Origin of the sequence: Guyparkeria sp. SB14A (genome assembly GCF_005096345.1) — a bacterium.
Classification (GTDB): Bacteria; Pseudomonadota; Gammaproteobacteria; order Halothiobacillales; family Halothiobacillaceae; genus Guyparkeria; species Guyparkeria hydrothermalis.
Window position 1 is genome coordinate 1 of record NZ_SWAW01000006.1, and the last position, 57671, is coordinate 57671.

43 protein-coding genes and 1 other RNA gene (1 of these 44 running past the window's edge) are annotated in these 57671 nt (G+C 66.1%); 27 read left to right on the plus strand and 17 right to left on the minus strand.

Annotation, left to right across the window (positions count from 1 at the left end; genetic code table 11):
* The 5 genes from FAZ79_RS03895 to FAZ79_RS03915 all read left to right on the plus strand — a co-directional run.
* The coding region (locus tag FAZ79_RS03895; RefSeq protein WP_247709486.1) for an energy transducer TonB at positions 1–485 on the plus strand (485 nt) is incomplete at its 5' end.
* 96 nt (positions 486–581) lie between these two features.
* Positions 582–1319, plus strand: a complete 738-nt coding sequence (locus FAZ79_RS03900) for a MotA/TolQ/ExbB proton channel family protein (RefSeq protein ID WP_136866677.1) — start codon at positions 582–584, stop codon at positions 1317–1319.
* Positions 1320–1322: 3 nt separating this feature from the next.
* Positions 1323–1736, plus strand: coding sequence for a biopolymer transporter ExbD (locus FAZ79_RS03905; RefSeq protein WP_136866678.1), 414 nt, complete (start codon positions 1323–1325; stop codon positions 1734–1736).
* Positions 1733–1915 carry a hemin uptake protein HemP gene (locus FAZ79_RS03910; RefSeq protein ID WP_125199421.1) on the plus strand — a complete coding sequence of 61 codons (183 nt, stop codon included), beginning with the start codon at positions 1733–1735 and terminating at the stop codon, positions 1913–1915. Before FAZ79_RS03905 ends, FAZ79_RS03910 begins: the two co-directional genes overlap by 4 nt.
* A 128-nt stretch (positions 1916–2043) precedes the next feature.
* Positions 2044–4293 (plus strand): TonB-dependent receptor, encoded by a 2250-nt coding sequence (locus FAZ79_RS03915; protein ID WP_136866679.1) that lies wholly within the window; start codon positions 2044–2046, stop codon positions 4291–4293.
* Positions 4294–5154: 861 nt separating this feature from the next.
* Here FAZ79_RS03915 and FAZ79_RS03920 read toward each other — a convergent pair.
* From FAZ79_RS03920 to FAZ79_RS03935, 4 genes are all read right to left on the minus strand, one after another.
* Complete coding sequence (locus FAZ79_RS03920; RefSeq protein ID WP_136866680.1) at positions 5155–6249, minus strand: ADP-ribosylglycohydrolase family protein; 1095 nt, start codon at positions 6247–6249, stop codon at positions 5155–5157.
* A gap of 1159 nt (positions 6250–7408) precedes the next feature.
* A complete protein-coding gene (locus FAZ79_RS03925) occupies positions 7409–8188 on the minus strand; it encodes a PhzF family phenazine biosynthesis protein (protein WP_136866681.1) in 780 nt (259 codons plus the stop codon).
* A gap of 191 nt (positions 8189–8379) precedes the next feature.
* Positions 8380–8970 (minus strand): YceI family protein, encoded by a 591-nt coding sequence (locus FAZ79_RS03930; protein WP_136866682.1) that lies wholly within the window; start codon positions 8968–8970, stop codon positions 8380–8382.
* A 35-nt stretch (positions 8971–9005) separates the two neighbouring features.
* On the minus strand, positions 9006–9560 hold the full coding sequence (locus tag FAZ79_RS03935) for a cytochrome b (RefSeq protein WP_136866683.1): 555 nt from the start codon (positions 9558–9560) through the stop codon (positions 9006–9008).
* A gap of 426 nt (positions 9561–9986) precedes the next feature.
* Between FAZ79_RS03935 and FAZ79_RS03940 the strand changes: the two genes are divergently transcribed.
* The 7 genes from FAZ79_RS03940 (at position 9987) to FAZ79_RS03970 (ending at position 21627) form a co-directional block, all read left to right on the plus strand.
* Entirely contained in the window at positions 9987–10913 is a 927-nt protein-coding gene (locus FAZ79_RS03940; protein ID WP_136866684.1) for a LysR family transcriptional regulator, read from the plus strand.
* Between the two features lie 163 nt (positions 10914–11076).
* Positions 11077–12138, plus strand: a complete 1062-nt coding sequence (locus tag FAZ79_RS03945; protein WP_136866685.1) for a Fe(3+) ABC transporter substrate-binding protein — start codon at positions 11077–11079, stop codon at positions 12136–12138.
* 83 nt (positions 12139–12221) lie between these two features.
* Positions 12222–13853 (plus strand): iron ABC transporter permease, encoded by a 1632-nt coding sequence (locus tag FAZ79_RS03950; RefSeq protein WP_247709487.1) that lies wholly within the window; start codon positions 12222–12224, stop codon positions 13851–13853.
* A 27-nt stretch (positions 13854–13880) separates the two neighbouring features.
* A complete protein-coding gene (locus tag FAZ79_RS03955) occupies positions 13881–14960 on the plus strand; it encodes an ABC transporter ATP-binding protein (RefSeq protein ID WP_136866687.1) in 1080 nt (359 codons plus the stop codon).
* Positions 14938–15804, plus strand: coding sequence for a TatD family hydrolase (locus FAZ79_RS03960; protein WP_136866688.1), 867 nt, complete (start codon positions 14938–14940; stop codon positions 15802–15804). Before FAZ79_RS03955 ends, FAZ79_RS03960 begins: the two co-directional genes overlap by 23 nt.
* Positions 15805–15946: 142 nt before the next feature.
* Entirely contained in the window at positions 15947–20137 is a 4191-nt protein-coding gene (locus FAZ79_RS03965) for an EAL domain-containing protein (RefSeq protein ID WP_136866689.1), read from the plus strand.
* Positions 20138–20181: 44 nt separating this feature from the next.
* Entirely contained in the window at positions 20182–21627 is a 1446-nt protein-coding gene (locus tag FAZ79_RS03970; RefSeq protein WP_136866690.1) for a sensor domain-containing diguanylate cyclase, read from the plus strand.
* A gap of 102 nt (positions 21628–21729) precedes the next feature.
* Here the strand turns inward: FAZ79_RS03970 and FAZ79_RS03975 are convergent, their stop codons facing one another.
* Both FAZ79_RS03975 and FAZ79_RS03980 read right to left on the minus strand, forming a co-directional pair.
* The gene (locus FAZ79_RS03975) at positions 21730–23619 is read right to left on the minus strand and encodes a diguanylate cyclase (protein WP_136866691.1); all 1890 of its coding nucleotides are present in this window, start codon (positions 23617–23619) and stop codon (positions 21730–21732) included.
* Positions 23616–23963 carry a hypothetical protein gene (locus FAZ79_RS03980; protein WP_136866692.1) on the minus strand — a complete coding sequence of 116 codons (348 nt, stop codon included), beginning with the start codon at positions 23961–23963 and terminating at the stop codon, positions 23616–23618. The genes FAZ79_RS03975 and FAZ79_RS03980 overlap by 4 nt, the downstream gene beginning before the upstream one ends.
* A gap of 281 nt (positions 23964–24244) precedes the next feature.
* Here FAZ79_RS03980 and FAZ79_RS03985 point away from each other — a divergent pair, with 281 nt between their 5' ends.
* Entirely contained in the window at positions 24245–25879 is a 1635-nt protein-coding gene (locus FAZ79_RS03985; RefSeq protein ID WP_136866693.1) for a methyl-accepting chemotaxis protein, read from the plus strand.
* A 78-nt stretch (positions 25880–25957) separates the two neighbouring features.
* Here FAZ79_RS03985 and FAZ79_RS03990 read toward each other — a convergent pair whose 3' ends face one another.
* Positions 25958–26470, minus strand: coding sequence for a DsrE family protein (locus FAZ79_RS03990; protein ID WP_211238788.1), 513 nt, complete (start codon positions 26468–26470; stop codon positions 25958–25960).
* Between the two features lie 104 nt (positions 26471–26574).
* The gene (gene ubiA, locus FAZ79_RS03995; protein WP_197039276.1) at positions 26575–27441 is read right to left on the minus strand and encodes a 4-hydroxybenzoate octaprenyltransferase; all 867 of its coding nucleotides are present in this window, start codon (positions 27439–27441) and stop codon (positions 26575–26577) included.
* Between the two features lie 135 nt (positions 27442–27576).
* Here ubiA and FAZ79_RS04000 point away from each other — a divergent pair, with 135 nt between their 5' ends.
* On the plus strand, positions 27577–28107 hold the full coding sequence (locus tag FAZ79_RS04000; RefSeq protein ID WP_136866694.1) for a gamma carbonic anhydrase family protein: 531 nt from the start codon (positions 27577–27579) through the stop codon (positions 28105–28107).
* Between the two features lie 22 nt (positions 28108–28129).
* On the opposite strand, the gene FAZ79_RS04005 is transcribed toward FAZ79_RS04000, so the two are convergent.
* The gene (locus tag FAZ79_RS04005) at positions 28130–29095 is read right to left on the minus strand and encodes a zinc ABC transporter substrate-binding protein (RefSeq protein ID WP_136866695.1); all 966 of its coding nucleotides are present in this window, start codon (positions 29093–29095) and stop codon (positions 28130–28132) included.
* A gap of 131 nt (positions 29096–29226) precedes the next feature.
* Between FAZ79_RS04005 and FAZ79_RS04010 the strand changes: the two genes are divergently transcribed.
* Positions 29227–29898 (plus strand): metal-dependent transcriptional regulator, encoded by a 672-nt coding sequence (locus tag FAZ79_RS04010; RefSeq protein WP_136866696.1) that lies wholly within the window; start codon positions 29227–29229, stop codon positions 29896–29898.
* 13 nt (positions 29899–29911) lie between these two features.
* Here the strand turns inward: FAZ79_RS04010 and dctP are convergent, their stop codons facing one another.
* From dctP to ssrA, 5 genes are all read right to left on the minus strand, one after another.
* Positions 29912–31036, minus strand: a complete 1125-nt coding sequence (gene dctP / locus FAZ79_RS04015) for a TRAP transporter substrate-binding protein DctP (protein WP_136866697.1) — start codon at positions 31034–31036, stop codon at positions 29912–29914.
* Positions 31037–31171: 135 nt separating this feature from the next.
* The gene (uvrD, locus tag FAZ79_RS04020; RefSeq protein ID WP_136866698.1) at positions 31172–33376 is read right to left on the minus strand and encodes a DNA helicase II; all 2205 of its coding nucleotides are present in this window, start codon (positions 33374–33376) and stop codon (positions 31172–31174) included.
* 75 nt (positions 33377–33451) lie between these two features.
* The gene (locus tag FAZ79_RS04025; protein ID WP_247709488.1) at positions 33452–34762 is read right to left on the minus strand and encodes a Glu/Leu/Phe/Val dehydrogenase; all 1311 of its coding nucleotides are present in this window, start codon (positions 34760–34762) and stop codon (positions 33452–33454) included.
* Positions 34763–34850: 88 nt separating this feature from the next.
* The gene (locus FAZ79_RS04030; RefSeq protein ID WP_169303564.1) at positions 34851–37745 is read right to left on the minus strand and encodes an EAL domain-containing protein; all 2895 of its coding nucleotides are present in this window, start codon (positions 37743–37745) and stop codon (positions 34851–34853) included.
* Positions 37746–37935: 190 nt separating this feature from the next.
* Positions 37936–38297, minus strand: a transfer-messenger RNA (tmRNA) gene (gene ssrA, locus FAZ79_RS04035).
* A gap of 275 nt (positions 38298–38572) precedes the next feature.
* Between ssrA and FAZ79_RS04040 the strand changes: the two genes are divergently transcribed.
* The 3 genes from FAZ79_RS04040 (at position 38573) to FAZ79_RS04050 (ending at position 44234) form a co-directional block, all read left to right on the plus strand.
* Entirely contained in the window at positions 38573–39790 is a 1218-nt protein-coding gene (locus tag FAZ79_RS04040; RefSeq protein ID WP_169303565.1) for an HDOD domain-containing protein, read from the plus strand.
* A 56-nt stretch (positions 39791–39846) separates the two neighbouring features.
* Positions 39847–40083 (plus strand): hypothetical protein, encoded by a 237-nt coding sequence (locus tag FAZ79_RS04045; RefSeq protein WP_136866701.1) that lies wholly within the window; start codon positions 39847–39849, stop codon positions 40081–40083.
* A gap of 896 nt (positions 40084–40979) precedes the next feature.
* Positions 40980–44234, plus strand: coding sequence for an EAL domain-containing protein (locus FAZ79_RS04050; protein ID WP_169303566.1), 3255 nt, complete (start codon positions 40980–40982; stop codon positions 44232–44234).
* Between the two features lie 643 nt (positions 44235–44877).
* Here the strand turns inward: FAZ79_RS04050 and FAZ79_RS04055 are convergent.
* Complete coding sequence (locus FAZ79_RS04055; RefSeq protein WP_136866703.1) at positions 44878–46302, minus strand: heavy metal sensor histidine kinase; 1425 nt, start codon at positions 46300–46302, stop codon at positions 44878–44880.
* Positions 46299–46982, minus strand: coding sequence for a heavy metal response regulator transcription factor (locus FAZ79_RS04060; protein ID WP_136866773.1), 684 nt, complete (start codon positions 46980–46982; stop codon positions 46299–46301). The genes FAZ79_RS04055 and FAZ79_RS04060 overlap by 4 nt, the downstream gene beginning before the upstream one ends.
* Positions 46983–47165: 183 nt before the next feature.
* On the opposite strand from FAZ79_RS04060, the gene FAZ79_RS04065 reads away from it, so the two are divergent.
* From FAZ79_RS04065 to FAZ79_RS04095, 7 genes are all read left to right on the plus strand, one after another.
* Positions 47166–47978 carry a DUF4175 domain-containing protein gene (locus FAZ79_RS04065; RefSeq protein WP_136866704.1) on the plus strand — a complete coding sequence of 271 codons (813 nt, stop codon included), beginning with the start codon at positions 47166–47168 and terminating at the stop codon, positions 47976–47978.
* A 154-nt stretch (positions 47979–48132) separates the two neighbouring features.
* Positions 48133–49125, plus strand: coding sequence for a YncE family protein (locus tag FAZ79_RS04070; protein ID WP_136866705.1), 993 nt, complete (start codon positions 48133–48135; stop codon positions 49123–49125).
* Between the two features lie 134 nt (positions 49126–49259).
* Positions 49260–49952 (plus strand): DsbA family protein, encoded by a 693-nt coding sequence (locus FAZ79_RS04075; RefSeq protein ID WP_169303567.1) that lies wholly within the window; start codon positions 49260–49262, stop codon positions 49950–49952.
* Between the two features lie 173 nt (positions 49953–50125).
* Positions 50126–51076 (plus strand): cation diffusion facilitator family transporter, encoded by a 951-nt coding sequence (locus FAZ79_RS04080; protein ID WP_136866707.1) that lies wholly within the window; start codon positions 50126–50128, stop codon positions 51074–51076.
* A 234-nt stretch (positions 51077–51310) separates the two neighbouring features.
* Positions 51311–52495 (plus strand): cation:proton antiporter, encoded by a 1185-nt coding sequence (locus FAZ79_RS04085; RefSeq protein WP_136866708.1) that lies wholly within the window; start codon positions 51311–51313, stop codon positions 52493–52495.
* Between the two features lie 390 nt (positions 52496–52885).
* Positions 52886–54388: a multicopper oxidase domain-containing protein gene (locus FAZ79_RS04090; protein WP_136866709.1), complete on the plus strand. Its 1503-nt coding sequence runs from the start codon at positions 52886–52888 to the stop codon at positions 54386–54388.
* A gap of 56 nt (positions 54389–54444) precedes the next feature.
* Positions 54445–54657 carry an SHOCT domain-containing protein gene (locus FAZ79_RS04095; protein WP_136866710.1) on the plus strand — a complete coding sequence of 71 codons (213 nt, stop codon included), beginning with the start codon at positions 54445–54447 and terminating at the stop codon, positions 54655–54657.
* A gap of 200 nt (positions 54658–54857) precedes the next feature.
* Here the strand turns inward: FAZ79_RS04095 and FAZ79_RS04100 are convergent, their stop codons facing one another.
* Positions 54858–55550 (minus strand): periplasmic heavy metal sensor, encoded by a 693-nt coding sequence (locus tag FAZ79_RS04100; RefSeq protein ID WP_169303568.1) that lies wholly within the window; start codon positions 55548–55550, stop codon positions 54858–54860.
* 319 nt (positions 55551–55869) lie between these two features.
* On the opposite strand from FAZ79_RS04100, the gene FAZ79_RS04105 reads away from it, so the two are divergent.
* Together FAZ79_RS04105 and FAZ79_RS04110 are read left to right on the plus strand one after the other, a co-directional pair.
* Complete coding sequence (locus FAZ79_RS04105) at positions 55870–56334, plus strand: cupredoxin family protein (protein ID WP_136866712.1); 465 nt, start codon at positions 55870–55872, stop codon at positions 56332–56334.
* Between the two features lie 67 nt (positions 56335–56401).
* A protein-coding gene (locus tag FAZ79_RS04110) for a copper resistance system multicopper oxidase (RefSeq protein ID WP_136866713.1) crosses the window boundary here: on the plus strand, positions 56402–57671 show its 5' portion. The gene runs 653 nt beyond the window's last position; the window shows 1270 of its 1923 coding nt (coding positions 1–1270); it begins with the start codon at positions 56402–56404; the stop codon falls past the right edge of the window.

Here is a 57671-nt window from a genome sequence, read left to right on the forward strand (position 1 = left end):
CAGAGCCGGCGCCGGAGCCAGAGCCGGAGCCGGAGCCAGAGCCAGAGCCAGAGCCAGAGCCAGAGCCAGAGCCAGAGCCAGAGCCGGAGCCGGAGCCGGCGATCGAGGCCGACGAATCGCCCGAGCGCGTCTCGGAGGCCGCGACGGATACCGCCGCCGACGAGGCGACGGCGGCCCAGGCCAGTGCCGAAAGCGACGCGCCGACCACCGAGCCGGGCTTTTCGGCCGGCTACCTCGACAACCCGCCGCCGGCCTACCCACGCGCTTCGCAGCGCTTGCGCGAAGAGGGGGAGGTACGCCTGCGCGTCGTGGTCGATCGCGAGGGCAAACCGGTCACCTGGTCGGTCGTGCAGTCCAGCGGCCACGAGCGGCTCGACCGCGCGGCCAAGGAGGCCGTCGCCAAGTGGCGTTTCGACCCGGCGACGCGCGGCGGCGAACCGGTGCGAGGCGAGGTGATCGTGCCGCTGCAATTCACGCTGCGGTAACAACCTTTTCGCGAGTGCGAACAGTTTGCATTTCGCTTTATCTTGATTATCATGCCGCTGGTTAGCCAGCTACCGAATCAACCTGGGGCTTGTCCGATGGATCTCTTTCTTGTCTTCGATCACGGCGACGGCGTCCTTGTCGGGGTGTTCCTCACCCTGCTGATCATGTCGCTCGCCACCTGGGCGGTTGCCGCCGCCAAGCTGTTCGCCCTGATCCAGCGTCGACGCACGACGCGCGACAGCATGGACGCCATCGCGCGCAGCCACCGGGCAGCCGAGCTCGAGCCCCGCCTCGCCGGCCGCGACGACCCCACCGCCGCCCTCGCCCGGGCCGGGCTGCAAGCGGTGCGCGATTATCGCGGCCCGCTCGACGGCGATGCCCAGGCCCGCCAACGCCTCGACGAGGCCCTGATCCGCGGCATCCGCCAGGCACTCGACCGACAGGAAACCCGGCTTCAGGCCGGCCAGCTGCTGTTCGCCACGGTCGGCTCCCTGGCCCCGTTCGTCGGCCTGTTCGGCACGGTCTGGGGTATCTACGGCGCCCTGATCGACCTGTCCTCGGCCAAGAGCGTGTCGATGGGCCTGGTTGCCGGCCCGCTGGGCGAGGCGCTGGTGGCCACCGCCGCCGGCCTCGCCGCGGCGATCCCGGCGGTGCTGTTCTTCAACCTGTTCAACCGCAGCCATCGGCTCTACCGGCAGACCCTGGATGCCGCGGCCCATGACGTGCACTCGCTGCTGATGAACGACCCGGACCTGGCCGAGTGGGCAGCGCCGCGTCGCCAGTCGTCCGCGCAACCGTCGACGAGATCCGCCAGCCGGCCGGCGGAGGTCTGAGCCATGGCATTCGGTCGACTCGACGATCACGACGAGCCGATGGCGGAGATGAACGTCATCCCGCTGGTCGACGTGATGCTGGTCCTGCTGGTGGTCTTCATCGTCGCCGCACCGGTGATCACCCACTCGGTCACCCTCGACCTGCCCAAGGCGAGCAGCGAACGCCAGGACGAGGACCCCGAGGCGGTCACCCTCTCGCTCGACAGCCAGGGCCAGCTCTACCTCGACGACAAGCCCGTCTCGCAAGACCGCCTGAAGAGCGTGCTGATCCAGGCCCGCCGCGATAACGACGAGCTGGTCGTCTACCTGCGCGCCGACGAGTCCGTGCCCTACCGGCTGGTCGCCCGCGCGATGGCCTCGGTAAAGACCGCGGGCATCGAACGCCTGGGTTTCGTCTCGGAGCCGGAAACGCCATGAGCAAGCCCAGCAACCAGGACAAACCCAAGGCGACGGGCGCCGAACGGATCGGAGCGCAAGGCCACTGCATCGAAAGCCGCGAGCTGATCTCGCGCGACGGCCAATGCTGGATCTGCCACGACGGCCAGCGCTATCAACTGCGAGTCACCGCCGCCAACAAGCTGATTCTCACCAAGTAATCGAGGGAAGACCCTAACCCGCAAGCCAGCCAGACCCCCTGCCCCAGCCGGTCGGGAGGTCAAGCCAGCCAGCACTGCCAATCGGCCGGTTCCTACCGGCATAACAACGACACGACAGGAGAGCTGACATGACCTTCCGACCCACTCAGCGTGGGGCGCTGGCCGCCGCCATCGCCACGGCACTGAGCGCGCCCGCCTTCGCTCAAGAGAGCACCCAGGACTCGAACCAGGACTCCACCCAGGCCGTGCCGGTCACGGCCAGCCCGGTGCTCGACCGCATCTCGATCGTTGGCGGTTCGGCGGCGATCCGCGACGTCGCCGGCTCGGCGCACGTGCTCGATCACGAGACCCTGGAAACCATCCCCGGCAACGACCCGATGAAGGTCCTGCGCGAGGTGCCCGGCGTCTACGTCACCGAGGAGGAAGGCCACGGCCTGTTCCCCAACATCTCCATCCGCGGCGCGAACCAGGACCGCAACAGCCGCATCACGGTGATGGAGGACGGCGTGATGATCGCCCCGGCGCCCTACGCCGCGCCGGCCGCCTACTACTTCCCCAATATCGCGCGCATGGACTCGGTCGAGGTGCGCAAGGGCTCCTCGTCGATCGAGTACGGCCCCTATACCATCGGCGGCGCACTCAACATGACCTCCACCCCGATCCCGGGCGAGGCGCAGGGGCGCGTGCGGGTCTCCGCCGGCGAGCGCGACGGCCGCCGCCTACACGCCTGGTACGGCGACAGCGAAGAGACCTTCGGCTACCTACTCGAGACCTACCAGGACACCACCGACGGCTTCCGTGATCTCGACACCCCGCAACGTGGCACCGACCAGCCGGGCTACGAGATCCAGAACTACCTGGGCAAGTTCCGTCTCAACAGCCCGGCCAGCGCCGAGCGCTACCAGGAACTGGAGCTCAAGCTCGCCCGCGACGACAAGACCATCGATGAGACCTATCTCGGCCTGACCCGTGAGGACTACGAGGCCACGCCGTACCGTCGCTACGCCGGGTCGGCGATCGACGAGATGAACACCAAGCACACGCAATACCAGCTGCGCCACTTCATCGAGGTCAATCCGGATCTCGACGTCACCACCACGCTGTATCGCAACGAGTTCCACCGCAACTGGTACAAGCTCGCCAGCGTCGATGGCAACGGCATCTCCGGCATCCTCGCCGACCCGGATGCCTACGCGGGCGAGATGAGCTGGATCACCGGTGCGAACAGCGACGACCTGCGCGGCACCATCAAGGCCAACAACCGCGAGTACGTCTCACAGGGCATCGAGTCGCGCGCCAACTGGCACGTCACCACCGGCGACATCGACCATCACCTGAAATTCGGCCTGCGCTACCACGAGGACGAGATCGACCGCTTCCAGTGGCAGGACGAGTACGACATGGTCGACGGCTCGCTGGTGCTGACCGACCGCGGCGCGCTGGGCGATGCCGGTAACCGCGTCACCGAGGCGAAGACGATCGCCGCCTTCGTCCAGGACCGCATGGACTTCGGCCGCCTGGCCGTCACGCCGGGGCTGCGCTACGAGTCGATCTCCATCGACCGCACCCGCTATGCCGACGCCGATCGCAGCACGATCTCGCGCAACGACGAGTCCGCCGACTACAACGTCCTGATCCCGGGCCTAGGCGCGACCTTCGACGTCAACGAGAACTGGCAGCTGCTCGGCGGCATCTACAAGGGCTTTGCGCCCACCGGCGTGGGCGAGGCCGACGAGGAAGAAGCCATCAACTGGGAAGCCGGGGTGCGCTACCAGAACGGCGCGTTCCAGTCCGAACTGATCGGCTTTCTCAACGACTACGAGAACCTGGTCGGCCAGTGCACCGCCTCGACCGGAGGCGGCTGTGACATCGGCGACACCTTCGACGGTGGCGAGGCGCAGGTCCGTGGGCTAGAGGCGCTTGCCCTCTACGACCTGGCCGCCGGGCGCGACTGGGCCGTCAACCTGCCGCTGCGCGTGGCCTACACCTGGACCGACACCGAGTTCCAGAACAGCTTCGACTCGGACTACGGCGCCTGGGGCGACGTGAACCAGGGCGACGAACTGCCCAACACCCCCGAGCACCAGCTCTCGGTGTCCGCGGGCGTGGTGGGTGAGCGCTTCGGCGTCCACGCCACGGCCAACTACGTCGGCGAGACCCGCGCCGTGGCCGGCAGCGGCTCGATCCCGGCGGACGAGAAGGTCGATGCCCGCACCATCTTCGATCTCTCCGCGAACTACCGGCTGACCAAGCACGCCAAGCTGTTCGCCGAGGTGGAAAACCTCACCGACGAGACCTACGTCGCCGCGATCCGGCCGGCCGGCTTCCGCGTGGGCAAGCCGCGCACCGTGATGGTCGGGGCGCAGTTCGACTTCTGATTGAAGGACGTCGTTAGACGCGAGACCAAAAACCCCCGGCAAGGGTGATCTTGCCGGGGGTTTTGTTTTTTGGAGGCGGCGTTTCGTTATAGACCGGGCTCGAGCCAACGATCCCGATCTCTCGAGCCGACGCGGAGGGTTTCGCCCGCCTGTTGCGCGGAGTGGCCTTGGTCCACCGCCGTGCCCGGCGCGCGAGCCCCTTTTCTTGCTTGTCCAAGAAAAGAGGCGAAAAGAAGGACACCCCACGGCTTGGCCCTTCGGGCCTTCGAGGCCGGACGGCGTCCGACCTCGAAGCCTCACGACCGGCGAATGTCTCGGGGCCGGCTCGACGCGACATCGTGTCGCGCTGAGCCTCGGAGCGACGTCCATGTCGCTCCGACCCCGGCCACCCGCCGGCCGTGAGGCAAGCCCTAGGGGCAAATACCTTCGTTAACCGCCATGCCGGCTGCAGAGCGTTCATTCCACCGGAAACCGAAGGCATGTGCGCCGTTGAAGTCCATGCATTACATGGATCGAAGGGGGAGCCCCCCTTACGCCTTGCCTCGCGGGCGGGGAATCGCAGGGTCGGGCCGCCAGGGACGGCGGCCCGAGGTTCGCCGCGACACGACGTCGCGTCGAACCGACCCGTCCGCGATTGCCCGTTCGCGAGGCTGATCGCGGCAGCGATCAGGCCCTCAGGGCCAAGGCGTCGGGGTGTCCTTCTTTTCGTCGGTTTTCTTGAACAAGCAAGAAAACCGACTCGCGCGCCTGCCAATGCTGTTTGGTAGTCAGCACTTGCGTTGAAGGCGTGCGAAATCACAGAAGCGTCTGAATGCTTCTGCCCCCTTGTTCAGGTTCATCGCGCGTTGGCGTGAAAAGCCATCATGGGAGAGCTTCGGCTGCCACGGCCGAGGCCACTTGCTCGGCCCGCTGCTGTAACTCGCCGGCGTTTTCCAATCCGTCGATAAACCGCTGCGGGATTCCGCTCAAGCCCACCTGTGCCCCGGTAAGCGCCCCGGTCAGCATCGCCCGGGCCATGTTCTGGCCACCGCCATTGACCGCATGCAATACCGCCGCCTCGAAATCGTCGGCAAACTTTGCCGAGAGGTAGTAGGCCGCCGGAAGCTGGTGATAAATGGCGCACGGCATGCCGTACACCAGGGAGACTTTCCAGGGCGGCTCGATGCGTACCCCGGGATCGGCAGCCGCTGCTGCGATGAAGGACGGTGTCAGCAGGGCATCGGGCGAGGCGAAACGACCGGCCCGGGGCGGGTCCGGCTGCCCCGGCTGGGGCGGCTGCAGGTCATCGCTGGTGACGGCATGAAACGGCAAATCGCCACGTTTCACCAAGGCCATCAGCTTGTCGGAGATCCCCGTATCCAGGCGGTGCCCCTGCACCAGCAGGCCCAGCAGCGCACCGTACGCCACGGTCATGGAGACCACCGTTTCGTCCACCTGAGTGAGTACGGTGTTGTCCGTAATGGCGCCAGCCAGTTTTTGGGGCTCGAATGCATAACGCACGGCGATGGCGAGCGTGCGCTCGATGGCCTCGGTGGTGTCGGCGTGACCACCGACTTCACCCCAGGGCAGGCCGTGCTCGACACGATTTCGCCAGGCATCGCGGATGGACTGGCTAGTGTAACCGCCGGGACCAGAGGCCGGGGTGCCATCGAGCATTGGGAAGAGGTCGTCATCCAGACGCCGACAGAAATCGGCTTCGTCGTAACCATCCGCCTCCACCAGCGAACACAGCATCAAGTCGAGGATGATCCCCGCCTGGGAGAACTGGCCTGCCTTGAGGCCCTCGTGGTATCGACCGGGCTTGGGGTCGGTGTAATCGTCGATCCAGTCGCCGTAGTCCCGACGCAACTCGTCGAGGTTGTAGTACCAGTGCGGCCCCAGCCCCAGGGCATCGCCGATGAAGGCCCCCATGATCGCGCCGGCGGCCCGGTTCTGGATATCGTCGCGATTGGTCATGGGGCCTCCGACGGTGATTCGGTAAAGACGTCTCCGGTTATCGCTTACAAGCGTAGTCGGCACTCGGGAGGACATCTATCAGCCGATAGGGGCGGCATACCGGGGGAGAATTGTTTCGCACGCCGGTTGCATGGAGTGACCATGAGCTATCGCCGTGCCCAACGCGCGAGGGTCTTTTCTAAACGCGCCAACGGCGCGTGCCCCGCCATAAGCCGCACCAAGCAAGTTATTCATGGCACCGAGTTATCAGGTTCGACTGTCCCCTTCGCCCTTGCCGAGCGGCCGGGGTGCCGCAGGGTCGGCGCCACATGGACGTGGCGCCGAGGTTCGCCGCGACAGGACGTCGTGTCGAACCGACCCGTCCGCGGTGCCCCGGACGGGAGGGAAGCCCGCAGGGCCAAGGCGAGGGGTGCCCTTCTCTTTGGGCACTTTCTCTTGGGCAAGCAAGAGAAAGTGTCTCGCGCGCCTGCCAAAGCGGTTTGGTAAGCGGCACATGCGTTGAAAGCGTGCGAAATCACAGAAGCGTCTTTTAAAGGGTTCTGCCCCCTTTATTGGAGTCACATTCTTGGATCTATTTCTGCTCTTTGTTATGAAGCTCTAAAAGCTCCAGCGCTACTTTGTCGGCGGCATGTACTAAGCGATGATCAGGATGCTTCTCACAGTAATCCGTAACGCTTATCAGAATCCCAATCTCGGCGGTTGAGTGTAAGTCGATTATTCGCGCAACCCCAGAAATGAAGCCGAAAGCCCACTGTTTATGGCCCTCGTGTTCGTCAGCACTTTTGTCGGCAATATATTCGTTGCAAGTGACCTCTCCCGCTCCATAAAGGACGTTGTGGCGACTCTCAGCGGACACCGGGAGTGTTGTTGCCGTTAGCAAAGCCACCAGTACGGCACAGGATCTCATTGTGGTCATTGTTACTACACATCCCTATAAATTCGATTCGGGACCAACCCGCCCAACGTGGCTGTCTGCCTAGTGCATCACCGGCTTGGCCAAGCGGGGCAGGTTGAACGATAGCAGAACGTAGTAGGACCCTTCGCATGGTCCGTATTGCGAGTGCACGGAGACTCAAGTTGGCGCTTTCGTCAGGCCTTCGCCAGCCAGCCACGGACAACAAGGGGTCCGGGTAAAGTGGTCAGATCCCTTTTCTGTGACTCAGAAAGTGACCTCCGCCACCATGACCGTCACCGCCCCACCAGCCAACCGCACCCGATCACCCACCACCTCACAACTGAGATTGCCACCCCGCCTGGAAACCTGCCTGGCGGACAACCTCTCCTTGCCCAGCCTGTCGGCCCAGTACGGCGCAAGTTGGCAATGGGCCGAGCCAGTGACCGGATCTTCCGGGATACCGAGCTTCGGCGCGAAGAACCGACTGACGAAGTCCGCCTCGTCACCCGGCGCGGTCACGATCACGCCGCGCCGGTCGAGCTGGCCGAGCAGGGCCTGGTCGGGTGACAGGGTTCGGATGGTCGCTTCCGAATCGAACACGACCACGTAATCGTCACCGGCGAGCACCTCGAGCGGCTGCGCACCGAGCCCGCGAACCAGCAGGTCCGGGATATCTCGAGGTGTCGGCGGGCAGGCGGGAAAGTCCAGTTTCAGGGCCTTGCCTTCCCGTCTCACGAACAACGGGCCGCTGCGGCTGGCGAAGGTGATCACCGACTCGTCGTGACCGATCGACTCGAAGATGACGTGGGCAGCGGCGAGCGTGGCGTGGCCGCAAAGGTCGACTTCCCGGGTGGGGGTGAACCAGCGCAGGTCGAACCCGGTCTCGTTGGGGACGAAGAAGGCCGTTTCGGAGAGGTTGTTCTCTTCGGCGATGGCCTGGAGCAGGTCATCGTCAAGCCAGCGCTCGAGCGGGCACACGGCGGCCGGGTTGCCTTCGAAGGCGCGCGTGGCAAAGGCATCGACCTGGTATTGCGTCAGTTTCATTGGTGATCTTCCTCTACAACGTCAACCTCGATGGTAACCGGCCGAAACGGCCCAATCAGCAGCGCCCCTGTTCGACAGGGTTGATCGATGCCAGGCCGGATCGGCATGACCGGCCCCGCAAAAAAACACCCCGACAAGTCTGCCGGGGTGTGGAGCAATGGGCGGGCCGGACGGACCCGCAAGGTATCGGCTTACTGGCGAACACCCTCCACCGACAACGTCACTTCAGCCGTGGTCGCCGCCGGGCCCAAGTCGTAGTCGATACCGAAGTCCTTGAGCGTCAGCGTAGTGGTGCCGTGGAAACCGGCGCGGTAGCCGCCCCAGGGGTCTTCGCCCTCGCCGATCTTCTCGGCCTCGATCTCGATCTCCTTGGTCACGCCGCGCATGGTCAGATCACCGGTGATGACAAAGCCGTCGTCGGTCGACTCGATGCCGGTGCTCTTGAACGTCGCCTCGGGGTACTCCTTCACGTGGAAGAAATCGGCCTCGCGCAAGTGCTTGTCGCGCTCGGCGTGGTTCGAATCAAGGCTGGCCATGTCGATGGTCACCTCGACGCTGGCATCCTCGATGGCACCGTCCTCGTACTCGAAGCTGCCCTCGAAGTCGTTGAAGCGGCCGTACAGCCAGGAAAAGCCAAGGTGGTTGATGCGCCACTCGATAAAGGCGTGCTGCCCCTCGGTGTCGATGACGTACTCGGCCGCCTGGGCGGTGATGGGAAGCGCCGAGACGGGCGCGGCGATGGCGCCGGCCAGCAGGGCGGCGGAAAGGCGTCGGGTGAGCATGGGTCGTCTCCTTCTATCTAGTAGGTCAGTTGGTTTCAGCGCCGGGACGTGGCGGGCCGGAGCATCCGGCGCAGGGTGTCGTCCCGGTCGAACAGGTGGTGTTTGAAGGCCGCCAGCGCGTGCAGCGCGGCCAGGCCGATCACGGTCCAGGCCAGCCAGCGGTGCACGTCGCCGGCGATGTCTTCCTGGTCGGGCAGGTCGCTGATGGTGGCGGGCACCGAGAACAGCCCGAACACGTCGATCGCGCTGCCGTCGGCGGTGGAAATCAGGTAGCCGGCGATCATCAGGGCGAACAGCAACAGGTAAAACGCCCCATGCACCACGCTCGCGGCCCGCCGCTCCCACGGCTTGCCGAGCGGACGCGGGGACGGGTTGAGCCACCGCCAGAGCAATCGGGCGGTCAGCACCAGGAACAGCAGCACGCCGGTCGCCTTGTGGATGGCCGGGGCCTGACGGTACCAGGGGTCGTAGTAGGTCAGCTCCACCATCCACCAGCCCAGCGCGAATAGGCCGATCACGGCAACGGCCACCAGCCAGTGAAGGCCGATGGCGACGAGGCCGTATCCCGTTTCCCTGTTGCGCCACTGCATGCCTGCTTCCTTCACCCGCCTTGATCATTCACAGCCGGTCCAACCCGGCGATTCGTCTGGTGAACGGAGCATGGCCGTTGCGCGGGTGTTTTTAAATCACTAATCTCGAAAAACACTGTTGCCGAAACGAGAACGACACTGGGGCTCCTCGAAAAATCGTCATGAGCCGCGCGAGTGCAAGGAGCCGCGCAGCGAGCGACGAGACATATCAAGAAGATAGGCGGATGCAGGCCGTCCATGGCCTGCACTCTTCGAGCGCACTGCGTGCGCTTCGATTCGCTCCAGGCGAATCGAGAGGAGCGAGTGACGACATGGCCGGGATGCCATGCCGGACGCAAGCCTGGCTTGCGCCAGTGAGGGACAAGGATGTTCCGAATCCGCAGGCGACGCCGCAATCGGGCGGCACAATAGGTTTTTGAGGTGTCCATGGACCGCTTTGCCGCACTGGCGAACTTCATCAGCATCGCCGACGCCGGCTCGATCAGCGCGGCGGCCGATCGGCTGGGCATCGCCAAGTCGGCGGTGAGCCGGCGTCTGCGGGAACTGGAGAACCACCTCGGCGTGGAGCTGGTGCACCGCACCACCCGTCACCTGGCGCTGACCCCGTCGGGCGAGGACTTCTACCACCGCGCCACCCGCCTGCTGGCCGATCTCGACCAGGCCGAGGAGGCGGTCACCCGCGAGCACGGCGAGCTCTCGGGCGTGCTGCGCATCGCCGCGCCGCTGTCGTTCGGCCTGATGCACCTGCAACCGGCGATCACCGCTTTCATGGCCGCCCACTCCGGGGTGAGCTTCGACCTCAACCTGGACGACGACGAGGTCGACCTGGTCGCCGACGGCTACGACCTCGGGATCCGACTGGCCAGCCTGCCGGACTCCACCCTGATGGCCCGCCGGCTTGCGCCGATCCGCAACCTCGCCGTGGCCAGCCCCGACTACCTCGCCCGTCACGGCACCCCGCGCCACCCGGCGGATCTCGCCGATCACGATTGCCTGATCTACAGCAACGTGCCCGAGACCCAGGTCTGGGGCTACACCAACGCGCAGGGGCGCTGGCAGCCGGTGCACGGCCGACGGCGGCTGCGGGTGAACAACGGCGATTTCCTGCGCGAGGCGGCCATTCGCGGTGCCGGCATCGTGATCGAACCCACCTTCCTGCTGCATCGGGCAATCGCCGAGGGACAGCTGGTCCCGATCCTCACCGACGTACCCTGGCCGGAAATCGGCGCCTACGCAGTCTACCCGCAGACGCGCCACCTGTCGGCGCGGGTACGGGCCTTCATCGATTTCCTCGCCCAGCGGTTTGCCGGCGAGCCCTACTGGGATCACCACCTGCCGATCACGCGCGGGTGAGGCAACCTGACGCGAAGCCCGAGCGGGGAACTCGGATACCAATCGAAGTTGGACTGGGAATGATTCTCATTTGACAGCCGAAAAAAGCTTGGCTATCGTGGCCCGGCTTTCGATCGAAAAACACCACCAAATTCGCCTTTTCAAGAGCCAAGAGGTCTCGATCATGTCCCGAATTTTCCCGTTGGCCGCCCTGGCCCTCGCCACCGCTGGACTCGGTCTCGCCGGTTGCAGCGACAACGCCGAGCAGAACGGCGACACCACCGCCGACCAGGGCGCAACCACCCTGAACGTCTACTCAGCGCGCAAGGAAGACCTGATCGCGCCGCTGCTGGATCGGTTCACCGACGAGACCGGCATCGAGGTGCAATTGCTGACCGCCAAGGCCGGCGCCCTGCTCTCCCGCCTGGAAAGCGAAGGTCGCAATACCCCGGCCGACCTGCTGATCACCGTCGATGCCGGCAACCTGCAGCGCGCCAAGGAGGCCGGCGTGTTCCAGGCGATCGACTCGGCGACGCTGACCGATCGCATCCCGGCCAACCTGCGCGACGTCGACAACCAGTGGTTCGGTCTGTCGCAGCGTGCCCGCGTGATATTCACCCACAAGGAGAACGTCGAGGAAGGCGCGATCACCAGCTACGCCGATCTGGCCGACCCGAAGTTCAAGGGCAAGATCTGCATCCGTTCGTCGGACAACGTCTACAACCAGTCGCTGGTCGCCTCCCTGATCGCCGAGCACGGCGAGGAGTGGACCGAGGAATGGGCCAAGGGCCTGGTCGCGAACATGGCACGCAAGCCGCAGGGCGGCGATCGTGACCAGATCCGCGCCGTGGCCGCCGGCGAGTGCGACATCGCCGTGGCGAACACCTACTACTACGGCGCCATGCAGAACGGCAGCGACACCGACCGCGAAGCGGCCGACGCCGTGCGGCTGGTCTGGCCGAACCAGGACGACCGCGGCGCGCACGTCAACGTCTCCGGCGCCGGCATGGTCGCGGCGAGCGACAAGACCGAGGCGGTCACGCAGCTGCTCGAGTTCCTGACCACCGAGGCCTCCCAGGAGTGGTACGCCCAGGTCAACAATGAGTTCCCGGTCCGCCCGGGCGTGCCGGCCGCCGAGACGCTGGCCCAGTGGGGCGAGTTCAAGGCCGACGACCTGAACCTCTCCAAGCTGGGTGAGCTCAACCCGGCCGCCGTGAAACTCATGGACCGGGCCGGATGGCAGTAAGCCAGGACCCACAACCCCACGTCCTGATCGACAAGCCGGCCGTCCCGACAGGGGCGGGCGGCTTGTCTGCGTGGAAGGGGGGCATGATTCTGATCACCGCGCTGCTGGCCCTGCCGCTCGCGGTGATCGTTGCGTCCGTGTTCTGGCCGGACAAGGCGACCTGGTCGCACCTGGCCGACACGGTGCTTGCCGACTACGTCATCAATTCCGCCCTGCTGGCGATTGGTGTCGGGTTCGGCACCTTCATCCTTGGCACCGGCACGGCGTGGCTGCTGTCGGTGTGCGAATTCCCGGGCCGGCGCCTGTTCGAGTGGGCACTGCTGCTGCCGCTCGCGATGCCGGCCTACATCATCGCCTATACCTACACCGGCCTGCTCGACGTCGCCGGGCCGGTCCAATCCGGCCTGCGCGCGCTGACCGGCTGGTCGGTGGGCGACTACCCATTCCCGGAAATCCGCTCGCTGGGCGGGGCCATCGTGATGCTCACGCTGGTGCTCTACCCCTACGTCTACATGCTCACCCGGGCGGCCTTTCTCGAGCAGTCCTCCAGCGCGCTGAACGTCGCCCGTTCACTGGGGCTGGGGCCCTGGGCGATGTTCCGGCGCGTGGCCCTGCCGCTGGCGCGCCCGTCGATCGTCGCCGGCCTGTCGCTGGCGATCATGGAGACGCTGGCCGACTACGGCACGGTGCAGTACTTCGGCATCCCGACGCTGACCACCGGCATCTTCCGCACCTGGTTCGGCCTGGATGACACCATCGCCGCGGCGCAGCTCTCGGCCCTGCTGCTGACGTTCATCTTCACGGTGATCATCATCGAGCGGCTCTCCCGGCGACAGGCGCGTTACCACCATCACGGCCACTGGCAGGCACGACCCTCGTTCCAGCTGCGCCGCGGCCCGGCGGCGCTGGCCGTCCTGGCCTGCGCCCTGCCGCTCGCGCTGGGTTTCCTGGTGCCGTCGGCCCAGCTGCTGGCCTGGAGCCTGGAGGTGGCCCCCACCCGGGATCTGGGCGAGTTCGCGGTGCTGGTGTCCCGTTCGGTGGGGCTGGCCGGCCTGACCGCGATACTCGCGCTGTTGCTGGCGCTGTTCCTCGCCTACGGCCATCGGCTGATGCCCGGGCGGCTGACCTTCACCATCAACCGCATCGCCGGCATGGGCTATGCCCTGCCCGGCACGGTGATCGCGGTGGGCGTAATCATCCCGTTCGCCGCCTTCGACAACACGCTGGATGCCTGGATGCGCGACCAGTTCGGCATTTCCACCGGCCTGCTGCTGTCGGGGACGGTCGCCGCGCTGGTGTTCGCCTACCTGGTGCGCTTTCTTGCCGTGAGCCTCAACACGGTCGAGGCGGGACTCGGGCGCATCCGCCCGAGCATGGACGATGCCGCCCGCTCGATGGGCGCGAACGCCGGGCGCACGCTCTGGCGGGTGCATATCCCGCTGATTCGTGGCAGTCTTCTCACCGCCGCGCTACTGGTGTTCGTCGACGTGCTCAAGGAGCTACCGGCGACACTGGTCCTGCGACCATTCGACTTCAACACGCTGGCGGTCAGGGCGTTCGAACTGGCCTCCGACGAGCGACTGCGCGACGCCGCGCTGCCGGCCCTGGCCATCGTGGCCGCCGGCCTGATCCCGGTGATCCTGGTCAGTCGCTCGATCACCCGCGCGAGAGGACATGAAGGCAGCATCTCCAGCCGTGACCCGATCGATGAATAAGCCCGCGGCTCCCCGTGGAGCTCACTCATGAGTGAACGGCTTAGCCTGGTGGACCTGACCGTCCGCTTCGGCCGCACCACGGCGGTCGAGGGCGTCAACCTCAAGCTGCCGACCGGCGTGATCGGCTGCCTGCTGGGGCCGTCCGGCTGCGGCAAGACCTCGATCCTGCGCACGGTGGCCGGCTTCGAGTCGCCCAGCGCGGGCGTGGTGCGCCTGCACGGCAACACGGTGGCCGGCGCCGGCTGGGGCCACCCGCCCGAACAGCGCCGGGTGGGCATGATCTTCCAGGACCTGGCCCTGTTCCCGCACCTGACCGTGGCCGACAACATCGGCTTCGGCCTGCCGAAAAAACCGGCCGAAAACCGACAACAACGCATCGACGAGCTGCTCGATCTCGTCGGCCTGCCGGGCATGGGCAAGCGCTATCCGCACCACCTATCCGGCGGGCAACAGCAGCGCGTGGCGATCGCCCGGGCGCTGGCCCCGCGCCCGGAAATCCTGCTGCTCGACGAGCCGTTCTCCAGCCTGGACGTGGAGCTGCGCGAAACCCTGCCGCGCGAGCTGCGCGACATCCTGCGCGAGGCGGAGACCACCGCCCTGCTGGTCACCCACGACCAGGCGGAGGCCTTCGCCATGGCCGACATCGTCGGCGTCATGCAGGCCGGCCGGCTGCACCAGTGGGACACGGCCTACAACCTCTACCACCGCCCCGAGACGCCGTTCGTCGCCGACTTCATCGGCCAGGGGACGCGCATCGCCGGCACCATGGTCGGGCCGGGGCGGGTCAAGACCGAGCTGGGGTTGCTCGAGGGCCAGGTCTCGCACGAGTACCCGCCGGGCACCGAGGTCGACGTGCTGGTCCGGCCCGACGACGTGATCATCGATGCCGACGGCCCCGGGGTGGCGGAGATCGAGGAGCGCGTCTTTCGCGGCGCGAACTTCCTCTACACCCTCGCCCTGCCCGGCGGCACCCGTCTGCTCAGCCTGGCGCCCAGTCACGATCACTACGCCCCGGGCGTGCGGGTCAACCTGCGCCCGGCGTTCACCCACCTGGTGCTGTTTCCGCGCGGAGGGGCCTCACGCCATGCCGACAGTGACGAGGAATAACCGCCGCGTACTGGCCGCCGTCGTGCTCGCCGGCCTGCTCGGCGGCGGGTCGACCACGGCGCTCGCGACCACCCCGCTATTCGACGCCCACCTGCATTACAACGCCGAGCAGCGCGCGGCCATCGAGCCCCGGGCCATTCTCGAGACACTCGAGAGCAACGGCATCGAGCACGCCGTGGTCACCAGCCGCCCGCCGGAGAACGCCCGCCTGCTCGCCGAGCTGGCGCCCGACCGCATCGTGCCGTTCCTGGGCGTCTATCGCGCCAAGGCCGACAAGGAAACCTGGATGCACCGGCCGGATCTGCCCGCCCGGGTGGAGACCTGGCTCGACCAGGGCGATTACCGTGGTCTGGGCGAACTGCACATCTTCGGTCGTGACCGCGACAGCCAGACGTTCAAGCGCCTGGTCGAGATCGCCGCCGAACGCGGGCTGGTGCTGATGCTCCACGGCGATCTCGCCATCATCGACCGCGCCTTCGAGATCGCGCCAACCGTCGACGTGCTCTGGGCGCACCTGGGCGACCAACCCGACCCCACCATCCTGCGCGCCGCGCTCGCCCGCCACCCCGAGCACCTGTTCATCGACACCTCGGTGCGCGACGAGCGCTTCCTGGATGAGCAGGGCCAATTGCTGCCCGAGTGGCGCGCCCTGTTCGTCGACCACCCCAACCGCTTCGTCGTCGGGGTGGACACCTACAGCCTGGCGCGCTGGCAGCGCTTCGACGAGGCGGCCGACACCATCCGCCAGTGGCTCGACCAGCTACCCGACTCGGTCGCCCGGCGCCTGGCGCGCGAGAACGCACGCGAGTTACTGCTCGACCCGTTGCTGCTGGGCAATCCCTGACCCTCGACCCCGCCCGGCCAACAGACTGGACTTGCTCGCGGTATTGGACCATTCTTGAGCTAGCGCCGACGGTGCCCCACGCGGGCCGCCCTGGCAGCCATCATCATCCACCGCGAACCACGCCAGGGACTCCCCGGACGACATGACGTCGCGAGACCAGCAACCCGATCCCGCCCGACGACGCCGGTCAATCTCGCCCCTGGTGCTGGCGATTTCCTACGTGGTCTACGCCGGCCTGTGGATCCTGACCTCCGACTGGTTGCTGGGCCTGTTCGTGCCGGCCGAGCAACTGGCGCGGGTGGGGTTGTTCAAGGGGCTGGGCTTCGTCGCCGTCACCGGGGTGATCCTCTACCTGCTGCTGCGCTGGCTGGAGTCGAACCGCGCCGCGCCAGCCACCCCCGACCAGGTACCGCGCCGCCGGCGCAGCGGGCCGTTCATCGTCTTCTTGGCCAACCTCCTGGTCGTCGCGATCGTGACGGCCGGCACCTATCTCTACCGCGCACCACTGGTCATCGAATCGGCCCAGTCCCGACTCGCCGACGTCGCCGCCCTGCGCGCCGACTTCATCGATGCCTGGCTCGAGGAACGGGCCAGTGACGCGCTGGTACTCCAGTCATCGACAACGATGCAGGACGCCGCCGGCCGCCTGATCGAATCCACCGACGACAGCACCGAGGCTGAACAGGCGCGCGTGCTCATCCTCGACCGATTCGAGGCCCTGCGCCGCGCCTACGGCTACGAGGCCGCCGCCCTGCTCGACGCGAGCGGCGCCACCCCGCTGGTCAACCACGGCATGACCCGCTGGCCCGATGAACTGCGGCGCGCCGCCGATCTCGCCGTTGACGGCCAGGTCGTCGAACTCTCGCCCGATCTCTACACCGACCGGCACGCCCACATCGACTGGCTGATACCGATCGGTGACGAGGCACCGATCGCCTACGCCCTGCTGCGCGCCGACGTGCCGCCGATTCCCCACGGCATGACGAACGACGGCATGGCCACCCACCTGGCCCGCGCCCAGGACGACACCGTGCTGCTGCTCGACGACACCGCACGGCAAACCGCCGAGGACCCCTGGCCCAACCTGCCCTGGGAGCAGAGCGGCCTGCGCCCGGCGGACTTCACCGTCGACGCCCGACCGCATGCCATCGAAACCAGCAATGTGAGCGGGGCGCCCGTGATCGGGGCCGTGCATCCGATCCCGGGGCGGGAATGGGCGGTGGTGGCCACCCAGACGCGCGCGAGCGTCCTGCAACCGCTCTACCAGACGTTGTGGCTGCTCGCGGTGGTCGCCTTCTTCCTGCTGGCGATCATGGCCGTGATCCTCACCCTGCTGTGGCGCCGCACCCGCGAGAGCGACGCGTTGCGCTGGACGGCGCGCACCGCCGAGCAGGATCGGTTGCTGCGCGTGTTCTACGACATGCCGTTCTTCGGCATGGCCATCAGCTCGCCAAACGACCGCCGCCTTACCGATGCCAACCCGCGGCTGGCCGAGATGCTGGGGCACCCGGGCGAGTCGCTGGTGGGCAAGAGCTGGGACGAGTTGCTGGGCGATGCCCTGCACGGTGACGAACACCAGGCCATGCAGGACCTGATCAACGGGATGGTCGATCACTGTGCCCAGGAATTCAGCCTCAAGCGCCCGGACGGGACGACCGCCCACCTGCGTTTCGACACCCGCCTGACGCGCTCGGAGGATGGCCGGGCCGAGCGACTGGTCTCGATCGCCGAGGACGTCACCCGCGAGCGCGAGGCCTACCACGCCCTGGAGCATCAGAAGGATCTCTACGACCTACTCTCGCAGACCAACCAGGCGATCACCCGCTGCCGCACGGCCGACGATCTGTTTGAGACGGCGTGCCGCGTGGCAGTCGATCACGGCCACCTGGCATTCGCCTGGATCGGACTGATCGACCGCGACAGCGGCTCGGTCGAACCGGTGGCGCAATACGGCGACCAGACCGGCCACATCGACCAGCTCGAGGTCAGCATCTACCCGCATGAACCGGCCGGCCAGGGACCGGTGGGCCGGGCGATCCGCGCCGACGAACTGGTGGTGGTGAACCACTTCCAGAGCGCCCTAGCGACCGGCATCTGGCACCAGCAGGCCATCGAGGCGGGCGTCGATGCCGTGGCGGCCTTCCCGATTCACCGGGGCGGCGAGATCATCGGCGCGATGGCCCTGTACGCCGAGGTCAGCGATTTCTTCGACGACGCGATCTGCCGCACGGTGGAAGAACTGGCCACCGACATCTCGTTCGCGCTGGACTACTTCGACCGCCTCGAGGACCTAGAGCGCGCCCGCGAAGCCGTCCAGGCCAGCCCCGCCGTGCTGTTCCGCTGGCTGCCCGAAGACGACTGGCCGACGGCCTTCGTCTCGAGCAACCTCGAACGCTGGGGGTATTCGGCCGAGGAGTGGCAGGCGCAACGGTACCCGTACGCCGAGATCATCCATCCCGACGACCTGGCGATGGTCGCCAGCGGTTTCGAGGAACAGGTCGCCAGCGGCGAGACGCAGTACCACCAGGAATACCGCGTGCGCATGGGCGACGGCGAGTACCGTTGGGTGGAAGAAGTCACCCTGGTGCGGCGCGACCCGCAGGGCACGCCGCTGTGGTTCGACGGCGTGGTCACCGACATCCACGACCGCCACGAGGTCGAGCAGCACGAGCGCCTGATGGCCAAGGTGATCGAGAACACCCGCGAGGGCGTGCTGATCACCGATCGGGACCAGGTGATCCTCGAGGTCAATCCCGCCTTTACCGACCTGACCGGGTACAGCGCCGAGGACGTGATCGGCCAGACACCCGACCTGCTCGCCTCGGGCCAGCACGACCGGGATTTCTACCATCGCATGTGGGAGGAGCTGGAACGCGACGGACACTGGCAGGGCGAGATCTGGAACCGTCGCAAGAACGGCGAGACCTTCCCGGAGATCCTGAGCATCAGCACGGTCACCGACCGCGAGGGCAACATCAGCCACTACGTCGGGCTGTTCGTCGACATCAGCCGCCAGAAGGAAAACGAATCCAAGCTCGATTTCCTCGCCCACCACGACCCGCTTACCGGCCTGCCCAACCGCCTGCTGATGATGGCCCGCCTCGAGCAGCTGATCGACGTGGCACGCCGCGAACATGATCATGTCGCCGTGCTGATGGTCGATCTCGACCGCTTCAAGGACGTCAACGACAGCCTTGGCCACGCCGTCGGCGACCAGCTGTTGATCAAGGTCAGCGAGCGCCTGCGCGACCGATTCGGCCAGGCCGACACCATTGCCCGGCTGGGCGGCGACGAATTCGCCCTGGCCGTCGCCGGCATCGACTCGGCCGCCGAGGTGGGCGAGCTGGCCGACCAGGTAATCAACGCGCTGGGCGAACCTTGGGAACTGGCCAAGGGTCAGCAGGTGCGCGTGCTCGCCTCGGTGGGCATTTCGCTCTTCCCGGACAACGCCGCCTCGCCGCTGGGCCTGATCCAGCAGGCCGACACGGCGCTCTACCGCGCCAAGGACGAAGGCCGCGGCACCTTCCGCTTCTTCTCCGACGAAATGACCGACGCGGCGCGCGATCGCGTCGCCCTCGAACTGCAGTTGCGTCAGGCGATCGACAACGACGAACTGCGACTGGTATTCCAGCCCCAGACCCGCCTCGACGATCACGGCCTGCACGGCGCCGAGGTGCTGGTGCGCTGGCAGCACCCGACCGAAGGGTTGATCTCGCCCGACCGCTTCATCCCCGTGGCCGAGACCACCGGCCTGATCTGGCCGCTGGGCGAGTGGGTGTTGCGCGAGGCCTGCCGCCAGGGCAAGGCCTGGCTGGATGCCGGCAGCGATTTCGGCCGCCTGGCGGTCAACCTCTCGCCGCACCAGTTGCGCCACGGCGAGGTCGACCGCCTGGTCAGGCGGGTACTCGAGGACACCGGCTTCCCGGCCGACCGGCTGGAACTGGAACTGACCGAGAGCGCGATCGTCCGGCGCGAGTCCGAGGCCCGCGACCTGCTCGATCGCCTGCGGGCGATGGGCGTGCACGTCGCGCTCGACGACTTCGGCACCGGCTACTCCTCGCTGGGCCAGCTGCGCGAATTCGCCATCGACGTGCTCAAGATCGACAAGCGCTTCATCGACCTGATCGACGAGCCCAGCGACCGCGGCCAGATCGCGCGCGTGATCATCGATCTGGGCCACACGCTCGGCCTGAAGGTACTCGCCGAGGGCGTCGAACGGCAAAGCCAGCTCACCTTCCTGCGCCAGTACCACTGCGACATCTACCAGGGCTACCTGGAAAGCCACCCGCTGCCGGGCGACGAGTTCGCCCAGCGTTACCTGTCCCACGCCTAACCCGGGCGTAGCGATTCACGCCCCGGACGTCATCTCCCGCGCCCATGCAACGCAACAAGCTCCTCTTTGCCACCGCCCTGACCGTCCTGCTGACCCTGGGATTCGTCGCCACCAGCGTGATCGGCTACTTCGTCGCCGAGGATTCGCTGGAACAGCAGATCGCCGAGGAGACCCTGCCGCTGACCAGCGACAACATCTTCTCGGAGATCGAGCGCGACCTGCTGCGATCGATCCTGATTTCCTCGTTGATGGCGCACGACACCTTCGTGCGTGACTGGGTGGTCGAGGGGGAAGAGGACCCGGAGGCGATCATCCGCTACCTCGCGGAAATCCAGCAGAAGTACGAGACCACCACCGCGTTTTTCGTCGCCGAGTCCAGCCGGCGCTACTACCACCCCGACGGGGTGCTGACGACGGTCACACGGGCGAACCCGGGCGATGCCTGGTACTTCCGCGTACGGGAGATGAACGAGCCGTTTGAGATCAATATCGACCACGACACGGCCGATCCCAGCCGGCTGTCGATCTTCGTCAACTACCGGGTCGAGGACGAGGCGGGCGAGTACATCGGCGTCACGGGCATCGGGCTCGCCGTCGAGACGGTCGCCGGGTTGATCGAGAGCTACCAGCGTCGCTACGGCCGCTCGATCTACTTCATCGACCGCGAGGGCACGATCACCCTGCGGGGCTCCGGCTACGACGGCCCGGAACGCATCCAGGCCCAGCCAGGACTGGCCCGCCACGCCATCCGCATCCTCACCAGCCCGAGCACCGATTTCGCCTACGAGCGCCCCGGCATCGGCACGACCTACGTCAATACCCGGCTGATCCCGGAACTCGACTGGTTCCTGGTGGTGGAACAGCGCGAATCGTCCGCCAATGCCCGATTGCTCAACACCCTGATCGTCAACATCCTGCTGGCGCTGGGCGTGACCGCCCTGGTGCTGCTGACCGGCGGCTGGACGCTGCGCAACTATCAGCGTCGGCTGGAGGCCATGGCCACCACCGACCGTCTCACCGGGGCGCGCAACCGCCAGGCCCTGGAGGTATTGTTCGAGCAGGCGCTGCGCCTGGGACGGCGCCATGACCAGCCGGTCTCGATCATCAACCTCGACATCGATCACTTCAAGGCCATCAACGACAGCCACGGTCATCAGGCGGGTGACCGGGTGCTCAAGGAACTCGTCGACACCGTTTCCTCGCAGATCCGGGAAATCGATACGCTCTGCCGCTGGGGCGGTGACGAATTCCTGATCCTGCTCCAGGACACGGATGCCGACCGCGCACGCCTCACGGCCGAACGCATTCGCGAGGCGGTGGCCCGACGCCAGCGTTCGCCCCAGAGTGAGGAGGGGTGGACCGTCAGCCAGGGCGTGGCGCAGTGTCGAGAGAACGAATCCCTCGACAGCCTGATCCATCGGGCCGACAAGGCGCTCTACCGGGCCAAGCGCAATGGCCGCAACCAGGTCGCCGTCGCCGAGCCCGGCTGATCGCCGCACCCGACCGCTGACCATCGTCGTCCACGAGCCCGGCACCCCGCCGATGGACGCCTGGCGGCTCGCGAAGGCATCGAGGTCGTGCCGATTTTCCCCCTACCGCTCGCGCTTTTGCCGGTACATGTCGGCGTCGGCCGCCTGCATGAGGGCCTCGGCGCTGCGACCGTCCTCGGGACAACAGGCCACCCCGATCGACACGCTCACCCGCGCCTCGCCCTGGTCGAGCTCGTAGGGCCGACCGACCTCCTCGCGCAGCTTGTCGACCACCACGCGCGCCTCGGCACGACTGGCGTGGCTGACCATCACCACGAACTCGTCGCCGGACAGGCGCGCCAGGCTGTCGGCCGACCGCATCTGCTCGCGCAGGCGCTCGGCCACCTGCTGCAGGAGCTGGTCGCCGGCGGCATGGCCGAACCCATCGTTGACCGCCTTGAACCCGTTGAGGTCGAGGTAGAGCAGGCAGAAGCCGATGCCGCCGTAGCGATGAAACTCGTTGACCGCCAGATGTAGCCGGTCGAGGAACAACCGTCGGTTGGGCAGCCGGGTCAGCGCGTCGTGGGTGGCCGCCCATTCCAGTGCGTTCTCCGCCTGCTTGCGCGCGGTGATATCGATGATCAGGATCAGCACGCTCGCCTCGGTCAGCGGCGAGCAGCGCCCCTCGTAGTAATGTCGCGAGCCGTCGAAGTCGAGGTGATACTGGTAGGTCTGCACCTCGCCGCTCGCCAACGTCCGTTGGATCACGGACAAGGTCAGCTCGGCGAGATCCGGCGGCAACACGTCCGCCACGGTGCGGCCCAGAAACGTCTCCGGCTCGGCCAGCAGGGGGATGCCGTCACCCGGCTCGAAATCGAGGATGCGACCCTCGGTGTCCATGGTGAACAGCAGGTCGGGCATCGCCTCGATGATCGCGGCATTGCGCCGGTGACTCGCGGCCAGGCGCCGCTCGCTGATCGCCACCTGCTCCAGCGCCGAGGCACGCCGCGTGAACAGCCAGCCGACCAGGAGCAGCAACAGCCCGGACACCACCGCCCAGATAAGCAGACGCCAGTGATGGTCATTGGCGTTGGCCGCCAGGCGGGACGACAGCAGGCTCAGGTCCTCGGCGGCCACCACGTCCAGCGGCCAGCCCGTCGGCCGGGCCAGCGCGTATTGAAACGCGTGACCACCGGACACGCCGGGAAACCGCCCGACCGGCTGCGCCGGGTCACCGGCCCGCAGCCAGTCAAGCAGGGTTTCCGACGGCAGGGTCGGGTCGGCCCGATCGAGCAGCAGGCCACCCTGACGATGGGCAAGCAACGAGACGAGGCGCTCGCTCGCCGTCACCCGATCGAGCAGCGCGGCCACGGCGGCGAGATCGATATACGCCACCAATACCCCGTGAAACGTCCCGTTCGCGTCGAGGAGTGCACGGCTCATCGCCATCAGGCGCGTGTCGCCCGCGTCGATCGGCTGGGAAAGGAACGCCGGATCCCCGGCGCGACGCGCGGGGGCCTTCACGTGGACACGGAAAAAGGCCTCCCCGGCGGGGTCGATCGGCAGGTCCGCGGCGCGACGGCGTGTGGCCACCGGCGCGCCCGATTCGTTGAGCCACCACAGGTCACGGACCAGGGCATTGGCATCGAGCGAGGACTCCATGGTCCGCGCGTGCTGCGAGGCCGGCTCGTCCAGGCGCTGGATCAGGCGCTCGCGGACCACCCGCAGGTCACGGTCGATGGCATCGAGCTCGCTGTCGATCAGGGTTGCCTGCATCAGCGCGACCAGTCGCGTGCGCTGTTCGACCTGTTCGTTGGCATGACGCTCATAGCGCTCGATCGCCTGCCAGCTCGACCAGGCCAGGACCGAGAAGATCAGTGCCCAGATCGCGAGCAGCAGCAACCCGACTCGATACGCCGGCCAGGTGGCGCGGGTCGGCGATCCGCTGCCCTGGATCGAGCGACCCGGAAGTGAGGCCCCGGCATCCTGGCGGGACTCCGAGGACGAAGTCATCCGTCGGTTTCCAGCAGCCGGACACGCGCCGCCCCGTCGCGACGGTCAATCTCGAACTCGACCTCGACGTACTCGGGCTCGTCATTCATCGGGGTGGGGTCATTGGTGCAGGCACAGCCGGCAACCACGCTGGTAAAGAACAGGCCGGCATGGATGCGCAATCGCGTCGCATCGCCCCGGCTGCTGATCACCATGACCGACAGGGCATCGCCCTGCGCGACGTTGCCGTGGGCCATGCCCTGCTGTAGCGGCAACTCGTCCGGGGACAGTGCCGACACCTCGGCCTTGAAGGTCGCCTCCCGGTCGGCGGGCGCGGCGCTTGCGGTTTGCGGCAGGGTCAACATCGCCAACTCCTCGTGCCGGGAAATGCCCGGCCATGGCTCGACTGTAGCGCATGGCGCGGAACGCATGAAGCCCGGCCCCGTGCCGCCAGGAGCGGCCCGCGCGGCAGGCGGACCGATCGTGCACTACCCTTTTGCGGTCTATGCAATCGGTCGACCCGACCAATCGGTTTATGAGCGAATGCTAAACCTTTCGTCCAACCGGCCGATACGCCAACTCAACAGCACCTTTCGCCCCGCGCGGGCCGACTCGCAGCAAATCGACCCGGCACAGGAGATCCATAATGAAGAACCTGCCCATCGGCACCCGGCTCGGCCTGGGTTTTGGCCTGCTCACCCTGTTGATCGTGCTGATCGCCGGGGCAGTCTGGACGCAGTACAGCCAGGTGCGCGACGCCCAGGCAATCAACCAGCACACCTACCTCGTGCTCGAGGAACTCGAGAGCCAGGTACTGTCCCTGGTGAACATCGAAACGGGCCAGCGGGGCTACCTCGTGACCGGCGACGAGAGCTTTCTCCAGCCCTATCACGACGGACGCGAGTCCTTCCTGCGCCGCAACGATCGGCTCGAGGAGATGACCGCGGACAACCCCAAGCAGTTGGAGCGCCTGGCCGAACTGGAAAAGCGTTACCACCACTGGATGGACAACTACATGCAACCGGCGGTCGATCTGCGCCGCGCGGCCGGCAATATCTCGCTGGAGGTGCGCCGCCAGGTCCAGGCCCTGATGGACGAGGCCAAGGCCGACATGGACGCCATGCGCGAGCTCGATCACGCCATGATCGACGAGGAGCGCGCCCTGCTCGAGGAACGCCAGGCCGCTCTGCAAACGGTCGATGCCCGCATGAAGGGCGTACTGTTCTTCGGCAGCCTGATCGGCGTGCTGATCGCCATCCTCGCCGGCCTGCTCATTACCCGCTCGGTGGTCCGCCCGATCCAGGAGGCCGTGGACATCGCCGATCACGTCGCCCAGGGCGACCTGACCATCGATCCGACCTCGGACGCGAAGGACGAGACCGGCCAGCTGATCCGGCGTCTCGGCGCCACCGTCAAGCGCCTGCGCGAGATGATGGGCGACATCTCCAACAGCTCCTCGCAACTGGCCGCGGCCACCGAGGAGATGTCGGCGGTCTCCGAGCAGACCAAGGGCGGGGCGGAGAAGCAGCGCGACGAGACCTCGCAGGTCGCCACGGCCATCACCCAGATGAGCAGCGCGGTCGAGGAGATCGCCCGGAACATGCAGAGCGTGAACGACTCGGCCACCGAGACCGACGATCGGGCACGGGCCGGCATGGAGGCGATGGACGACAACATGCGCGCCATGCAGTCGCTCGCCGACGACATGCAGCGCGCCGGCGACGTCATCCGCGACGTCAACAAGCACAGCGACTCGATCGGCTCGGTGCTCGACGTGATCGGCGGCATTGCCGAGCAGACCAACCTGCTGGCACTGAACGCCGCGATCGAGGCGGCCCGTGCGGGCGAACAGGGTCGCGGCTTTGCCGTGGTAGCCGAGGAAGTGCGCAGCCTGGCCAATCGCACCCAGGATTCGATCGGCGAGATCGAGCAGATGATCGAGAAGCTCCAGTCCGGCGTGCGCGAGGCCGTCGGCGTGATGGAGCGCAGCAGCGAGAGCGCCCGCGACACGCTCGACCGCACCGGCCACACCCAGGGCCTGCTCGACGAGATCGCCCAGTCGGTACGTCAGATCACGGATCTCTCCACCCAGGTGGCCAGCGCGGTCGAGGAGCAGACCGCCGTGACCGAGGAGATCAATCGCAACGCCGTGAACATCGACCAGGTCTCCAACGAGTCGCTCGATGCCATCGAGCAGATCAACACGGCCAGCGCCGATCTCGCCCGCCTGGCCGCGTCGCTCTCCGAGATGGTCGGCCAGTTCCGCCTCCAGCGCGGCTGAGTTTCGTCCGTCGCAATCAGCAAGGCCCCGCGTTTGGCGGGGCCTTTGTCGTTCATGTCGCGTCGACCGGGCGGGTGGTCAGAACATGGTGACCGGGTGGTAACCCTGGGCCTGCCAGCCGATCATGGCGACGAAACCGTCACCGGTCAGGTCCAGGCCGTCGAACAGCGTGTCGTTGTCGACCCCGAACACCTCGGTGGCCACCGCGCACACTTCCAGACGCACGCCGAGCTCGGCCAGCCGCGCCACCTCGGATTCGATCCGCATCAGGGTCGCCGGATCGGCCACGTCCTCGCCCGCCTCGGTGGTCAGGAACTGGACGGTCGGGCCGATGAAGACGATCACCAGGTCCGGCTCCAGGCCCTGGCGAACGAAATTGGCGTGCGTGCCGCGAATGATTTCCAGGTAGAACGCGGTCTTCTCGGCCTCGGTGAAGTCGATCTGGAAGACGCCCTTGGCCTCCTCCACCCCGGCGAGTGCCGCCGTGTCGTCGACGGGAGCGGCGGCCTGCGCCGACAAGGGCATCGCGATGGCCAGCACCACGGTGGCCATAAAGGCCGCCATGAAGGATTGGATCGTGCGCTTGATCATGGGAACACTCCGTTTCGCCTGAATGGGAACGCCGGCTGACCCGGGTAGGCAGACCAGATTACTTAGCCAGCTATCGGAGTGTAATCGGCCATGGCCGGCACTGCTCAGAGAAATCCCGCGATCAGGGCCAGCATGACGATGGCACCGAAGACGTTGTTGCGTCGAAAGGCCAGCACGCAGTCGTCGAGCTGGCGCGAGCGGGCGGTGCGCAGGATCCAGACGGCCGACACCGCGGCGACGGCCAGGCCGACGAAATAGCCGGCGGCGAGATCGACCATCGCGCCCACGGCCACCAGCCAGGCCAGCGTCCAGACATAGGAGAGCCCCACGGCCATGAGATCAAAACGACCAAACAGGATCGCCGAAGACTTCACCCCGATCTTGAGATCGTCCGGCCGGTCGGCCATGGCATACAGGGTGTCGTAGGCGAGCGTCCAGCCAATGTTCGCCAGCAGAAGCAGCCAGGCGACCGGGGCGACCTCGCCATGGTGGGCGGCAAAGGCCATCGGGATGGCCCAACCGAAGGCGAGCCCCAGGTGCACCTGGGGCAGGTGATGGAAGCGCTTGCCGAAGGGATAGGTGGCGGCCAGTATCACCGCCACCACGGACAGGGCGATGGTGGTGGCATTGAGCTGCAGCACCAGCAGGAACGAGATACCCACCAGGACGGCGAACACGCCCAGTGCCTCGCGCGAGGTGATCCGCCCGGTGGCCAGGGGGCGTCCCCTGGTGCGAGTGACGTGACCGTCGACGTGCCGATCGGCATAGTCGTTGATCGCGCAGCCGGCCGAGCGCATCGCGATCACGCCCAGGGTGAAGATCAGGAAGATGAACAGGTCGGGTTGCCCCGCGCCGGCGACCCACAGCGCCCAGTAGGTGGGCCAGAGCAGCAGGAAGATGCCCACCGGTCGATCCAAGCGGGTCAGGGCGAGGTAGGCGCGGGTTTTCTCGGCGATCAGGGACAAGGGGATACCTTAGCGGTCAGAAATCAGAGGGAAGATATCAGAACCACGCCCAAGCCTCTGCCCCTGACCTCTTCAAGCTTCCCGCTCCCGATACGCTAGAATGCCGGCCTGCAATCGCCCGATCGAACCCGAGGTTTCCGCATGATCCGCAATTTCCAGGCAAAGCTTCCGACCGTGGCCGAGGACTGCTGGGTCGACCCGACCGCGGTGGTGATCGGCGACGTGGTGCTGGACGAAGGGGTCTCGGTCTGGCCGAACGCGGTGCTGCGCGGCGATGTCCAGCAGATCCGTGCCGGGCGCCTGACCAACCTGCAGGACGGCGTGATCGTGCACGTCAACCAGCCGTCGGCCGCTCATCCGCAGGGCATGCCCTGCCGGATCGGCGAGGAGGTGACCGTGGGCCATCGTGCCATCCTGCACGCCTGCACGGTGGGCAACCGGGTGCTGGTGGGCATGGGCGCGATCGTGATGGACGACGTGGTGGTCGAGGACGAGGTGATCATCGCCGCGGGCAGCGTGGTCTCGCCCGGCAAGGTCCTGGAAAGCGGCCACCTCTACGTCGGCGCCCCGGCACGCAAGATCCGCCCGCTCAGTGACGAGGAACGCGAGCACCTGGTCGAGTCGGCGCGCTTCTACCGCGAGCTGGCGCAGGACCATCGCGCCAGCGGGTGATCGGCACGCCCACGGTACCCGGTTACTCGGCCGGCGCCTCGTTGCCCGCCGCCGGTAGCGGCTTGAGTCCCAGGATCAGTTCGCTGACGTTCTGACGGAACAGCCCGATGAACGTCCCGGTCGGGAGGTTGCTGTCGCCGAGCCACAGGCCGGTCAGCGGAGGCGCCAGGCCAACCGACTCGGGCAGCGCCGAGCCGCGCTTGTCCTCGAGCCATTGCTCGAGCGCGCCGTCGCCGACCCCGGCCACCGGGAAGACGTGCGGCGTCTGATTGCGCTCGATCAGCTCGATGGCCTTCTCGCTCTCGGCGGCGTCGGTCACGTTCAAGAGCTCGAAGTGATAGGCCTTGGCGAAGTAGGCGAACACGTCGTTGTCGGTGACCAGCACCCGCTCGCCCCGCGGGATGTCTTCCAGCAGGCCCTCGGTCTCGCGGTCAAGCGATTGCAATTCGATATTCACCCGCAGGCGATTGCCCTCGATCTCGCCGGCGACCGACTCGAGACGCTCCTTGAGCTCGATCGTCAGGTGATCGACCGCGTACTGGAGCAGCGAGGGATCGTGGTAGGTGTGCGGGTTGACGCCGTCCTCGGTCTCGATCAGGCGAAACTCCGGAATGCGATCGGTCAGCGTCACCCGGTCGGATGAGTCGCGCGCCTCGGCCGCCTCGATGAACTCGGGCATCAGACCCAGCCCCTGGTAGACCACGAGATCCGCCGACTCGATCCGCTCGCGATCGTCATCGTCGAGCTCGTACCCCAGCGGCGAGCGCTCGCCCTCGACGACCGCCTCGACCTCGACGAAACCGCGGGCGAGGTTCTCCACCAGGTTGGCGGTCATCGAGGTGTCGGTCACCACGACCAGCGTGTCGATATCCTCTTCGCCACCGGCGTATTGCAGCACCTCGTCCTGGGCGTGGGCCGCGGGGACCAGGATCACGGCGGCCAGCGACAGGGTCGCGGCGTGGGAAAGCCAACGGAAGAATGTCTGCACAACGAGCCTCGGATAGATGAATGCGTGGGGCGAGATCTGGCACGCGTGATGGTAGGAACCCGCGCCCGCCGGCGCAAGGACGTCTCGCTGCGGGCATGCTAACGTAAGGTCCCCCGACCCGAGGCGTAACCATGGCGAGCACCGCGTACGAGGATTACCTGAAAGCGATCTTCAAGCTGGCCGAGCAGTCGCCGGAGCCGGCGGTGTCCACCTCGGCGATCGCCGACCGGCTGGGCATCGCCCGCGCCTCGGTCACGGCCATGCTCAAGCGCCTGCACGCCGACGGCTTGATCCATTACGCCCGCTACCAGGGCGCGGCGCTCACCGACGCCGGCTGGACCATCGCCGTCGACATGATCCGTCGCCACCGGGTGATCGAGACCTTCCTCGCCCAGGACCTGAAATTGCCGCTGGCCGAAGTCGATGCCGAGGCGGAAATCCTCGAGCATGCCTTTTCCAGCCGCCTGATCGATCGATTGTGGGACCACCTCGGCCAGCCGGAGTTCGACCCGCACGGCGCGCCGATCCCACGCCCCGACGAGGCGCCGGTCGAACGCCGCCAGATGGTCGCGCTGGGGAGTCTCGCCATCGACGAGGGCGCCACGGTGGTGCGTCTCGCCGCCGAGAACGCCGCCGACCTGCGCCGGCTCACCCAGCTGGGAATCCTGCCCGGCCAGTTCGTCCGTCGTCGCGCCAGCCAGCCGGGCTCGGCCGACGTGGTGGTCACCATCGGTCGCCACGAGCGCCCACTGGCGGCCACCCTGGCCGAGCGGGTCTGGACCATCCGCTCGGCCAGCGAGTAGCCGCCCGACGGACTCAGTCGAGGAAGCGCTGGCGCGAGGTGAGGAAGGTGTACTCCGAGCCCTCGGTCCAGCCGGCCACGTCGCGGCGGTAGTCGGTCAGCGACTCGTAGACCCGCTTGGCGAACGCGTCGCCCTCGGTGATCTCGGCAAGCACCTCGTTGGACTTCTCGAACAGCGCTTCCATGATCTCGTCGCTGAAGTAGCGCAGCTCGACGCCGTGCTCCTCGGTGAGCGTCTTGAGCGCCCGGTTGTTGCGCGCGGTGAACTCGGAAAGCATGTCCAGCGCCGCGCTCTTGATCGCCCCCTCGACGATCTGTTGCAGGTCGGCGGGCAACGCCTCGTAGGCCTCCTGGTTGATCAGGGCCTCCATGGTCGCCGACGGCTCCTGCCAGCCCGGCGCGTAGTAATACTTGGCCGCGCGGTGGAAACCGAAGGCCAGATCGTTGAACGGGCCCACCCACTCGGCGGCATCGATGGTGCCGTCGTCGAGCGCCTGGAACAGCTCGCCGCCCGGGGTGTTGACCACCGAGACGTCCAGCCGTCGCAATACCTCGCCACCGATGCCCGGCAGGCGCATCTTCAGCCCCTTGAAGTCCTCGACCGACTCGATCGGCTTTCTAAACCAGCCACCCATCTGCGGGCCGGTGTTGCCACCCGGACGCGGGATGATGCCGTGCGGCTTGTAAAGCTCCTCCCACAGCGCGATGCCCTCGCCGTGGTAGAGCCAGCCGTTCATCTCGTCGGCGGTCAGGCCGAAGGGCATGGCGGCAAAGAAGGCCGCCGCCGGCATCTTGCCCTGCCAGTAGTAGGCCGCGCCGTGGCCCATCTCGGCCGTACCGGCCTTGACTGCATCGAACACCTCGAGTGCCGGGACGATCTCGCCGGCGCCATAGACGTCGACCACCAGCCGGCCGCCGGACATATCGGTGATGTACTTGGCGATGTTGTTCGCACCGGTGCCCAGCCCCGGGAAGTTCTTCGGCCAGGTGGTGACCATCTTCCAGCGGATCGGGTCGGCCGCGGTCGGGCCGCTCGCGGTGGCCGCACCGGCCTGTTCGCCGGTCTCGCTGTTGCAGCCGGTCAGGGCAGTGGCGGCGCCGGCGACACCGGCCCAGGTCAGAAACTCGCGGCGTTTCATGGCAGGACTCCTTAGATGGGTTCGGATGATTCAGTATTTGAAAAAACAGGAGGCGCGAGCCGGAAGCTCAAAGCCTGAAGCCGGAAGAATAGCCGCTTAAAGCTTCCCGCTTCCAGCTTCCAGCTTCACGCTCGGCTAGGCCGGCTGGAGATTCGCATACGACAGGATCAACCACTTCGCGCCGTGCTGGCCGAAGTTAACCTGCACCCGCGCCGAGGCGCCGGTGCCCTCGCAATCGAGGATGGTGCCCTCGCCGAACTTCGCATGACGCACGGTCTGGCCGATCTCGAAACCGGTCTCGTTCTGCTTGTGGGTGCGCGGGCCCGGCTCGCCCTCGGGTCGCCGGGCACCGAAGGCCGCCGCTGCACGGGTCGCCCGCGGGCGGACCTCCTCGACAAGATCCGGCGGCAGCTCGCCGAGAAAGCGCGACGGCATGGGGAAGATCTGCTTGCCGTGCAGCCGGCGCGACTCGGCGCAGGTGATGGTCAGCTGCTGTTCGGCGCGGGTGATGCCCACGTAGCAGAGCCGGCGCTCCTCCTCGAGGCGGCCGGGCTCGTCGATCGACATCTGGTGCGGGAACAGGCCCTCCTCGACCCCGACCAGGAACACCTGCGGGAACTCGAGCCCCTTGGCCGCGTGCAGCGTCATCATCTGCACGCAGTCCTCCCAGGCCGCGCCCTGCGCCTCGCCCGCCTCGAGACTCGCGTGCGCGAGGAAGGCCTCGATCTCGCTCATCTCCTCGTCGGTGTTGCGCTCCATGACGAAGCCGCGCCCGGCAGAAACCAGCTCGTCGAGGTTCTCGATCTTGGCCTCGCCGCGCTCGCGGTCGCGGTCCTTCTCGAACAGTGCGCGCAGGCCGCTCTTGTCGATGGTCTTCTCGATCCGTTCGCCCAGCTCGTCGTTGATCGTCTGCTGGTCGATCGCCTCGATCAGGGTCATGAACTGGCGCAGCGCCCCGCCGGCGCGGGCGGACAGACGATTCTCCGCCAGCAGGATCAGCGCGGCGTCCCACAGCGAGGCGCCCTGCTCGCGCGCCGCCTGGCGGATTTCATTGAGCGTCTTGTCGCCGATGCCGCGGGTCGGCCGGTTGACGATCCGATCGAAGGAGGTGTCGTCGTGGCGATTGGCCACGAGCTTCAGATAGGCGAGCGCGTCGCGAATCTCGGCGCGTTCGAAGAAGCGCAGACCACCGTAGATGCGATACGGCATCCCCTCGCGGATCAACGCCTCCTCGAGCAGACGCGACTGGGCGTTCGACCGATACAGCACCGCGCAGTCGGAACGCTGGTGGCCCTCGCGCACGGCGGTGGCGATCTGCTCGACCACGAAGTTGGCCTCGTCCTGGTCGTTGAAGGCGCGGTAGAAGCGGATCGGCGCGCCCGACTCGCCCTCGGTCCAGAGGTTCTTGCCTAGCCGGCCCTGGTTTCTCGCGATGACGCTGTTGGCCGCCTCGAGGATGGTGCGCGTCGAGCGGTAGTTCTGCTCGAGGCGGATCAGGTGCGTGTTGGGGAAGTCGCGCGAGAAGTGCTGGATGTGCTCGACCTTCGCGCCGCGCCAGCCGTAGATCGACTGGTCGTCGTCGCCCACGGCGAAGATGCCGTTGTCCTCGCCCACCAGCAATCGTGCCCAGGCGTACTGCAGGGCGTTGGTGTCCTGGAACTCGTCGATCAGCACCTGGCGGAAGCGACGCTGGTAGTGGGCCCGCAGGGCGTCGTTACCGCGCAGGAGCTCGGTGGCACGCAGCAGCAGCTCGGTGAAGTCGACCAACCCGCTGCGCTCGCAGACGCGCTCGTAGGCCTTGTAGATCACGATCACCTGGTCGCGGATCGGGTCGTCGCCCGGTGTCACGTGGCGGGCGCGCAGCCCCTCTTCCTTGAAGCCGTTGATCATCGAGGCGACCAATCGCGGCGGGAACCGGTTCTCGTCGAGTTCCGCCTCGCGGATCAGGCGCTTGACCAGCCGCAGCTGGTCGTCCGAATCGATGATCTGGAAGCCCTCGGGCAGCCCGGCCTCCTTGGCGTGCTGGCGCAGCAGACGATGCGACAGGCCGTGGAAGGTGCCCACCCACATGCCGTCGACGCCGCGCGGCCCCAGCTCCTGCCCGTCGAGCAACGAGCCCAGTCGGCCGCGCATCTCGCCGGCGGCCTTGTTGGTGAACGTCACGGCCAGCAGCGAATAGGGCGAGATGCCCTGCTCGGCGACCAGCCAGGCCATGCGGTGGGTGAGCACGCGCGTCTTGCCCGAGCCCGCGCCGGCGAGCACCAGGGTGGCCAACGAGGGGCTAGTGACCGCCTCGCGCTGGGCGGCGTTGAGTGGGTCGAGAATCGGATCTTGAGACATGGGCGCATTGTACCGGAACCGACCCGCAAACCGACCGCCCGAACGGGCGGTTCGGGCAGCCAGCCAGCATCGATCCTACGGCCCGGTATCGCCGCAGAAATACCGCTCGGTGCCCAGCCCGTCCATCGCCATGGCGATGCGCTCGATCCCCTGCCGGTAGGCGGCCGAGCGCAGGGATTCGTCCTCGGCGATCGCCCGCTCGAACACCAGATCGGCCTGCTCGCCCAGCCGCTCGGCCAGGCGTCGTTCGATCTCGTCCTCGCTCCAGTAGTCGCCCATGCGGTTCTGCACCCACTCGAGGTGACTGACGATCACCCCGCCGCTGTTGGCGAGCACGTCGGGGATGACGGTCACGTCCCGCTCGGCCAGCTTGCGGTCGGCGGCGTTGTTGATCGGGCCGTTGGCGATCTCGAGGATGGTCGGTGCACGAATCGCATCGACGTTCTTCTCGGTGATGGCGTTCTCCAGCGCCGCCAGCACCAGCACGTCGACGTCGAGGGCCAGCAGTTCCTCGTTGGTGAGCTTGTCGACCTCCACCTCCGAGCACACCGTTTCCTCACAGTAGACCTGCCCCGAAAGCTCGGAGGACTCGTGCTTGCGCTCCCAGATCGGCAGCGGGTCGAGCCCCTCCTCGCGGTAGATCGCGCCGCGCGAATCGGCGATCGCGACCACCCGGTAGCCGGCATCGTGCGCCAGCCGCGCGAAGTGGAAACCGGCGTTACCGAAGCCCTGCACCGCGATGCGCGGACGCTGGTCGGCCCGGCCGCGGCGGCGCTCCCAGATATTGAGCACCTGCAATGCGCCGCGACCGGTGGCCGCCGTGCGACCGAGCGAACCGCCATGGCCCGGCGGCTTGCCGGTGATCACGCCGCGCTGGTGGCGGCCGGCGGCCTGACGGTACTCGTCGGCCATCCATCCCATGATGGTCTCGTTGGTGTTGACGTCCGGCGCGGGGATGTCGCGGTCGGGACCGATCACGTCGAGCAGGGCGCGGATGTAGCCGCGCGACAGGCGTTCGAGCTCGAGGCGCGAGAGCTGCTTGGGATCGACGCAGATACCGCCCTTGGCACCGCCAAACGGCAGGTCGACCACGGCGCACTTCACCGCCATCCAGAAACTCAGCGCGGCGACCTCGTCGCCGGTGACGTTGGGGTGGAAGCGGATGCCGCCCTTGCCCGGCCCGCGGGTGTTGTCGTAGAGCGAACGCCAGCCGGTGAACACCTTGAGCGAACCGTCGTCCATGCGCAGCGGAATCTCCACCTCGACCACCCGGTTGGGTTGCGACAGCCGCCGCCGGGCGTCCTCCGAGATGCGCTCGTCGTCCATCAGGGGCTTGAGATGCACCAGCGCATCGGCCAGCAGTCCACCGTTTTTCGTCATCGTCATTCCTCCATCGTCACGCGACCCCTGCCCGCCAGCGGTCACCGAGGGGCCATCGCCCTGAGCGTAGCAGCGCGTGAACGAGCCGACCGACTCAATCCGACAGGAGACGGGCAAAGCCCGCGGGTGGCAATGGCGGGCTGAAGAGGTAGCCCTGGTAGGTGTCGCAGCCGTTGGCGCGCAGGAAGGCCAGTTGCGCCTCGGTCTCGACCCCCTCGGCGATCACCGACAGCCGCAGGGCGTGGCCCATGGCGAGGATGGCACCGGCGATCTCGCGGTCATCGTTGTTCTCGGCGAGATCGTCGACGAAACGCTTGTCGATCTTGAGTACGTCGATGGGGAACTGGCGCAGGTAGGCGAGCAACGAATACCCGGTGCCGAAATCGTCGATGGCCAGGTGTAGGCCCAGGCGACGCAGGGCACGCAGCACCCGCACGGACCGCTCCTGCTGGTGCATCAGCGCGCTTTCGGTCAACTCCAGTTCCAGCCGGTCGGGCGGGTAGCCGGTCTCGTCGAGCACCGCCCGGACACGCTCGACCAGCGACTCGTCGTGCAGCTGGCGCGCCGAGAGGTTCACCGCCAGCCGTGGGACGGCCAGGCCGGCATCGCGCCATTCGCGACCCTGTCGACAGGCCTCGCGCAGAACCCAGTCGCCCAACAGGCCGATCATGCCGGTCTGTTCGGCCACCGGGATGAAGGCATCCGGCGGCACCAGGCCCCGCTCGCCGTCCCGCCAGCGCACCAGCGCCTCGGCGCCGATGATCCGCCCGCTGGCGATCTCGACCTGGGGCTGGTAGTGAAGCTCGAGCTCGCCCGCCTCGATCGCCCGGCGCAGGCGGGTTTCCATCTCGATGCGGTGTCGCGCGCTGGCCGTCAGGCTGTCGTCGAAGAAGCGGAAACCGCCGCGCCCCTCGGCCTTGGCCCGGTAGACGGCGGCATCCGCCTGCTGCAGGAGGGCTTCGGGGCTGCGACCGAAATCCGGGTAGCAGGTAATGCCGATGCTCGCGCCTAGGCGCACCTCGGTGCCGTTGTCCAGCCGCCAGGGCCGACTGAGCACCTCGATGACGGTCTCGGCCAGGCCGGCCAGGTCGGTTCGGCCCAGGTTCTCGGCCAGCACGGCGAACTCGTCGCCGCCCAGGCGGGCGAGACAGCGACCCTCCAGCAGGGATTCGAGACGTTGTGCCGCCTGGCGCAACAGGGTGTCGCCCACGTGATGCCCGTAGCTGTCGTTGACGTCCCGGAACCGGTCGAGGTCGATCAGCAGCAGCCCCAACGCGGCCACGTCCGCCGAGGCGACGCGCTCGTGCAGGTGGGAAAGCAACAGCGCGCGGTTGGGCAGATCGGTGAGCGCATCGTGGCGGGCGAGGAAATCCAGACGCGCCTCGGTGGCCCGCAGGCGCGACATGTCGGTGAACAGGTGGACCACGTGGTCGTCCTCGCCGACCGGCCCGACCACCCGGCTGATCGCGCGCAGCTCGGGGAAGATCTCGCCGTTCTTGCGCCGGCTGGTCAACTCCCCCTGCCAGTGCCCGCTCGTCGCCAGCGCCGTTCGAATCGTCGACCAGGGACTGGTGACGTGCTCGGCGTCCAGCAGGGTGACCGGTTGCCCCAGCACCTCGTCCTCCGTGTAGCCGGTCAGCGACTGGAACGCCCGGTTGACCATCACGATCCGCTCGTCGGCATCGGTGATGATCACGCCCTCGAGCGTGTTTTCCAGCACCGCGGCCGCCTCGCGCTGGCGTCGCTCGCCCTCGCGCTGCTCGGTGATGTCGGTGACCACCCCCTCGATCCGCTCGACCTGACCGTGCTCGTCTCGGAAGACGTGGGTCAGATCACCGACCCAGCGCGATGTGCCATCGGCGTGCAGGATGCGGTACTCCTGGCGGTAGGCCGTCGCCCCGGCGGCGAGCCGCTCCTCGACCTCCGCGCCGATCCGAGCGAGATCATCCGGGTGGACGATGTCGGCGAAGTGGCGGCGGCCCTCGAGGAAGTCCTCGGCCGTGTAGCCCCACCGCGAGACGTTGCCGGAGACGAACGCCACCGGCCAGCCCGGCGCCAGCCGCCAGCGAAACAGCACCACGGGGCTCGCCTCGATCACCTCGTAGGCCGTCTCCAGTTCCCGCCGGGTCTCGGCCAGGCGGCGACCCCGATTGACCACCGTGCGACGGAGCCAGAACGCCACGCCCAGGGCGAGGAACAGCAACGCCCCGCCAACACCCACCAGCCACGCCACCCAGCCGGGCACCAGCACCCGTGGGCGCTCGCCCAGCCAGCGTTCGAGGATGTCGAAGTACACGGAATCGCCGTCGGCCTGCCAACTGGACAGATGCCGGTCGATCGCCGCCAGCAACTCGGGGTTGCGCCCCTCCCCGGTCGCGAAGAACAGCCGTGCCGGCTCCATGACCACCGGCGTGCGCTCGAGGGCGTACTCGTCGTGGTAGCGACTGCCGAACAGATGGTTGACCACCGCCACGTCGGCGCGTCCATCGGCGACCGCCGCGAAGGCCGCGTGGAAGTCCTCGACCACGAGCGGCTCGAAGTCGACACCGAACTCGTCGAGCAACACCTCGATCCGCGACTGCTGGATCGAGCCTTCCAGCAGCGCGATGCGCCGGTTGTCCAGATCGAGGATCGAGCGGACCTGCAGATCCGGGCGACGATAGACCTGTGACCAACTGTGCAGTGCCGGCAGGGCATGAAAGTCGAGCCGGGCCTCGCGCGCCTCGCTGATCGCCACGTCCGGCATCAGGTCGATCTGCCCCTGGGCCACGCGATCGAGGCAATCGCCCCAGGCACAGTCCTCGAAGGAGAGCGTCCAGCCCTCCGCCACGGCAATCCGCTCGATCAAGTCGACGAATATGCCGGCCGGCTGCCCCGCCTCGTCACGAAACACCTTGGGGTCGTTTTCGTAGAGGCCGACCGTCACCTCACGGGCCGACACCGCGGTGGCCAGCAAGCTCAGCGCCAGTGCCCAGGCCAGTCTCCGCATGGCCCGGCCTAAGCCTCCGTAAAACAGTCGGTTAATTCCATAACCGGATAATGGCATGTTCTCCGCCACTTCGGAACGCCTATAGCGACGCCCCGACGTGCCTGGCCCAGGGCGCGCTCGCTCATCGGCGGCAAGGATCAATAAAAACAAAAAGGGCCAACCATCGCTGGCTGGCCCTTTCGGCAGGAATTGGTGGAGGTGGCGGGAGTCGAACCCGCGTCCGCAAGCCCTACGCTCTCGGTCCTACATGCTTGTCCTGTCTATTGCTTTAACCGAGTACTACCCGACAGGCAGGGAAGATACTCGGCGAGTCCGGTTTGAGTTTTAGTGGATCCACGCCGGACGCGCTTCACCACGAGCTTGTGAGAGTCGACGCCTGGGTTCCGGACGCACAAGCACGGCTCCGGCCAGACGGCACCCTACAGGGTTTTAAGCTGCGAGTGCGTAGTTGTCGTCGTTGGCAACTATTGGTTTTGCAGTTGTTTAACGAGGAGACTACACCTCGGCATGCACCTTGAGTTTCGCGACCCACGTCGAAGCCGTATCACCCCCAGGATGTCTTGCTGGAAACTGGGGCCCCGATTGGCGTTTTCAAGGGCCCACCCGGTCGCAACCGAGCATTCGTGCTTCAAGCTTACCGAAGTTAGAGGAAGGGATAGTGGAAAAGTTCCCTACCCCGCACACCTCCCGCTCCGGGACTCTGGAGTGTAGGTCATATGCATGGCGGCGCCAAGCGAATACCCTCTTGGCGCGATCACATGGTGATAAAGTGTCTCCTGTCCGCTTTCGCAGGTCTGATGACCAGACCGACTCGCAGGAATCCAGCCATGTGCGCTGACGTAGATCTCCCCTCCATTCTGCTCGCTGCACAGCCCATCTACGATGGCGCCGATAACCTGCGCGGCGTCGAGTTGCTGTACCGCGACAACCTGCAACGCACGGTCGAACAAATCGGAGACGAGCGCGCCACCAGCCAGCTGATCGTCAATCTCTGCGCCGGGATCACCGAGCAGATCGACCATTACCAGGGACCCGCGTTCATCAACGTCTGCCGCGACTTCCTCATGTCGCGGGCATTCCTGCCGCTGGAACCCGACAGCGTGGTGATCGAGCTAGTCGAACGCATCAAGCCGACCCCGGAACTGATCGAGGCCGTCGCCGAATGGCACGCCCAGGGGTTTCGCTTCGCACTCGACGACTTCGAGTTCCATGCGGACTGGGAACCGCTGCTGCAGTACGCCTCGGTGATCAAGGTCGACGTGCTCGACCGCGACGTCGACGAAATACTGGCTCAGAAGGAGCGCCTGGGGAATCTGGACTGCCAGTGGCTGGCCGAGCGGGTGGAGGACGAGTCGACCCGCAACCGGTTCCGGGACGCGGGCTTCACCCTCTTCCAGGGGTATTTCCTAGCGCGCCCCCGCGAGGTCCTTGGCACCCAACTGAACCCGTCGGCCCTGCACATGGTCCGCGTCATCAACACCCTCTTTTCCAGGGAGCCGCAATGGGCCGAGATCGCCGAGGCCATCGCCCATGACCCCGGCCTCGCAATCAGCCTGATCCGGATCGCCAACAGCCCCCTGTATCGCTCTCGGCAAGAGATCACCTCGCTCGAGGGCGTGGTGCGGCATCTCGGCCTCAACCATTTGCGCCGGTGGGCCGCGTTGATCACGTCATTGAATGCCAGTTCGCCGGAGGCCGCGCGGCTCATACTGTGGCGGGCCCAATTCTGCCAGGAGCTGGCCGAGCACTCGCGCCGAGGGGAGGTGAAGCCCGAGCAGGCATTCCTGGTGGGGTTGCTCTCGGGGGCCGACATCCTGCTGAACGTCTCCCTGGAGCGATTGCTCGATGAACTCGAACTGGGCGAGAGCAGCCGCGCGGCGATTCTCCATCGCCGCGGCGCAGCGGGTGCCATGCTCGCCCGGGCACTGCACGTCGAGCAGACCGTGGCCCTCAAGCGGGACCTCCATCAACTGCACCCGCGCATTCTCACGCGATACCGCCAGATCGGCGACCGTGTGCAGATGCTGATCAACCAGGCCAGCTGAGCCAGCCAGGCGCTGCCCAGGAGGGCACCGCCACGAGAAGGAAGGGACATCTGCTCATGGGCATGAAGACCATCGGGGCCGAATTCCAGATCACCAAAGAAAAGGTGCGTGGCCTTCGGCTGAGGACAGTCGAAGGCCTCGACGCCCACTCCGACCTCACGCTCACCGTCATGCACAACGTACTGAAAAAGCGGCGCGACGGCTCGTCACTGACCGAGAAGGACCAAGGTCATCGTGCTTCACACCTCGGGCCGTCTCACGCCGACGCGACAGTTCCCCGCGCCGCACGCTAGCGTTAAATGCCTCACCGGGTTCCCGCCATGAACACCCTGGCCACCCCGGCGAGGGCTCTTATCCCCTTCTAGGTGTCATGCAAACGACTGACTTCCGTTTCCGCTAGCGAGCAAGAGGTTCCCAGCTGCACCCCCAATCTCGCAGGCTGATCCGAGCCGAATACGCCTGAATAACGCACTCGATCGCTAACTATGCGAGCCTATTGCCTGATCGCTCAGGCTATCTCGCACCAAGGATTCCAGGAGCGGACACAGCCAACTCAACGCGAGACGAATTCCCAGGCCGGAATGTCTCGTTCTTGATTACGCTTTAGGCGTCTCGAAACCGAGCGGAGCATATGAGAATCACAGGCTACGAAACACTTACCAGCACCGCACCGCGAGATTTGATTCGGGGATGATTCGCGTGCGCCGTTTCGGCAAACAATCTCGCCCGTTCGAATCGGAGGCCCGCCTTTCCGCCCAGCTGATTATCTGGTCGGCGGGACTCGTAATGCTGCTAGGGTGCACGGTGCTGATCGGTTGGGGCGTCGGGTCACCCGCCCTGACCAGCATCCTGCCGACCTGGAAACCGATGGTCCCCGGGACAGCCATTGGGCTTGTGCTGGCCGCCTCGCTACTGCTCCTGTCGAGTGACAGTGCGCACCCCTCCTCTACGGTTAATCATCAAATCTCGACGGCCGCGGCCTCCCTCCTCCTGATCTTGCTGGCCGGCCGGCTCATCGCACCGGACTGGATAGCAGCTACCGGCCCAGCGCTTGCGGCTGGCGCTCTACGACACCCACTCCGGCCAAATGTCGTGGATAACCACTGCCGGCCTCGGGCTCTTCCTTGTCGGCATACTCGGCCTGTCACTGTCGGGCAGACGGCTTGCCGTGGTGGCAAGCGCGACGTCAATGGCTCTCTTGCTTGCCGGCATCCTAAGCTTAGTGGCCTACGCGATCCGCGCCCCGCTCCTGTTCGAGGGCGCATGGCTGGCCAGCGGCCTGATCTGGTTCAGTGCGCCGACCGCGGTGGCATTCACCCTACTAGGCATGGGCCTGTGGGCCGCTGCCCACGCCGCACGCCCGGCCAAGGCTCGCCTGGTCGTCGAGGCAAAACAACAGGCGCGACGGATCTACGCGACCACCGCCGTGATCGTGGCTCTGTCGTCGTTGCTGGTCGGCGTGATGGGCCTCAACCACCTGCAATCCACTACGCTCCACCAGGCCGAGTCGTCGATGCAGCAGACCCTCGAGGCCAAACGATCTCACCTCGACACCCTGCTCAACAAGGCGCTGGATCAGGCGGAACTGGTCGCATCGAGTCGCCGCATCGAGGCGATGTTCGACGCAAATCGCAACACCTTCTCGCGAGCGCACACCGAACGACTCGAGGCCAATCTGGCCCGCTTGGGCATCGACGCGGCCGTGATCGAGCATAACGGCCAGCAACGCCGCGTATTCGGATCGCTGCCGCCCGACTGGGTGGCTCGGTTTCCACTTCAGCTGGACCGGCCGGCCTCCCTGATCTGGGACGGCAGCTACGCTCTGGAGACCCGAATTTCACTGCAACAGTTCGACGTCGACGAGGATGCCGGCGGTGAGCTGGTGTTGCTCCACGCCATCCCAGCAATCGAGCGCTTGGTTGAAGAGGCCAACGACTGGGGACGTACCGGGACGCTGCCAATGTGTCTGCGTCTGGATGCTCGCTTGCTCAACTGTTTTCCGCAACGTGAGCAAGATGGCATGTACGTCATTAGCGACCAGATCAATGGCGAGCCGATTCCGATGAGCCGCGCACTGGCCGGGGCAACCGACGTCGAGATTCTCACCGATTATCGCAACCGGACGGTCTTGTCCGCTTACGGCCCGGTGGGCACTACGGGGCTTGGTCTGGTATTGAAGATGGACCTGGCCGAGATACTCGCCCCGGTTCGTAACGAACTGGTCACGCTAGCCGCTTTTCTTTCAGGTCTGATCGCGCTGGCCATCCTGCTCGTCCGATTGAGAGTTCGCCCACTGGTACGGGCACTGGTGTCCAGCCATGGGCGCGAAGTACGCGCGCATCGGCGCTTTGAGGCGGCGATGGAGTCGAGCCCGGACATCTTCGTCATCTACGAGGCGATACGGGATGCCAGCGGCGCGATCCGCGACTATCGCGCGGTGTACGCCAACCGCAACGCCAAGCAGATACTCGACCGCCACCGGGACGACCCCTCGCCTCACCCCTGCGCCGAACTGGTACCAGGAGACCCGGCACTGGTCGGCAGCTACCGGCGCGTCCAGGAAGCACGCGTGCCTCGCACCGACGAATGCAGCTGGACTGACGCCCAGGGGAACGCCCACTGGTTCCAGCGCCAGGTGGTCCCGATGGCCACCGGGGTGGCCACAACTTTCCGGGACGTTAGCGAAGAACGCCGGCTAACCCATCGACTGCAGGAGTCCAACGAGCAACAGCGCGCCATCGTGGAAAGCGCCGGGTACGCCATTGTTTCCACCGATCTCGACGGCGTCATACGGACATTTAACCGGACGGCAGAACGCATGCTCTGGCACACAGCGGACGAGCTGGTCGGCAACACGCGACTTGACGTACTGCACGATCCGGCGGAACTGCGCGATCGGGCCAACCAGCTCTCGCTCGAGCTGGATGCCTCGATCCCTCCGGGCACCGATGCCCTGGTAGCCAAGGCGCTGGCCCTCGGGCGCGACGAACACGAGTGGACGCTCATCCGGCGTGACGGCTCACGGTTCCCGGCGCGGGTCGCAATAACAGCGCTTCTCGATGATCTCGGGCGCCCGCGCGGCTATCTGGCCGTGGCCAGCGACATCACGGAACAGAAGCGGGCCGACGAATACATCCGGCACATCGCGCTTCACGACGTGCTCACCGGCCTACCTAACCGGGCCTTGCTCAATGACCGTCTGGGCGTAGCGATCGAGCAAGCCCACCGGAACGGCACCCCGTTCGCCCTCGCGATGATGGACATCGACCGCTTCAAGCAGATCAACGACACGATGGGCCACCACATCGGCGACCGGATCATCCAGGGGTTTGCCGAACGCATCGGTACCTGCCTGCGCCAGACGGACACGCTTGCGCGCATGGGTGGGGACGAATTCGTCCTGTTGCTCGACGACACCGACCAGCCCGGCGCCGAACGGGTCTGTCAGCGAATCAAGGAGTCGTTGACCCATCCCATCGAGACCGAGTTGCGCGGCATCTACGTCACCTCCAGTGTCGGCATCAGCCTGTGCCCGCGCGACGGCGACGACCCACACGAACTGTTGCGTTGTGCAGACGTAGCGCTCTACTGGGTCAAGGAGCACGGGCGCAACGGCTTTGTCACCTACCGGCCGGACATGGACCAGGGCGCATCCGAGCGAATGGCCGTGGAGGCCGACCTTCGCGAGGCCCTAAAGGACGAACGGCTCGAGCTGCATTACCAACCCAAGATCGACCTTCAAACGCAGGCGGTCGTCGGCCTCGAAGCCCTTGTTCGCCTGCGCCGGGGCGACGGCAGCTTGATCCCGCCAAGTCAGTTCGTGTCCGTGGCCGAGGAGGCCGGTCTGATCGTTCCTGTCGGCCAGTGGGTACTCGAGAAGGCCTGCCGGGATCTCGTTGAGCTACGCGATATGCTGGGGGCCGACCTGTCGGTAGCGGTGAACGTCTCGCCGCGCCAGTTCGTCAACGGCGACCTGGTCGCCCAGGTGACCGCCACCCTCGAACACAGCGGCCTGCCGGCCAATCATTTAGAACTCGAACTGACCGAAGGTGTGCTGATCGACGACCGCGAGGCCGTGCATGCCGCGTTGCGACAGCTTGACGCGCTCGGCATCACGTTGTCGATCGACGATTTCGGCACGGGTTATTCCAGCCTGGGATACCTCAAGCGTTACCCAATAAGCCAACTCAAGATCGACAAATCGTTTGTGCACGATCTCGCCGTCGACAGCAGCGACGCCTCGCTGGTCGAGGCGATCATCCAGATGGCCGCCAGCCTGGGGTTGTCCGTGGTTGCCGAGGGCATCGAGACTGCCGCCCAGCTCAAGATGCTGAGCAATCAGCGCTGCCGGTTCGGCCAAGGCTTTCTAATTGCGCCTCCCATGCCCAAGGCCGAGCTGATCACTTGGATGAACGACCACCCCACCGGCCGAACCGGAGACTGACCAGACCGACCCCGACCACCACGTCTTCGCACTCGGCACCCTCGACCATGTCGACCCACCCTGGCTGGCCCTTCACACTTTGGCGCTTCAAGCGGGCAAGCCCCCGACGAGGCCGCCAGGATGCAGGTCGGCGTGGTGGGCGTGGTGCGATTGCCGGAAATCGGAATAATAAAGGCCCCGCCCGGTTCGCTCCAGGATCGCCCTTGATGGACGTCCTGGCCGACCGTCTGGCGGGGCCTTTTCTGCCTCTTTTGAGGCCTGCACGCGTGTGCATTCTGTGTGCAAAACGTGTGCAAATCGGTTGATTTCGAGTGATATCTGGTGATGGCGTCAGCCATAGGAAACGCCAGAAATCAAGGACTTGTGGTGCCGGAGAGAGGAGTCGAACCCCCGACCTTGTCATTACGAAGACGACGGGATTTGGCGAGGACGGGGGACTGAAAAAGAGGACTTCGCGCTGCCGCGTGAAATGCGCACAACGGTGACGGCGAGTTGCTCAGGCTGGACTTGGTTGAGATCAATCAATCCGCGCGCGAGGGGGATCTATCGCACCCTGATTCGGGAAGGCCTGTCAGAGGTCACGGAGGGCCACCCGCTCCCAATCGGGTTCACTCACCCGCGAAGAGGGACAACCCTCCGTCGCTCATACCGGGACACCTGCCACCCTCTCCTCGGGCACCCGGGGCAGGGTAACGATGAAGCGCGCGACCCCCTGCGCGGAGCTCGCCGTGACATCACCCCCATGCGCCCGCACGATCGCCCGAGTGATGGCAAGCCCGAGGCCAAGACCACCGGTCGAGTCCTGATACCTCGGCCTGGCGTCATCCGCACGGTAGAAACGCTCGAATACGCGCGTCAGTTCCTCCGGGAGAATCGGCTCCCCCGTGTTCTCGACCGAGACCGACACGGTCGAGTCGTGCTCGGCGATGCTTACCCCAACACGGCCGCCTTCGTCGGCATGCCGGACCGCGTTGGACAGCAGATTGCTGAATGCCCGCCGCAGCATCAGGCGATTACCCCGGACCATGGCCCGCCCCGACGTGATCAGCCGCACGCCCTCCTCCTCGGCCAAGGCATCGTAGAACTCCAGCAATTCGCTCATTTCCTCGTGCATCCGGATGTCCTGGACCGACGGCAAGGAAAGCCCGTTGTCTGCCTTCGCGAGGAACAGCATGTCGCCGATCATGCGCGACAGCCGGTCGAGCTCCTCGCTGCTCGAGGCCAGGATCTCCTGATACTCCCTCTGACTGCGGGGCTGTGACAGCGCGACCTGGGTCTGCGTGAGCAGATTGCTGACCGGCGTACGCATCTCGTGGGCGAGATCGGAAGAAAAGTTGGACAGCCGCCGGAAGGCCTCCTCGAGGCGATCGAGCATGCAGTTGAGCTCGTAGGCCAGCCCGGTCAGTTCACGCGGGGCCGCGTCCTCCGGCAGGCGGTGGTTGAGCTGCGATGCCGTGACGGACGCTGCCCGCTCCTCGATCAGCCGCAATGGCGCCAGGCCGCGGCGGGTGGCTCGCCAGCCGAGAAAGCCGCTGAGGATGGCGGCGACGGGAATGAAGGCGGAGAGCGTGCGGCTGTAACGCTCCATGAAGCGCTCGTGGTGATCGATATTGATCGCCGCGACGACGATCATGGGCTTGAAGTCGGGCAGGGCGGGCTGGACCGCCTTGACCAGTCCGCGATATCGCGACCCATTGTCCCACCACGAGAAGACTCTCGGCGTCGAGCCGTTGGCCAGGTTACGCAGCTTCTCGCCCGGGAACGCGATATCCCCCGGCGACAGGATCGGGTTGCCGTCGGCCGTCTCGACGAACACCTTCAGCTCGGGGTCGCTTCGGAACATATCCACCACGGCACTCTGCAGGGCGGTCAGCTCCTCGGCCGCCGGCGGACGTTTCAGCAGACGCTCGAGCACATTCACCTTGCTCTGAAGGATGTCGCGGTCCATCTCCACGAAGTGGCGCTCGACCGCCGTGTGCAGTACCCAGGCGAGTCCCAGCAATACGGAGGAGGACACCAGGACGAACAGCAGGGTCAGGCGGGTGGTAAGGGAGGCAGGAGGTCTCATGCGCCCCCCTCGACCTCCATGACGTAACCCATGCCACGGATGGTCCGGATCAGGCGGGTATCGAAGGGTTCGTCGATCTTGCGTCGCAGGCGACGTACGGCGACCTCGACCACGTTGGTGTCGCTGTCGAAGTTCATGTCCCAGACCTGGGACGCGATCAGCGAGCGCGGCAGCACCTCGCTCCGGCGGCGCATGAATAGTTCGAGCAGCGCGAATTCCTTGGCGGTGAGATCGATGCGCTGCCCCGCCCGGGTCGCCCGATGACCGAGCAGATCCAGCTCCAGATCGGCGACCCGCAACGTGGTCGGTTCCGGCTCGACCCGCCCGCGACGCAACAGGGTGCAAACCCGCGCCAGCAGCTCGGAGAAGGCGAACGGCTTGACCAGGTAGTCGTCCGCGCCCAGCTCGAGACCGCGGACCCGGTCCTCGACCTGGTCGCGGGCGGTCAGAAACAGCACCGGCATGTCGCGGCCACCGCGCCGCAGGGTCTCGAGGATCTGCCAGCCGTCCATGTTCGGCAACATGACGTCGAGAACAACCAGGTCGTGATGTCCGGTCAGGGCCTGATGCAGTCCCTCCACGCCATCCGTCGCCAGGTCGACGGTATAACCGGCCTCGGTCAGGCCCTGCTGCAGGTACGTGCCGGTTTTTCGTTCGTCCTCGACGATCAACACCTTCATGCCGTTCTCCCGTTCGGTCCCAAGGGCATTCTGCCACTGCGTCATGATCCCCGCTCCGGATTACCGAGTTGTAATGTCCCGGTCAGGTTCCGGACAGGCCAGCGGACTAAGGTCATTCCCAAGAGCGGGGCGAGCAGGTGCCCGCCCCGCGCGATGCTGCATTCTCTCGAACGGAGGCAAACCATGAAAGCACTCTCCAAGACCGTTCTTGCCCTGTCCATGGGACTCGCCACGACATCCTTTGCCGCCGAGACGCCCCAACCGAACATGCCCGGCGGGATGATGGGCATGGCGAACAGCACGATGCCAATGGAGCGCATGCAGGAAAACGTCGAGCGCATGCGCTCGCAACTCGACCAGGCCCAGTCCGCCCAGAACGATGAAGAGCGCCGCAAGCTCATGCAGGAGTACATGCAGACCGTTCGCGAGACCATGGGCATGGCGGACAGGGCGATGCCCATGGCGCGCATGCAGTCGAACGTCGAGCGGATGCAGTCGCAACTAGAGCGGGCCCAGTCCGCCCAGAGCGAGGCGGAACGTGACGACGTCATGCAGGAATACATGCAGACCATGCGCGAGAACATGGGCATGGCCCGGCAGATGCAAGGCGGCATGAGCCGACAGATGCGAGGGCAATCCCGGCCGGGGGCAACGGAGTACTGCGATCGCGGCCAAGGAACGATGGGTAAGGGCATGATGGGCCGCAGCCCCGGGGGCCAGGGCATGATGGGCTCGGGCATGATGCACGGCGGCTCGAATCAGGGGGCCATGGGCCCGGGCATGATGGGCCACGGCAAGGGCTCGATGGGCTCGGGCATGATGGGCTCCGGCATGATGATGGGTCCTGGGATGGGAGCGCGCTGTGCCCAGCAGGGATCGACGCCCGCGCAGTCCGGACCAATGGCCGGCGGGGCGCCTTCCCGCATCGATCGCCTAGAACGTCAGGTGCAGCAGATGCGCGAGCAGATGCAGCGCATGCAGTCGATGAACGACTGAATCGCACTCACCCAGGAAAGGACAGCCCCGCCCTCCACCGCCAATGGCCCCGGTCGTCATCGCGACCACCAGCCGGTGGAGGCGGACGTCGACATGACAGGGGCGCGAGCGTCCACACCTCCTCCGCCCCTGCGCCTACATGGAGTGCATTCAAATGAGCCCTGAACGCCTGAAAAAGCTGCTTCTCCCGCTTGCCTTCGCGCTGCCGTTCGGCGGCGCCCACGGGGCGCCCACGGTGTACATCCCCTTGGGGAGCGGCGACGAAGTCATTGCAGTGGACGCGGCCACCGACGAGATCACCGCCACCTATACGGGGCTCAAGAATCCGCACGGACTCGTGGCGACCCCGGACGGCGAGTACCTGGTGGCAGGCAGCCTCTCGGAACGGCCGCTGGCCGAAGACGAGGATGCCGAGACGCCCAACAGCAAGCTCTATCTCGTCCACCCCGTGCACGGGCACGTAATGATGACCATTCCGGTGGCCGGCTGGACCCATCACGAGGCGATCACCCCCGACGGCCGCTACGTGGTGTCCACGCACCCGACCCGCGGCGGGGTTAGCGTCGTGGACCTGCGCGACAACCAGGTGGTCGAAACCATCCAGACGGGGCCGGCGCCGAATTACACGCTGATGGCACCGAACGGGAAGACTGCCTTCGTCAGCAACAGCGGGAACGGCACCATCAGTGAAATCGACCTGTCCAACTGGACGGTCAAGCGCACGCTCCAGGGCGGCCCCTCGCCCGAGCATCTGGTGCTGTCGTCGGACGGCCAGACGATCTACGCAACCAACCCCCGTGCCGGCACGATCTCGGCCGTGTCGGTGGACTCGGGGAAGGTGACCGAATCGTTCCACATCGGTGACGGCCTGCACGGCCTGGACATCGGCGATGACGGAAAGACGCTGTTCGCCAGCGCCAGAAGCGAGGACAAGCTGGTCGCGATCAACCCGGCCACCGACGAGCGCCGGACGTTGACACTCTCCCCGGCCCCCTACCACCTCGATACCATTCACGGCACCGGCAAGGTCTACGTCTCCAGCAGCAACCGGCCGGTCATCTGGGTCGTCGATCAGACAACCATGAAGCGGGTCGGCACGATCGACCTGCCTGGGGGCGAAGCCCACCAGATGGCGGTGGTTCCCTGACGCTTCCGGATCGGCGTCCCGGGCAGGCTCGCACCGCCTGCACGAGTCGACGCACCGGCTGATCCGTCGCGGTGTGACGCGAGAGCCACCACCGGATGCGAGCAACACGATCATTGCACCAACGAGGTTCCGGCATGAGCCACCAACTGCACGCAGAGTATTTCACCGACATCCTGTGCATCTGGGCCTACGGTGCCCAGATCCGGATCGAACAGCTGCAACAGGACTTCGGCGACGAGGTCACCATCACGCCGCGCTATATCCCGCTGTTTGCCTCCACGGACGAGCGCATCGGAGAAGGATGGCGCGACCAGGGCAGCTTTATCGGCTTCGGCCGACACATCCGCGAGGTGGCGCGTGACTGGGACCATGTCGAGGTGCATCCCGATATCTGGACGGGGGATCCGCCTGCCTCGTCTACCAGTGCGCACCTGCTGATCAAGGCGGTACAGCTGCTCGAACAGAATGGCGAACTGGATCACGCGGAGACAGAGGACTCCCCTTCCGAGGCACTGGCCTGGAACCTGCGAAAGAGCTTCTTTGCAGACAACGCAAACATCGCTCGGCGCGACGAGCAGCTCTCCATTGCCACATCGATGGGCCTGCCCATCCCGGCGATCAACGACATGCTGGATTCCGGGCAGGCACACGCAGCCCTGCACGACGACATGGAGGCTCAACAGCGCTACCAGGTGGCCGGCAGTCCCACCCTGGTACTCAACGAGGGGCGGCAGCGGCTGTACGGCAACGTGGGCTACCGCATTATCGAGGCCAACGTTCGCGAACTGCTCCACAACCCCCAGTCAGGTGAGGCGAGTTGGTGCTGACACCGATGCGCCCCGCACACTCGATGCGCCGTGTCGACATGTTCGGCTGGACTTGCCTGTGGCCCGATCCCGACAACGCTGGCGGTAGTTCGCTAGCGTGGTGTCGATGATGGCCCTCCGGTCGGTTATGCCGGCCGGACAACAAGCCCACTGACGTCCACAGGGTAGCGGTCATGTCGAATCATGCACGGCACGGCATCCAGGCTCACGGTGATCATCTGCCTTCCAGCGGACCGGGGATGCTGATCTCGGCCTGGCTGACGGGCACCTACTTCTTCGTCGAGATGGGGATCGGTCTCTGGACCGGCTCCATTGCCGTGATCTCGGACGCCTTCCACACCTTCTCCGCGGTTGGTGGCGTCCTGGTCGCGATAGTCGCCGCCCGGCTCGCCCACCGTCCGGCTGACGAGGACCATAGCTTCGGCTGGTATCGGGCCGAAATCATCGGTGCGTTGGTCAACGGCGGCTTTCTGCTCGCCATGGCCTTGCTGGTGCTGGTGATGGGGGCCATGCGCCTTTCCGATCCGATCGACCTGCCGACGGGGCCGATGCTCGCCGCAGCCGCCGGCGGGCTTTTGACCGAATTCATATCGTTGGGTTTGATCTGGAAGCAGAGCCGGAGCGATCTGAACGTGAGGGGTGCGCTGTGGCACATCCTCCAGACCTTCGTGGGCAGCCTGCTCATTATCGTGACGGCGCTGGTAATCCACTTCACGGGCTTTCTCCTCATCGACCCGATCCTCGGCATGGGGTTCGGCGTGGTCCTGCTCTGGGCGAGTTGGGGCATCCTGCGAGATGCAGCCCATTTGCTGATGGAGGGCACACCGGCTGGCATTGAACTGGGCGAGGTCGTCGAGGCGCTGGTAGCGCTCGATGGGGTTGCCGACGCCCACCATGTCCATGCCTGGGCACTGACTAGCGGGCGATACGTCTTCTCCGGTCACCTGCGAACCGTCGACGGCGTGGACCCGCAGGCCGTGCTGGAGTCTGGTCAGAAGCTACTGAAAGAGCAATTCGGTTTCTTTTTCGTCACGCTCCAGGTGGAGGCGGCCGCGCTGGACGAGAGCAGCGAGGGGGCTGTCGACGTGACACCCGGGCCGGTGTCGGGCCGGGACGAGCCGTGAAAACGACCACCCTGACTCAGACGTGGTCACGCGGACGACGGTGACGGCCGCTGGCCTCCGTGTCGGCCGGATGCAACCCGTCGCCCGGGGCGCCGGCCAACGCGAGCATGCGGGTCTCGACCCCGCCACGGACGCGGCAACGGAGCGACCAGGAATCGCCACGGCTCGCGCACCCGGTTCGGCCGCGCGGCAGACAGTGGACCATCCATCGCGGGGAGGCCAAAAAGCCAGCACATGGAACACACCGTTCTCACCGGAGTGATCATACTTCTGGCCGCGTCCGTCGTCGGACTGGCCGTATTCGCGCGACTCGGGCTGCCGGCACTGCTGGCCTATCTGGTCGTGGGCGTCATCGTTGGCCCCCACGGCCTGTCCTGGCTACCGCACACGGCAGACATCCACTTCCTTGGTGAATTCGGGGTGGTGCTGTTGCTGTTCACGATCGGCCTGGAATTTTCGCTGTCCCAACTGTGGTTGTTGCGAAAACAGGTCTTTGGCGTTGGCGGGGCGCAGGTCTCCGTCAGCGCCGCCGTCGGTGCCGGCCTGGCGTGGCTGTTTGGCGCTGAACCATCCGCCGCCTTCGTACTGGGCGGCGCCCTGGCGCTTTCCTCCACGGCCGTGGTCAGCCGGGAGCTGGCCCGCCGGGACGAGATCGGCCAGCCCCATGGCCGGCTATCGGTGTCGGTGTTGATATTCCAGGACCTGGCCGTTGTTCCCTTTCTGATCCTGATCCCGGTCCTGGGGGGTGATGCGGATACCGGGGCGTGGCAGGCAGTGACTGCGGCGCTCGCTCAGGGTGCGCTGGTCGTCGTACTGATGCTGGCGACGGGACGCTGGATCTTGCGACCACTGTTCCGCCGTCTGGTTGCCTACGGCTCCCAGGAGATCTTCCGGCTCACGGCGCTGCTGTTCGCCCTGGCGGCCGCCTGGGTCACCGAATACGCCGGGTTGTCGCTCGCGCTGGGGGCCTTTCTGGCCGGCGCCATGCTGGCGGAAACGGAGCACCGGCAGCAACTACAAATGGAGATCACCCCGTTCCGCGATGTGCTGCTGGGACTGTTCTTTGTCGTCATCGGCATGATGCTGGATCTGCAGGCCGTCGTGCGCTGGCTGCCCTGGGTGCTGCTGGCCCTAACCGTGCTTCTGCTCCTCAAAACGCTCACCACGACGCTCCTCGGCCGGATGCTGGGTGTGCCGAGGGGCACGGCCATGCACGCGGGCATCCTGTTGTCGCAGGGTGGCGAGTTCGGCCTTGTGCTGGCCACGCTGGCGGCGGCGGAAGGCCTCCTCGATGAGGCGGTGGTGCAGGTGATCCTGGCGACGATCATCCTCAGCATCGCCCTGACCCCGCTGCTCGCCCGATGGGCGGAACCATTGTCAGATCGGCTCTGCTTCGCGCACGGTCCGGCAAATCGATGATCGGTCCCGGGTGTCGCGCGTCCTCGACGACCAACATCCTCGTGCGGCTCTCCGATCCACGCAGGGCGTACTGCGCCTTCCGAGACCGCTGCCCACCCAGATTACCGCGTTGTAATCCCCGGGTCAGGCACGAGACAGACGGCAGGACTAGGGTTGGCGATAGGATCCAAGCATCAGGCGCGAGGAGTCTTCATCCGTCCCGCCTTGATCCTCAGCCAACGGGAGATTCGCCATGAGAGCGCGTTCCAGGACGTTGATCGCCGTCGTCAACGGCGCCGACCATAGGCGACGTTTCCAGCGGCCCAATGCAAGTGGCCAGGACCCGGCCCAGGGGTGCCAAGACCGACCATCGAGCCGGTTGCCTGATCAGACAATGACGGAGGAGTTGAAATGGATCGACGTCGCTTCCTGAAGAACAGTCTCGCCGCAGCAACTGCCGCAACGTGGGGCAGCGCCGCGACCGGAAGGGCCTGGGCGCGCCCGGCAGAGCGCCCGATGTTGCCCCTGCCCGGCCTGGTCGACGTGGAGAAAAGCGGTCGCCTCGACCTCACCGCACAGCAAGGTAGGCACACCTTTGGCTCAGGCACGGTCTCGTCCACGCTCGGCTACAATCAGGATTACCTCGGCCCGATCGTCCGGGCACAGCGCGGGCAGGACGTTGCGGTGCGATTGCTGAATGGGCTCGATGAGCCGCTGGCGACGCACTGGCACGGCCTGCTCGTCCCGGGTGAGGTCGACGGCGGCCCGCACCAGGCAATTGATCCCGGGGCCGTATGGGAACCCGTTCTTCCGATCGATCAACCCCCATCCACCGCATGGTTCCACGCCCATACCCATCCGCACACGGCCAGACAGGTCTACGCGGGACTCGCCGGCGTGTTCCAGATCGACGACGGGCGGGACGACGAGCGCGGCCTGCCGCACGAGCATGGCGTGGACGACTTCACCCTCGTCATCCAGGACCGGCGCTTCGACCCGTCGGGACGTCTGGACTATCGACTGGCCATGATGGACCGAATGCACGGCTTCCGGGGCGACCACATCCTGGTCAACGGCGCCCCCTACCCCCGCGCCCGGATGCCTCGCTCGATCGTCCGCCTGCGACTGCTGAACGGATCGAATGCCCGCATCTACCACCTACACTTCGACGATGGTCGCCCCATGCACGTCATCGCCAACGACTCGGGCTATTGGCCGAAGCCGGCGGCAGCCACCGAACTGCGTCTCGCCCCGGGCGAGCGCCTCGAAGTACTGGTCGACTTCCGCGACGGGCGAGAAGCCGAGCTGGTGACCGGCCCCGACCAGAACCAGGGCGGCCCGGGGATGATGGGCATGATGAGCGGCCTACGTTCGACCGCTTCTGCGCTTCTCGAAGGCGATATGCCGGTGCTGTCCTTCCACCCCGCTGGCGAGAAGGCCAAGGTCGACCGACTGCCAGAGACCATCGACGACGAACTGCCCGCGCCACCGACGGCATTCGCCCGGCGCCGTCACTTCACCCTCGACATGATGCTCGGCGGCATGCCGATGATGCGCGGCATGATGGGCGGAAGCGGCGGCCCGACCATGGGCATCAACGGCCGACCGTTCGACATGCAGCGCATCAACGAACAGGTAGGCCTTGGCACGACCGAGCACTGGACCATCGAGAGCAACATGCTGATGCACCCATTCCATATCCACGGGGTGCGTTTCCGGGTACTCACCGATGAGGCCGGACGTTCACCGCGGCTGGAGAACCGCGGCTACAAAGACACCGTGCTCGTGGATGGACGCGTCGAGGTTGCCGTGGACTTCACGCAACCGGCCAGCCGGGAAACACCCTTCATGTACCACTGTCACATCCTGGAGCACGAGGACGCCGGGATGATGGGGCACTTTAACGTTTCCTGACCGGTAGGCGGGCTCGCCACTGACATTCACCAACAATCCCGACGGGAGGAACGAACATGGACTACGCACATTTCATGGGATTCGGAGGCGGCTTCATGTGGATCATCTGGGTGCTCTTGATCGGAGTCGTCGTCTGGCTGCTTTTCGCCATCTCGCGACAGGATCGCTCCCTGGAATCCCCCAGCCCCAAGGAAATCCTCGACCGGCGGTATGCGAGAGGCGAGATTGACGACGAGACCTACGAGCGCATGAAAAAGGAGCTTGACTGACCCTCCTTGAATCGCTGGACGAGTCTGCGATTCACCAATGCCCGTTGGCGATCCAGCAAGGTGGCCACCCGAACCAGATTCGTCTCTGCCAACCAACCTCCCGCCGCACGCCTGGGCGTCCGCATGGCATCGAGCCACATAAAGTAGGCCGCCTGAACATCAGGCGGCCTTTTCTCTCTCAGACGAGGCGATAGTGGCCGTCAGTCGGCCCCGAGCGCTTTCTCCATACGCTTATGAGCCTCGATACGCTCCTCGGCCATCTTCTGCTGAAGATTACCGATCTCGCGCGACTTCTTCTTGATCGCCTCGTAATCCGGCTCGTCGGTCAATTGCAGGCGATAGAGCTCCCGCTGCCTCTCCTGCATCTTCTGCATGAGCTCGACCTGCTTGTCGTGCTGCTCCTCCTGAACATCCCGCAGGCGGTCGCGCTGCTGGTCGGTCAATCGCTGACCGCCCGCACCCCACTCGGGAACATAGCCACCACCATAACCGGGGCCCATCATCCCGGGACCGTAACCACCGCCTTGACCAGGGCCCATCATGCCGGGGCCGTAGCCTCGCATCATCATGCCGGGGCCATAGCTACTGCCCCGACCCATCATGCCGGGGCCATAGCCACCGCCGTAACCGGGCCCCATCATCCCCGGCTGACAACCACCTCGATAGCCGGGCCCCATCATGCCGGGGCCGTAACCACCACCCGGACCCATCATGCCCGGGCCATAGCCACTGCCGAAGCCGGGGCCATAAGGCCCGGAACCACCCATCATCCCGGAGCCGTACATGCCTTGCCTCGGCATGTGCTCATCGCTGAGGGCAGCAGGCGCCGCACCGGCGACAACAACAGCAAGGGCACAGGCGGACAGTTCGCGAACAAGTCTGACTTTTCTCATGACACTTCTCCCTCCTTCCGGATTGAAGGCCGTTTCGGATCTACGGAACGACGCCGCCGACCATAGCGATTGCTGTCGCCATAACTCAACGTGGTCAATCCCGCACATTCGAACCTTAGAAGCCCTGCCCGATGCTTCCCACTCCCCCCAAGCCATCTGACAAAAATGTAATCCGCCGGTCAGGCCGATGACAGAAAACCCGGCTGACAAAAACGTAATCCGTCGGTCAGGCGGGTGACAGGCCAGCGCACTAAAGTACTTGCAACGCATCGGGAGGCAGGCGCTTCCCCCACGCACCGCCATCAAGAGGACGACAGGCATGAACCGACGACAGACCCTGCTTGCACTCGCGCTGATGCCGCTGATGGCGAATGCAGCCGGCAATCATGGCGGCGGCCATCAGGAGACGACCGGCACGGCGGGCGACCCGGCACAGGTGGATCGCACCATCGAGGTCACGATGAGTGACCGGATGCGGTTCGACCCGGCGCGGATTGACGTGAAGGCCGGCCAGACCATCCGCTTTGCCGTGAAGAACACCGGCCAGCAGCCCCACGAAATGGTCATCGGCTCGCTCGACAAGTTGAAAGAGCATGCCGAGAAAATGCGCCGCAACCCCGGCATGAAGCATGAGGAACCCAACATGCTGCGGCTGGATGGCGGCGAAACGGGGGAGGTCATCTGGCACTTCGCCTCGCCGGGCGAGGTGGACTTCGCCTGCCTGATACCCGGGCATCTCGAAGCCGGCATGAAGGGGACCATCGACGTCCAGGCCGCGCCCTGACCCCCGGCCCGCGAAACGCCCCGCCACCGAATAAACCACGCTTTCCGTACGACGGAGGGAGACAACAATGGACCAGTACGAAACCCTGACCGGGAAGGGCCACTCTCGGCGCCGATTCCTGCGCAACGTCACATCCATGAGCGTCCTGGCGGCGCTGTACGGCTATGGTGGCGTGAGCCCGGCCCTCGCCTGGCCGCAGGTCGGCAACCATGAAGCCGAGCGCTTGGAGGATGGCGATACCGACATCTTCAACCTGGTGATCGATCGCACGCCGATGAAGATCGACGGCAAGCCGGCCAACCCGATCACCGTCAACGGCACCGTGCCGGGACCGGCGATCCGCATGCGCGAGGGCCGCAACGTCCGCATCCGGGTGCAGAACAAGCTCGATGAATGGACCTCGATCCACTGGCACGGAATCCTGCTGCCGTTCCAGATGGATGGTGTGCCCGGCGTGACCTTCGAAGGCATCCCGCCGAAGGACACCTTCGAGTACTACTACCCGCTCAAGCAGGCCGGCACGTACTGGTATCACAGCCACTCGGGCCTGCAGGAACAGCTGGGACACTACGGCCCGCTGATCGTCGAGCCGGCCGAGCCCGAACCGTTCGACTACGACCGCGACTACGTGATCATGCTGTCGGACTGGACCTTCGAGGATCCGCACGACGTCTTCCGCAACCTCAAGGTGGCCGAGGGCTACTACAACTACCAGAAGCGCACCGTCGAGGATCTGCTCGAGGACATTCAGAAGAAGGGCTGGTCGCAGACCATGCGCGAACGTGCCATGTGGGGCGAGATGCGCATGAGCTCGCGAGACCTGCTCGATGTCACCGGCAGCACTTACACCTATCTGGTCAACGGCCGCTCGCCCAACGACAACTGGACCGGCCTGTTCAAGCCGGGCGAGAAGATCCGCCTGCGCGTGATCAACGGTTCGGCGATGAGCTTCTTCGACGTGAGCGTTCCCGGCCTGAAGATGACCGTGGTGCAGGTCGACGGCCAGAACGTCGAGCCGGTGCCGGTCGACGAGTTCCGCATCGGCGTGGCCGAGACCTACGACGTGATCGTCGAGCCGGACGACCAGCAGGCCTACACCATCTTCGCCGAGGCCATGGATCGCAGCGGCTTCGCGGCCGGCACGCTGGCCACCGAGGTCGGCCTGACCGCCGAGATCCCCGAGCCACGCTCCATCCCGTCGCGCGGCATGGAGGCCATGGGCATGGACATGAGTAACATGGACATGGGTGGCATGGACATGGGCAACGGCGGCATGGAGATGGGTGACCAGTCCGGTGGCATGGACATGGGCGGCCAGTCATCCGGCATGCAAGGCG

Excerpts from the sequence above, each read along its gene's own strand:
- FAZ79_RS04055 (WP_136866703.1), bottom strand. The coding sequence starts at position 46,302 with ATGAGACCTCCTGCCTCCCTTACCACCCGCCTGACCCTGCTGTTCGTC.
- FAZ79_RS04030 (WP_169303564.1), bottom strand. The coding sequence starts at position 37,745 with ATGCGGAGACTGGCCTGGGCACTGGCGCTGAGCTTGCTGGCCACCGCG.
- FAZ79_RS04085 (WP_136866708.1), top strand. The coding sequence starts at position 51,311 with ATGGAACACACCGTTCTCACCGGAGTGATCATACTTCTGGCCGCGTCC.
- FAZ79_RS04050 (WP_169303566.1), top strand. The coding sequence starts at position 40,980 with ATGGCTCTCTTGCTTGCCGGCATCCTAAGCTTAGTGGCCTACGCGATC.
- FAZ79_RS04090 (WP_136866709.1), top strand. The coding sequence starts at position 52,886 with ATGGATCGACGTCGCTTCCTGAAGAACAGTCTCGCCGCAGCAACTGCC.
- FAZ79_RS03990 (WP_211238788.1), bottom strand. The coding sequence starts at position 26,470 with ATGATCAAGCGCACGATCCAATCCTTCATGGCGGCCTTTATGGCCACC.
- FAZ79_RS04100 (WP_169303568.1), bottom strand. The coding sequence starts at position 55,550 with ATGAGAAAAGTCAGACTTGTTCGCGAACTGTCCGCCTGTGCCCTTGCT.
- FAZ79_RS03935 (WP_136866683.1), bottom strand. The coding sequence starts at position 9,560 with ATGCAGTGGCGCAACAGGGAAACGGGATACGGCCTCGTCGCCATCGGC.
- FAZ79_RS04045 (WP_136866701.1), top strand. The coding sequence starts at position 39,847 with ATGGGCATGAAGACCATCGGGGCCGAATTCCAGATCACCAAAGAAAAG.
- FAZ79_RS03930 (WP_136866682.1), bottom strand. The coding sequence starts at position 8,970 with ATGCTCACCCGACGCCTTTCCGCCGCCCTGCTGGCCGGCGCCATCGCC.
- FAZ79_RS03915 (WP_136866679.1), top strand. The coding sequence starts at position 2,044 with ATGACCTTCCGACCCACTCAGCGTGGGGCGCTGGCCGCCGCCATCGCC.
- uvrD (WP_136866698.1), bottom strand. The coding sequence starts at position 33,376 with ATGTCTCAAGATCCGATTCTCGACCCACTCAACGCCGCCCAGCGCGAG.
- FAZ79_RS04060 (WP_136866773.1), bottom strand. The coding sequence starts at position 46,982 with ATGAAGGTGTTGATCGTCGAGGACGAACGAAAAACCGGCACGTACCTG.
- FAZ79_RS04080 (WP_136866707.1), top strand. The coding sequence starts at position 50,126 with ATGTCGAATCATGCACGGCACGGCATCCAGGCTCACGGTGATCATCTG.
- FAZ79_RS03910 (WP_125199421.1), top strand. The coding sequence starts at position 1,733 with ATGAGCAAGCCCAGCAACCAGGACAAACCCAAGGCGACGGGCGCCGAA.
- FAZ79_RS03945 (WP_136866685.1), top strand. The coding sequence starts at position 11,077 with ATGTCCCGAATTTTCCCGTTGGCCGCCCTGGCCCTCGCCACCGCTGGA.
- FAZ79_RS03900 (WP_136866677.1), top strand. The coding sequence starts at position 582 with ATGGATCTCTTTCTTGTCTTCGATCACGGCGACGGCGTCCTTGTCGGG.
- FAZ79_RS04040 (WP_169303565.1), top strand. The coding sequence starts at position 38,573 with ATGTGCGCTGACGTAGATCTCCCCTCCATTCTGCTCGCTGCACAGCCC.
- dctP (WP_136866697.1), bottom strand. The coding sequence starts at position 31,036 with ATGAAACGCCGCGAGTTTCTGACCTGGGCCGGTGTCGCCGGCGCCGCC.
- FAZ79_RS03925 (WP_136866681.1), bottom strand. The coding sequence starts at position 8,188 with ATGAAACTGACGCAATACCAGGTCGATGCCTTTGCCACGCGCGCCTTC.
- FAZ79_RS03905 (WP_136866678.1), top strand. The coding sequence starts at position 1,323 with ATGGCATTCGGTCGACTCGACGATCACGACGAGCCGATGGCGGAGATG.
- FAZ79_RS03985 (WP_136866693.1), top strand. The coding sequence starts at position 24,245 with ATGAAGAACCTGCCCATCGGCACCCGGCTCGGCCTGGGTTTTGGCCTG.
- FAZ79_RS04075 (WP_169303567.1), top strand. The coding sequence starts at position 49,260 with ATGAGCCACCAACTGCACGCAGAGTATTTCACCGACATCCTGTGCATC.
- FAZ79_RS04070 (WP_136866705.1), top strand. The coding sequence starts at position 48,133 with ATGAGCCCTGAACGCCTGAAAAAGCTGCTTCTCCCGCTTGCCTTCGCG.
- FAZ79_RS04095 (WP_136866710.1), top strand. The coding sequence starts at position 54,445 with ATGGACTACGCACATTTCATGGGATTCGGAGGCGGCTTCATGTGGATC.
- FAZ79_RS03975 (WP_136866691.1), bottom strand. The coding sequence starts at position 23,619 with ATGACTTCGTCCTCGGAGTCCCGCCAGGATGCCGGGGCCTCACTTCCG.
- FAZ79_RS03960 (WP_136866688.1), top strand. The coding sequence starts at position 14,938 with ATGCCGACAGTGACGAGGAATAACCGCCGCGTACTGGCCGCCGTCGTG.
- FAZ79_RS03955 (WP_136866687.1), top strand. The coding sequence starts at position 13,881 with ATGAGTGAACGGCTTAGCCTGGTGGACCTGACCGTCCGCTTCGGCCGC.
- FAZ79_RS04000 (WP_136866694.1), top strand. The coding sequence starts at position 27,577 with ATGATCCGCAATTTCCAGGCAAAGCTTCCGACCGTGGCCGAGGACTGC.
- FAZ79_RS04105 (WP_136866712.1), top strand. The coding sequence starts at position 55,870 with ATGAACCGACGACAGACCCTGCTTGCACTCGCGCTGATGCCGCTGATG.
- FAZ79_RS04010 (WP_136866696.1), top strand. The coding sequence starts at position 29,227 with ATGGCGAGCACCGCGTACGAGGATTACCTGAAAGCGATCTTCAAGCTG.
- FAZ79_RS03940 (WP_136866684.1), top strand. The coding sequence starts at position 9,987 with ATGGACCGCTTTGCCGCACTGGCGAACTTCATCAGCATCGCCGACGCC.
- FAZ79_RS03950 (WP_247709487.1), top strand. The coding sequence starts at position 12,222 with ATGATTCTGATCACCGCGCTGCTGGCCCTGCCGCTCGCGGTGATCGTT.
- FAZ79_RS04065 (WP_136866704.1), top strand. The coding sequence starts at position 47,166 with ATGAAAGCACTCTCCAAGACCGTTCTTGCCCTGTCCATGGGACTCGCC.
- FAZ79_RS03970 (WP_136866690.1), top strand. The coding sequence starts at position 20,182 with ATGCAACGCAACAAGCTCCTCTTTGCCACCGCCCTGACCGTCCTGCTG.
- FAZ79_RS03920 (WP_136866680.1), bottom strand. The coding sequence starts at position 6,249 with ATGACCAATCGCGACGATATCCAGAACCGGGCCGCCGGCGCGATCATG.
- FAZ79_RS03980 (WP_136866692.1), bottom strand. The coding sequence starts at position 23,963 with ATGTTGACCCTGCCGCAAACCGCAAGCGCCGCGCCCGCCGACCGGGAG.
- FAZ79_RS03965 (WP_136866689.1), top strand. The coding sequence starts at position 15,947 with ATGACGTCGCGAGACCAGCAACCCGATCCCGCCCGACGACGCCGGTCA.
- FAZ79_RS04025 (WP_247709488.1), bottom strand. The coding sequence starts at position 34,762 with ATGACGATGACGAAAAACGGTGGACTGCTGGCCGATGCGCTGGTGCAT.